We start from the raw sequence: 57,671 nt of genomic DNA on the forward strand, positions 1-57,671 counted from the left end.
CTTACTCTGTAATCTATAAAGCAATCGATGAAGTAAAAGAAGCGATGGAGGGAATGCTTTCTCCGGAAATTCAGGAACAGGTGATTGGTAATGTTGAAATCCGTGAGGTATTCAAGATTTCTAAAGTAGGAACAATTGCAGGTTGTATGGTTCTTACCGGAAAAGTAACAAGACAGTCTAAAGTACGTTTGCTAAGAGACGGTATTGTTAAATTCGATGGAGAACTGGAAAGTTTGAAACGTTTCAAAGATGATGTGAAGGAAGTAACAAAAGGTTACGAATGTGGTCTGAACCTTAAAGGTTATAATGATATTGAAATCGGAGATATTCTTGAAGTTTACGAAGAAGTAGCGGTTAAGAAAAAACTGAAATAATAATTTAAGATAAAGAAAGCAGGCATCTCAGATGCCTGCTTTTTTATTAATATAATTAGTTATAAATAATCTAATTCTGGTTCAAAAAAGTCACAAGCTTTATTAAATCTTCATCTTTATCAAACTTTATTTTATTGGATTTAAAGAAACTGGCTAAGCTGTCTTTTTTATCTGGAAATTGTTCAATGATTTCTTTTTGACTTTTAGGTTTCTTTATGAAGCCTTTATCTGTTTTGATATAATATACTGGATCAAGAGTTTTGAAATTTGCAGGCTTGTCACTTGAATAACCATTTGGAGCCGGGACAAAGTCTATAAATTTTGTTTTAACTTTTTTGTATAGACTATTCTTTCCATTGGTAAGCTCATAAAAATAGCCGGCTAATTCATCAGAAGTATCTAGTAATACAAATGTTTTTTTAGGTGAAATAACTTCTATTCTCCCGTATTCTGCTTTCTTTGGAAGAGCTAGGACTTTATCTTCTTTTTTGAATTCAATCTCATCATTATAGCTATTATATCTAATAGGTACTTGTTCATCTGTTGTACCTGAGATTTTGGCCCTCATAAAATCTTTGTCAGGATAAGGTGTTCCCAGAATATCATCATAATTTAAGGTTTTTCCAGATGATGACTGAAGAGTATAATATATAGGTTGGGTTCCGGTACTATAATTTTGAGAAACTATTTGTTGCTGTGCGAAGCAAAAAACATTGGCTAGTAAGAATGTGGATATGGTAATTTTTTTCATGGTATAATGAATTATTTATTTGTTTGTTTATTCTATCAAATGTATTAAATATATTGTTATTTAAGCAACATTGTGCTTTTTTTTATAAATATAAGTGTGTGGTAGTAAGTGGCTTAAATTAGAAAAATATTTTAAAATTTTAAAAAATTTATCGGAATATGTATTTAAGTTAAATATTTTAATCAAAATGTTTAATTTAGATTCATTATAAATAATATTTTATTTCTTGTTTATATTGTGTTAAAAACGTTGTTTTCAGTCTTTTGCTTTAAATTTTAGCTTCCTGAAATCATTGAATATTGTGAATCTTTATTATGTAAATTTTAGAATAAGAAAATACAGCCGTGAGAAGGACATATATGGGAAAGTGAAAATTTGCATGTGTTAATATTTATTAACATATTTGCCCATTAAATATATTAAAATTTGTTAATATGAATGTTAAATTACGTGTATTAAGCGCTGGAGCTTTGTTTTTTTTAGGACAGGCAGCTTTTGCGCAAACGGCTAAAAAAGATACTACATCTAAAGTAAAGCAAATCGATGAGGTTGTTGTGCTCGGGTATAGTAAGACTGCTACAAAAGCTAAGTCAACTGCAGCATCAACTACTATATCTGAAAAAGTTTTAGAAGATCGTCCAAATGCCTCTTTTCTAAACTCATTACAGGGGGCAGCTCCTGGTATTACCATTAACTCTAGTTCAGGTTCACCTGGTTCAGGTAGAATTGATGTTAGAGTAAGAGGTATTGGTTCTCTTAATTCAACTATGGATCCTTTGTATGTAATCGACGGTATGAGTACAAATGGAACGCAATTTAGAAACCTAAATCCGGAAGATATTGCTACTATCTCTGTTCTTAGGGATGCTGCTGCAACATCAATTTATGGTAACAGAGCAGCAAACGGAGTTGTTATTATTACTACTAAAAATGGTACATATAATAGCGGGATGAAACTTTCATATGGTTCTACAATTGGTTTCTCTGCTTATCCTAACCATAATTACAATCTGGTAAATGGAAGCCAGTATAGAAGCTTACAAAATGAATTTGTCAATGGACCAGATGAACAATATTCACCTGAAGAAATTCTAAATGCACCTAATACAGATTGGAAAAAACAGTATTTCCAGACTGGTATGACTCAACAACATAATCTGGGAATGACATTTGGTGGTAAAAATATTTCAGTTTACTCATCACTGGGATATTTTGATATGACAGGTATTGTGAAGTCAACAGATTTTAAAAGGTTTAGTTTTAGGAATAATATTAATGGTAAATCAAACGACGGAAGATTTACATATGGAAGCCAGTTAGCTGTTGGGTATTCAAAAAGACATCAGCTAGATCAAGAAACAAACGTGGCTGGTTTAGTGGCTAACCCACTTCAAAACCCTTTGTTTAGTTCAATTTTGGCTAGACCAGACTTAGAACCTAATCCATATACAAGAGGATCTGATATGTATAAGGCAATTGGTACAGGATATAGTGATAGAATTCCTTGGGTTACTCAAGATATTATTAATGGAGGTGTACAAAACGTATACACTGAGACCAGTGTTTTAGCAAACGTTAATTTTGCATACAAACTTACCGATTATTTAACAGTAGGCCATAAATCTGGTATAGATTTTAAAGAATCTGACAGAGCTTTTGCACGTGCACCTTATGGATATTTAGCTTTAGTTGCTAAAGCTGGGAATGACCCGTATGGAGGTATTGAAGTTTTGAATAATGTTAAAGATTTTAATATTAACAGTATTACGAATTTAACATTTAATAAATCTTGGGGAGATCATACGTTAGAAGTTGGAGCATATTTAGATTATATTAAGGCTCACTACAGAACAAAGCAGTATCAGCAGAACGGTCTAAATCCATTAACATGGGTGTTAGGAGCAGGTACAGGATATGTTCCTTACAGTACTACTACTCCTACTTTATATGTGCCGAATGTTACCGCACAGAATGTTAATGCTGGTGCTTTAGCTTATTTTGCTACTGCAGATTACGATTATGCCGGTAAATATGGTTTCACTGGTATGATAAGAAGAGATGGTGCATATAGATTCTCAAAGGAGAACAGATGGAATACATTCTGGGCCGTTTCAGGTAGATGGAATATTGATAAAGAAGCATTTATGGAGGGATCTGTATTTGATATGTTAAAACTAAGATCTTCTTATGGTACTCAAGGTAACCAGAACTTAGGAATTACAGCAAATAACTTAAATCCTCTTGTGAACCCAGCAACAACGACTTTATTTAGAAATGTTTTTCAAACATCGACAGCTTATTTGAACCAGCAAGGTTTATCGCTGACTGTTCTTGGAAATCCTGATGTTCGTTGGGAAACTCAAAAAATGTTTAACGTAGGTTTAGACTTTGTTGTATTTGATAGAAAGTTAGAAGGTAACTTCGATTACTATATCAAAACTACCGAGAATTTATTTAATAAATTAAATATTTCAGCAGCATCTAATGGCGTGTTTACTATTGATGGTAATAACGGTCGTATGAGAAATAACGGTGTTGAAGCTAGCCTACGATATAATATTTTCAACAAAGGAGACTTCAGATTGTCTGTTTTTGCTAACGGTTCATTTAATAAGAATACAATTCTTGAATTACCATACGGATATTCTCCGACAGATAATGTAAATGCTGCAGGATCATTAGCATTCCAATGGAACCTTATCCGTTATGCTGGTGTAAATAAAGAAACTGGGGAAATGCAGTTCCTAGACAAAAATGGTAATATTACTGAAAACCCTAATGACAGTGATAGAGTATTAACAGGAAAATCATACTATCCTAGGTATCAGGGAGGTTTCGGTTTGAATGGTTCATTCAAAGGTGTTTTTGCTGATGTTTTATTCTCATGGCAAGCTGGTGGATGGCAGTATGATAACCTATACCAATGGTTGGTTGATCCAAACAGTATCGGTACAGGTAATAATGTAAGTGCTGATCTATTTGATTCTTGGACTCCTGATAATAAAAATGCAGGCCTTCCATCTATTACTGCCAATAATACAGGGGCCGATGGAAGTTCTGACAGATATTTATATAAAACAGACTTTATCAGGTTAAAAACTATATCAATTGGGTATTCTTTCCCAAAAGCTAGTTTAGAAAAATTACCTATTAAAGGATTAAAACTATTTGTTCAAGGTGAGAACTTAGTTACTTGGAGCAATTGGAAGGGGCTTGATCCAGAACCTGTTACCGATTTCTCATTAAGTGTTTATCCTAACCCTAAAACATTCTCTATCGGTTTCAACGTAGAATTTTAAAATTTAAAAAATGAAAAGAAATATAATAAAATTATTATTCATTGCAGGAACATTAACGGCTTTGCCTTTGCTTAATAGTTGTAGCGATGCGATAGATGCAACACAGCCAGGTCAATTGAATGATTCAGAGGCTATTGCTACTATTGATGGTATGCAGGCTTTCCTTATCGGAAGTGTATACGGTACTTTAGAAACGGGTAACGAAGTATATTTGTCATCTGTTATTACGGATGAAGTTAAGCCTGGTGATGGTAGTGGTGGTCAGGAATTTCAATTACACCGTTTCATTGTAAGTGGTGGGGTTGGAACATATCCTGAATTAATCTGGCAATCTCATTACAGAACGATTAACAGAATCAACAGATTGTTAGAAGGAGCAGCCAAAATTACACCTAATGGACCAACAGAAACAACTACTTATAATAAAATTGTTGCGCAGGCAAGAGCTATCAGAGCTTTCTGTTATCTTGAATTAGAAACTTATTTCTCCACTAATATGGCAGATGAGAATGCCTTAGGAGTTATTTTAAGTGATAAGGTAGATGAAGGAAATTTTGTTCAAAGACCTAGAGTCAGCAATAAGGATATTTATACACTTATAAACAGTGATCTTCAGTTTGCAAGAAATACATTTACGCAGCTTGATGCTTCTGCTACCACTGCCGCAGCAAAATCTGATGCAAATAAATATTATGTAGGTAAAAGCTTTGTTAATGCTGTAAGTGCGCGATTTAATCTATACAGAGGAAATTATGCACAGGCAAAAATAGATGCGCAAGCTGTTATTGATGCAACTGCAGGTGTCAGTGGTGCTTCATTTAGTTTAACTCCTGGAACTCCAATTACAACTACAGCTGCTCCTACAATTGGAAATTCAACTTGGAATAGTGCATTCTATAGTACATCAAATTCATTTAATCCATACAGAAATTTATGGGATGATAGAGATGGATTCAGAGGTGAAACAATTTTCTCTTTAGGGAGACAGGCTACCGGAGCTAATGGTATTGCTATAGGTTCTAGATACAATTTGAATAACTCAAGTATTACGGGTACACCATGGTGGTTTGTAGGACGTAATCTATATAATACTTTAAAAGGTTTACAGGATGATGTTAGAAAATACGCGTTCATAGATCCTTCAACTGTTGAAAATCCTAATTATCAAAACCCTGGTGTTAATACCAGATTAGATAGACTTATTGTAGATAAGTATCCAGGAAAAACAGGTAGTAATACCAGAAATGATATCAAATCTTTCAGACTTTCAGAAATGTATTTCATATTAAGTGAAGTCGCTGCTAATTCTGGAGACTTTACCGGGGCTGCAAACTATATTAAGGCAATCAGAGATGCCAGAAATACGCAGGGAACTGCTACAACTGCTCCTGTATATGCTAATGCAACAGCTGCTTTTAAAGATATCCTGAATGAAAGAAGAATTGAACTTTGTTTTGAAGGTCACAGATATATAGATTTGAAAAGACTTGCTGTGAAAGCTGGAGTTTCAATGAATAGACATCCAACAGATGATATTGTGGATGTATCCAATCTTACGAATGGTGATTACAGATATACATTACCAATTCCAAGTAGTGAAATTGCTGGTAACGCAAGTGTACAGCAAAACCCTGGTTATTAATCATACAATAATCATTTGATATAGAACCCCTGCTCAAAGCAGGGGTTTTTTATGTCCTTTTATTTCTTATTTTTGCTGTACAATAATGAATAATGAAGTACATCCTTTTCATACTCTTCTCTTTAGGTTTTGTAGCCAAGGCTCAGGTCATGAATAAAGCAGAGACAAAGCCTCAGCCCAAAAAAGAAGATACCCTTGTGATAGATTCCGGGAAAAAAGATTCCCTGAAAATTTTTAAGCCCACCATTAATGATTACCAGTATCAGACTCAGTTTTCTGAAAAGAAAGTTTTTGATACCGTAATGACTTTTGATAAAACCTATATTTTTTCACAGCAAAATAATAAAGATAATTTTGGGAGAGTGCAGCCTGCCAACATTGGTGCAGGATTTAATCCTCTTGTATTTGAAGTAAATCCGGAAGAAAATCTTTCATTACTTCCTTCCAATAAATCTTACATGATCATTGGAGCCAATGATGTGAAATACTACGACGTAAAAACACCTACCGCATCATTTATTTATCATAATGCCATGCGAAACGGTGCTGCTCTGAAATCAACCTATACTCAGAACATCGGAAAAAGATTCAACTTTGCGCTTGAATATATGGGACTTCGTTCTCAGGGACTTTACAGAAACTCATTGTCAGCAAATAACAATACACTATTCTCAGGTCACTATGTTTCGAAAAGCGGAAATTATGAGCTTTTTGCCCATTATCTTCATCAGAATGTAAATAATCAGGAGAGTGGAGGTATTACCGAAGATAATCTGTTTCAAAGTGGTGACAGTAATTATAGCAACAGACAAAATGCGCAGGTAAATCTGGCCTCTTCAAGCTCACAGTTTTCTTACAGAAGATACTATCTGAGTCATCAGTTTACGCCATTCAATTCCGGGAAATTCCCTTTCAGTATAAGACATATTATTTCTCATCAGGGGAACAAATATTATTATAATCAAACTGCCTTGGAGCCTTATTGGTATAATGACCCTGCTGAACTGGTAGACGGTTTCCCGCTGACAACAAAAAAATATTCCGAAAACTTCAGCAATACGGTAAGCCTGATTTTTAATAATGAAAAATTCAAGCTGGATGCAGGGGTACGTTATCAGATGATCAAATTAGGAATAAGAGATGTTGTTGCACTGAACGGTGTTCCTTTCCCTGGCGAACTGAAAGAAAACAGAATTGGAGCTGTAGGAAATCTGCAGGTAAAACTTTGGAACAAAATTCAATTGAATTCATTCCTGGAATTTTCAAACGGAAGCCAGTTTAAAAGTTATCTGAAAACAACCAATAATCTGAAGTTTGAGCCTGTCAAAGATTATTTCGTTAATGCAAAAGTAAACTTCCAGAGTGCCTATCCTTCTTTCAATTATTTATTGAATACTTCCGTTTATAACAATTTCAATTATTATCTTGAAGATGCGAAGAACCAGTCTGTAATGGAAGTAGGAGGAAGTATCAATCTGAAATGGTTCAAAACAGAGCTTTTCGCCAATTACTTCAGAATTGATAACTATACTTATTTTGATAGTAACGGAAGTCCGAAGCAAAGTAATAATTCGGTGAATATTTCTCAGATCGGAGGAGATGCCACATTCAGCTTCAACAAATTTCACCTGAATACAAGAGTGCATTTCCAGAATACTTTAACCAATAAAGAACTGCTTCCTTTACCTGGTTTTATCGGTAGGGCCAACTTCTTTTATCAGACACAGGCCTTTAAAAAAGCAGCAGAAATTCAGGCAGGGGTTAAAGTATATTATTTCTCTAAATTCGCTTCAAGAGAATATTTCCCGGTTCTTAATGAATACATTCTGCCAAGAGCAGATTCATTTTCAATTGGAGGACAGCCTATCGCCGATGTTTATATTAATATGAAGGTGAAGAAAATGTTCTTTTTCATAGAAGGACAGCAGATAGGAACGGTGATCTCCAACAACAAAGCATATGCATTTCCACATTACCCGGTGTATGATTTCAGATTGAATATCGGAATTGTGTGGTATTTGTTCAACTAAAAACTGTACAGGTTGAAAACAATTAATAAAATATCATTTAACGATATAGAAAGTATTCCTCAGCTGGTAAAAGATTTTTTACATCAGAAAATTGAGGGTTTTGAAAATAACACATTTTCCTTAGAGCATTTCAGACAGCAGATTCATCTGAAGAAAGATTCTTTCACATCAGAGAAAAGAAATATTTTGGCTGATGTATTTGAAAGTCAGCTTGCAAGTCTTACTCTTTCTTCAAAGCAGAAAGAAAATCTTGAAAGTATTAAACAGCCAAACACGTTCACTATTACAACGGGGCATCAGCTGAACCTGTTTTCCGGACCTGTTTTCTTTGTATATAAAATTCTTCAGACAATAAAGACATGCACCTATCTGAAAGAAAATTTTCCGGATTTTAATTTTGTTCCGGTATATTGGATGGCTTCGGAGGATCATGATTTTGCCGAGATCAATCATTTTAAAACTGAAAATAGCTATTACGAAACCAACGGGAAATCCGGCGGCCCGGTAGGACGAATTGAAATCAGTGATACCTATTTTATTTCTGAATTTGAAAAAGAATTCAAAGATTCTGTTTTCGGGACAGAGCTGATTTTAATGATGAAGGAAGCTTATAAAGCAGGAAACACCTTAACGGAAGCCATTAAGATTCTTGTCAACCGTCTTTTTTCAGAATTCGGACTTTTGATTCTGGATGGAGATTCTGTAGAACTCAAAAATCAGATGAAGACGATTTTTAAAGATGAGCTTCTGAACTTCAGTTTACAGAAAACTTCCAAAGACAAAGTAGATTTTCTTACTGAGAAATATGGAAAGGTTCAGGTAAACCCTCGTGAAATTAACCTTTTCTATCTTTCTGACACCAGAGACAGAATTGAATTTAATGGTCAGAAGTATATCATTGTGGATAAGACCATCCAGTTTACAGAAGAAGAGATTCTGGCTGAACTGGAAAATCATCCTGAAAAATTCAGTCCGAATGCATTAATGCGTCCGGTTTATCAGGAAAACGTACTTCCTAATCTGGCTTATATTGGTGGAAATGCAGAAATCATGTACTGGCTGGAACTGAAGGATTATTTCTCAAAAATCAATATTCCTTTTCCTATCCTGATTCCAAGAAATTCTATGCTTTTTCTGAAAGAAAAAACCTTAGGGAAAATAGAAAAGCTTGATCTTAAAATAGAAGATTTTTTCCAGAATTTCACGGTACTTATGAATCGGAAGATTTTAAAAGATAATCCTGTTCTACAATTGCTGGAAGAAAAAGAAGAAGTATTGATCAGCAATTTTTCTGCGTTGAAAGCTTCTGCGGAAACCACGGAGAAATCTTTCGGTAATATGGTAAAGGCAGAAGAAGTACGACAGCTGAAATCATTTAAAAGAATGAAAAAACGACTGCTTCATGCTGAAAAAATAAAACAGAATGAATTGCTGGAAAGACTTGAAAATCTGTTTTTAGATGTTCATCCCGCAAAAACATGGCAGGAGAGGGTATATAACTTTAGTGTATTCTTTTCAGATTATGGCTATTCGTGGCTTGAAAATTGTTTGGAAGAAATGGTGGTTCAAGATTCAAAATTAATAATTGTTGCCATTTAATTTTAAAGAAGTATTTTTGTAAATTATAATTATCGAATATGATAAAGAGGTTTTTTATTCTATCCAGTTTATGTATGGTTTTGGGAGTTTCAGCCCAGAAATCACATACGGTTGTGCAAGGTGACAATCCTTACAATATTGCCAAAAAGTATGGAATGACTGTAGATGAATTGCTGAAGCTAAACCCAAAACATAAAGATGGCAAACTGGCGATCGGAGATGTTTTAACGATAAAATCAGAAAAAGCAGCCACTCCGGCTGTAACAAAAACAGTTCCGGCACAAAAAGTAACTTCAACTACAGGTGCTTCTTCTCTGGGTAAAATTGTTTTACTGCCAAAGCAGACCATCTATGGTATTACAAAACAATACAGAATTTCCGAAACTGATTTAAGAAAACTGAATCCTGAACTGGATTCTCACATGAAAATCGGAGACGAAATCACATTACCTCTTGCCAGTATAAAAAAATATGGTGGCGAGCAACAGACTGTAACAGCAGAAAAGCACGTTGAAACTCCTGTAGAAAAAGTAACAGCAACTGCTGCTAAATCTGCTACTACTGCTGCAGAAGGAGAATCTTATGTGATTCAGGCAAAAGATAATTATTACAGAATTACAAAACAGTTTGGCATCAGCCAGCAGGACCTTTATGCTTTAAATCCGGGATTGGAAGAAAAAGGACTGAAACCTGGTGATACCATAACAATAAAAAGATCCAATAACAATAATACTGATACTGTTGCTGAAACTTCAAATCCAAAAGCAAAAATGGATTCAGGCAACGAAAAATCAACCGCTGCTTCCACTGTTGTTGCAGGTGATGATTATGTTACCTACACAGTCCAGCAGGGAGATACAGTATTCTCTATTGTTAATAAATTTGGTGTTTCTATTGATGAACTTATTGCTCTTAACCCGGATCTTTCACATGGTCTGAAAACCGGAATGGTTTTAAAAATCAAAAAACAGGATGCTGCATACATAAAGAAGAATGGTGATGCTTTAAGCGTTATCCTGATGCTTCCTTTCGGGTACAGCACCAATGAAACTCAGTACAGAGGAATGGCACTTGACTTTTTGACAGGAGCTAAACTCGCTATTGAAAGAAATGCAAGAGGAGGACAAAAACTGGATATTAAAGTAGTAGACTCAGGGAATGAAGCTTCGTTCAAAAACTCTTTGACACAGATTAATCCTGATAATACAGATCTTATTATCGGACCTTTCTTCAAATCCAATGTAATTGATGTTCTTGATTTCACCAAAAATCAGAAAATCCCGATTGTAGCACCATTTGCCAACTCTCCGGAACTCTATAACTACAGTAACCTTATTATTGTAGAAACCAACAATCAGACGTATGCTGATAAGATTGTAGAAGAAGTAAAAGCAGTGTATTCAGATCAGAAAATATATATAGTGGCAGATGCTAAAAAAGAAGATGCCAACTATATCAAAGCCGGACTTGAAAAAGCGGTGAAAAATCCTAATATCATTATTGTTAATTCGTCGGCAGATATTCAGCCGGACCAGAATATGATGACAGGACAGTCTGCACCGGTTATTGCCATTTTAGCAAATGATGATAATACTGCAGGAGATGCTTTTGCCAACAGAATGATTGCAATGTCTAAAGAAGTTCAGGGTATAAAAGCCTTCAGTATGTTCTATTCTCCTGTTTTCGAGAAGAAAGTGGATGAGCTGAGCCAGGCAAGTCTTGTATATCTGATGGATAGAAAGATCAATACAGACGGTAGCTTTGAGAAAGAAATTCTGGCTGCTTATAAAAGCAAATACTGCAAAACTCCACCGAAATATGCGATCGTAGGTTTTGATGTGGTAAATGACATGCTAACCAGAGAAAATAAAAAAGGAGAGATCTTTAAACAAATGAATAAAGTTCAGACTCAGCTTGCGACCAAATTTGAGTTTGTAAAATCTAAAGCTAACGGTGCTTATGTAAATACAGGTTACAGAGTAATCAGGTTAGTACCATAAATGATTTATAGCACTTAAAACGAATATTGTTAACATTATAGTTATATTTGCATAATATTTAATTTAATACATGAAAGCACTTGTATTTCCAGGGCAGGGTTCTCAGTTCGTAGGAATGGGAAAAGAATTGTATGATTCTAGAAAAGATATTAAAGATCTGATGGAATCTGCCAATGAAATTTTAGGTTTCGACATTCTTTCCATTATGTTTAACGGTACGGATGCGGATCTTAAGAAAACAGAGGTTACCCAGCCTTCAATATTTATACATTCAGTAGCAGCATTAAAAGCCGTAAATGGTCTTGGTGCTGAAATGGTAGCAGGACATTCTTTGGGAGAGTTCTCAGCTTTGGTTGCCAACGGAGTTTTATCCTTTGATGACGGTTTGAAATTAGTTTCTGAAAGAGCGAAAGCGATGCAGGAAGCTTGTGACGCCAATCCAAGTTCTATGGCTGCAATCTTAGGATTGGATGATGCCAAGGTTGAAGAAATCTGTGCACAGATTAGCGGGGTTGTTGTTCCTGCTAACTATAACTGTCCGGGACAATTGGTTATTTCAGGGGAAACTCCTGCAGTAGAAGATGCTTGTATAAAGCTGAAAGAAGCAGGCGCTAAAAGAGCATTGCTGTTACCGGTAAACGGAGCTTTCCACTCACCATTGATGCAGCCTGCACAGGAGAGACTGGCAGCAGCTATCGAAAAGACAAAATTCAGAAAAGCAACTATTCCTGTATACCAGAATATCACGACAACAGCGGTAACCAATCCTGATGAGATCAAACAAAACCTGATCGCTCAGCTTACCGGTCCAGTAAAATGGACACAGTCTGTTCAGAATATGATTAAAGATGGCGCCTCTAACTTTGTGGAAGTAGGACCAGGAAAAACCCTTCAGGGATTGATCAAAAAAATTGACGGATCTGTAGAAGCAACTTCTGCAATCTAAATAAAAAAATATGAGCGCGATCTTTTCACCGGGCAAGCTTATGCTTACTTCAGAATATTTCGCAATCGATGGAGCTCTTGTCTTAGCGGTACCTACCAGGCTGGGACAAGAGTTTTTCTTTGAAGAAAAAGAAGATGGAAAATCTCTTATTCTTTGGGAAGCCTATCATCAGAATACATTATGGTTAAAAGCTGTCATTGATTATAAGAACTGGCAGATCTTAGAAACCAATATTCCATCAAGCGCTGAGTTTATTACCAAAACATTACAAAATGTTCAGCTGCTTTCTGACAGTAAATTCAAAACAGACCTTACTTATTATTTAAAAACAAATCTTCAGTTTCCTGCGGATTATGGGCTTGGAAGCAGTTCTACGCTGATGAATAATCTTGCGGAATGGGCTGAGATTAATCCTTTCCATCTTAACTCTATCAGCTTGGGAGGCAGTGGATATGACATTGCAGTTGCAAAAGAAAAGTCCGCAGTGCTTTTCCAAAGTAAACCTGAGATAAAATATGAGAAAGTAGATTTTAATCCGTCCTTTAAAAATGAACTGATTTTTATTCATTTAAATCAGAAGCAGGATAGTAGAGAAGGAATCAATTTTTACAAATCAAAAAAGAAGTCCCCGGAATTGGTTGATGAATTTTCGGATATCACAAAGAAAATTATGTTATGCGATGAATTGGAAAATTTTTCTGCATTAATGATGATTCATGAGCGAAAAATTGCCGATTTTCTTGAAATTCTCACAGTTAGAGAAAAATTTTTCTCAGATTGCCCTTCATTTGTCAAAAGTTTAGGTGCATGGGGTGGAGATTTTGTGATGAGTGCGAAATTTGGGGACTATAAGAACTATTTTTGGGAGAAAGGTTTTACGACCGTTTTTGAATGGGATAATATAATTGGTTTATAATCAATATATTACAATCCTGTTTTTTTATTTGCCATTCTGACTTATATCAGTATATTTAAACCACCTTTAACAAATAATTAATATTATTTTTGTTGAAAGCAATAAAGAAATAGAAAATATAAGTAAAATGAAAAACACTAAAATCATCCAGGATTTAGAGAAATTAGGGATTAAAGGAAACTATGAAGTAGTGTATAATCCTTCTTATGAAGAATTATATCAGGCTGAAGTTTCTCCTGAAAATCAGGGGTTTGAGAAAGCTGAGCTTACAGAATCAGGCGCAGTATCAGTAAAAACAGGAATTTTCACAGGTCGTTCACCTAAAGACAGATATATTGTTCAGGATGATGTTACAAGAGATACAATTTTCTGGGATGGTAAAGTAAACTTACCTACAACAGCAGAAATTTTCGGGTCTTGTAAAGAACTAGTGCTGAACCAGCTTGCCGGATCTAAAAAGATTTATGTAGTAGATACATTCTGCGGAACGAATGCGGATACGAGACTTAAAGTAAGATTTATCGTTGAAGTAGCATGGCAGGCACATTTTGTTACTAATATGTTCATTCGTCCTTCTCACTATGAGCTTGAAAACTTTGGCGAGCCGGATTTCACAGTTATCAACGGATCAAAAACTACCAACCCGAACTGGGAAGCTCAGGGATTAAACTCTGAGAACTTCATCATGTTCAACCTTACTGAAAAACTACAGATCATCGGAGGTACATGGTATGGAGGTGAGATGAAGAAAGGGATGTTCGCCATGATGAACTACTATCTTCCATTAAAAGGTATGGCCTCAATGCACTGTTCTGCAAACGTAGGAGAAAAAGGGGATGTAGCTTTATTCTTTGGTCTTTCAGGAACTGGTAAAACAACTTTATCAGCAGATCCTAAAAGATACCTTATCGGTGACGATGAGCACGGATGGGATAATAACGGAGTATTCAACTATGAAGGCGGATGCTACGCTAAAGTTATCGACTTATCTGCAGAAAAAGAACCGGATATCTTTGCTGCCATCAAGAGAGATGCACTTCTTGAAAACGTTGTTGTTAACAATGGAGTAGCGGATTATACAGACGGATCTATCACTGAGAACACAAGAGTTTCTTATCCAATCTATCATATCAACAAAATTGTATTGCCTTCCAAAGCAGGTCATGCCAAAAAGATAGTTTATCTTTCAGCAGATGCATTCGGAGTACTTCCTCCGGTTTCTATCCTGAATGAAGATCAGGCTCAATACCACTTCCTTTGCGGTTATACATCAAAATTAGCAGGAACTGAAAGGGGAATTACTGAACCTCAGCCATCTTTCTCTCCAGCATTTGGTGAAGCATTCCTTACATTGCACCCAACAATGTATTCTAAAACATTAATCGGTAAAATGAAGGAGCACGGAGCTAAAGCTTATCTGGTAAACACAGGTTGGAATGGTACCGGAAAGAGAATTTCTCTAAAAGATACCAGAGCAATCATTGATGCCATCATTGACGGTTCTATTGATAATGCTCCTAAAACTCAGGTTCCGATCATGAACCTTGAAATTCCTACTGAATTGCCAAACGTTTCTACAGGTATTCTAGATCCTAGAGATACTTATGAGAACGCTTCAGAATGGGAAGAAAAAGCAAAAGATCTTGCTTCAAGATATATCAAGAACTTTGAGCAGTATTGTGATACTGAAGAAGGTAAAAAATTAGTAGCTTCAGGACCTCAATTGCAGGAACAGACTATCTAATAGTTACCAATCAACATATAAAAAGCCTCATCACTGATGAGGCTTCTTATTAGTATTTTTTACAACTTTCAATCAATTGATTCTGTTCATCCAGTTTCAGGACTGTTGATTTGATTGATTCTTCAGTCAGATATTTTATAATCATAAAATGCTTTGAAGAAAAGTAAGACTTTCCGTCCAATATTTTATTTAAATACTTTGGAGTAGTGAAGGTCATCCAATATTTTGTTTTGTCAGAAAATTCAATGGTGACTTCTATAGCAGATTCAGTATCCTCTACTATTTCATCATCAATATGAATGGAAATAATTTCCGGTTCTTTCTCCAAGCAGAAATAAAACTTAGAATACCATCTGAGCTTTCCTTCATCATTCCAGATTCTTATATTTTCAGCATTTATTTCTTCAACGATATAAGATTTTCTTTTTGTTAATTGTCTGGAATTTACCCCAATGCTTTTACAGTAAATCTTATCCTTTATCTTCATAAATTATTTTTCATAATCATCTGTGAAAATCTGTGAAATCCGTGGTTAAATAAAAAAGTATAAGTTATTTTAAACTTAATAAGGCCAACCGATACCCATCCATTCCAAAGCCTGATAAGACTGCATCCGTATTAGCTGCTGTTACAGATTTCTGTCTGAATTCCTCTCTTTTATAGATATTGCTGATATGAACTTCTACTTTAGGTTTTCTGATATTTTTTAAACAGTCTGCAATCGCATATGAATAGTGAGTATAAGCCCCGGGATTGATCACTACTGCATCGAAGTCATCCTCCTGAAGCCTGTTAATAAGCTCGCCTTCAATATTAGACTGGTAATATTTTATATCATGAGCCTGAAACTCGGATTTCAAATTTTCCAAATAACTTTCCATAGAAACATTTCCATAGATTTCCGGTTCTCTTGTGCCTAAAAGATTGAGATTAGGCCCGTTGATGATTAAAACTCTCATACCATAAAATTAAAAACTTTTTTTAATTAATGGCCAAAAATTTCAATGTGATGTAGATTTGTTTCAATTGAGTTTTTAATAATGATATTTGTCATATTTAAATAAATGATAAAGCTTACAACTCCTTATTGTTATGGCTTTTATTAAAATTTTATGTTAATTATTAAAAATTTATCATGAAAAAATAATAAGTCTACTTGTTTTGTAGACTAAAAGTTTTTAGCTTTGCAACCATATTTCGATCGGCTTATAAAGAAAGATGGAGGGAACTGACCCTGTGAAGTCTTAACAACCTACCCTTGGGGCAAGGTGTTACGTTCAGCCTTTTAAGGAAAAATAAGCATTTGGTTTATCGTATTTATCGATGCCCTTTGCTGACTTTTCTGCAAAGGGTTAAATTTTAATATATGATAAATAAAATTGATTATGATTAGTAAAAATTTATTTAATTCTAAAGCCTGGATACCTCCGGTTGCGGCTTTTTTTCTGGGAGTCACCAGTGTAAGTGCACAGAATTCCAGACTGAAAAAAGATAGTCTTCATGAAAAGGAGCTTGATGAAGTCGTAGTGGTAGCTTACGGAAAAGCAAAAAGAAACAGCTATACCGGTTCTGTAGCCACCATTTCCAGTGATAAAATCAATAACAGACCTGTAACCAATATTACCAAAGCATTGGAAGGGCAGGTTGCAGGGATTCAGACCACCAGTGCCTCAGGGCAGCCGGGTGCGGTTTCTACTATCAGAATCAGAGGAATCGGTTCCATCAGTGCTTCCAGTGATCCTTTATACGTAGTAGACGGAATTCCTTTTGACGGAAATATTAACTCTATCAGCCCAAGTGATATTGAATCCATCAGTGTTTTGAAAGACGCTACAGCAAGTGCCTTGTATGGTTCAAGAGGGGCAAACGGAATTATCATCATCACTACAAAATCAGGAAAAAAAGGAGAAGCCAGAGTAAATTTTAATATCAGCCAGGGATTCTCAGGAAGAGCTGTCAAAGATTATGAACAGGTAAACACGGATCAATATTTTCAATTATATTGGGAAGCATTAAGAAACGGATATCAGTCCGGTAAAGTTTCTTCTCAGCAGGCTGCTCAGATGGCAACAGATAATCTTGTTTCTACCCTTGGAATTAATCCATATGGAACTGCTTATCCAAAACCGGTGGGAACAGATGGAAAATTATTGTCAGGGGCATCACCACTCTGGAATGATGACTGGAGAGATATTCTACAGAGAGTGGCATCAAGAAACCAGATGGATCTTGATATCAGCGGAGGAAGTGAGAAAAGTAATTACTTCTTTTCCCTTGGTTATCTGGATGATAAAGGGATGGCCATTGAATCTGGTTTTAAAAGATATAATACCAGGCTTAAAATTAATTCCGAAGTTAAAAGATGGCTGAATGTTGGAGTAAACTTAAGTTATACGAACAGTATTCAGCAGGCACCAACTTCTTCAGATTCCAAGGCAAGCAATATCATCAATGCCGCAAGGTTTATTCCTTCATTCTATCCTTATTATGAAAGAAATGCAGACGGAACTTACGTTTTAGATGCTGACGGAAATCCAATTTATGATTTTGGAAAATACAGACCTACAAATGCACTTCAAAATCAGAATGCTGCTGCAACGTTGCCTTTAGATAAAAACGAAAATAAAGAAGATAACTTTTCAGGAAAAGGATTCATGGAATTCACTTTCTTGCCGGAACTGAAATTCAAAACAAGCTTCTCAGTTGATTTGGTGAATTATAACGGACATTATTATTCAAATCCATTACTTGGGCAAGGTGCGGAAATTGGAGGTTCGGTGACGAAGACCAATACCAGAACACTTTCCTATACAACCAGCAATATTCTGACGTATGATAAAAAGTTTGGAAAGCATCATGTTAATGCATTAGCAGGACATGAATTCTATAAATACGATTATCAGACGATTTCAGGAACAAGAAGTCAGTTTTCACTGCCTTATTACTATGAGCCGGATGCTGCTTCTCTGCTGGGAAGTTTCAGTGGAAACAGTAATAAATTAAGCTTATTGAGTTTCCTTGGAAAAGTAGAGTATGACTACAATAATACTTACTTCTTATCTGCATCGGGAAGAGCAGACAGCTCTTCAAGATTTGCGAAAGATAACAGGTGGGGCAGATTCTGGTCAGTGGGAGGTTCGTGGAAAATTTCGAATGAGGAATTTATTAAAAGCCTGAATGTTTTCAATCAGTTGACATTGCGTGCCAGTTACGGAGGACAAGGAAATGATAAATTACTTAGACCTAACGGACAACCGCTTTATTACGCTTATCAGGAGTTGTACAGATTTATCAGTCTTGGTGGAGAACCAGGAACAACCCTTGAAAAAACATCAACCAATAATGTGAAGTGGGAAACCAACCTTAATTTAAACGTAGGATTGGAATTCGCGATTCTGAATAACAGGGTTAAAGGAAATATCGAATACTTCAAAAGAAAAAGCCAGGATCTTCTGTTTAATATGCCGGTTGCGCCGTCGTTGGGGATCAGTGATTATCCGGCGAATATCGGAACGATTCAGAATACAGGGTTTGAATTTTCATTATTTACAACACCTGTTAAAACTGAGGATTTCCAGTGGAATGTTGATGTTAATCTAAGTACTTTAAACAACAAAGTAACCAAATTGCCAGGAGGTTCTCTTGTGGTGGGTAGCAAGTTGTTAACGGTAGGAGGTTCTGTATATGATTTCTTTATTCCGGAATGGGTAGGTGTAGATCCAAGCAATGGAAAGCCATTGTGGAAAACAGTTTCTACCGATGCCAGTGGAAATTCAGTGGAAGGAACGACTTCAGAATACTCAAAAGCGACAAAACTATTGCAAGGTTCTGCATTGCCTAAACTGACAGGTGGAATCAGCACAAGTATCACCTATAAGAATTTTGATTTTTCAGGATTATTGACCTTCAAAATCGGAGGGAAAATTCTGGATACCGATTATACTTCCATTATGCATAACGGAAGTGCCGGAGGACGTGCATGGAGTTCTGAAATTCTGAACAGATGGACACCGGATAATCCATATACAGATGTTCCTGCATTGAGCACAACAACGAATAACTGGACATCAACGTCTTCAAGATTCCTGTATTCAGGTACTTATGCAAGACTTAAAAATGTAAGCTTAGGATATACACTCCCTGAAGATTATTTTGAGAAAATAGGATTGAAAAAATTCAGAATATATATTCAGGCAGAAAACCTTCTGACCTTCTATAAACATAAAGGAATGGATCCTGAGCAGGCTTTGGACGGAACCACGTATTACAGATATCCTGCCATGAGAACAATCACTTTTGGTCTTCAGGCAACGCTTTAACCTTTTAAAATTGAAACAATGAAACAATTAAAATATATATCATTTGCTCTTATCGGATTTTTGTCGTTGGCAAGCTGCGAAAGCGAGCTGGATACAGCTCCTACTGATCAGGCCAGCAGTGTAGAAGTTTTCAAAACAGCCGAAAGTGCTGAGACGGTAGTGAACGGTACCTGGGCAAAGTTTAATAATGACGGAACAACCTATGCCAATATCGGGTATTCCACTGTGTTGAGAGCCAGTGATGCTATGGGAAGTGATGTGGCAGTATTGACCAATAAGTATGGTTTCGCTTCTACCTATGCCTTTACAGAAATGGTTAACAGTACAGCAAGCCGCCCGCTGTTTATCTGGACTATGTTGTATTCCACTATCAATAATATGAATAATGTGATTACAAGAATTGATGGCACAGAAGGCAGCCAGGAGAAAAAGGATCAGGTAAAAGGCCAGGCAAAAGCCTTACGTGCTTTCTGTTACCTGAATCTGGCAAGCTTTTATCAGTTCAGCTATCTTAAAGACAAATCAGCATTGACAGCCCCGATTTATACAGAACCTTCCACAACAAGCACAGTAGGGAAGAAGAGAGCAAGCCTTGAAGAAATCTATACATTGATTAAAAGTGATCTTACCGACGCCGATAACCTATTGAAAAATTATACAAGAAATAATAAGGATAAGATCAATCGTTCTGTGGTAAACGGACTTTTAGCAAGAACTTACCTGAATACAGGAGAATGGAGCAAAGCTTCAGCATCAGCAAAAATTGCAAGGGAAGGTTTCCCGCTGATGGCTCCGGAAAAGTATAAAGAAGGTTTCAATGATATCAACAACGCAGAATGGATCTGGGGACATGCACAGACCCAGGAACAGTCTGATGAAAGTTATGCCTTCCATTATCTGGATGTATCTTCCTCAGGAAGTTATTATTACAGCTTTATGGCGGATCCTTATTTTAAAGATCTTTTTGATACCAATGACATCAGATACCAGTTATTTTCATGGGACGGACAGAAAGGTAGAGAAGGATTGCTGAGGTATGCCAAATTTAAGTTTAAGCCAACCCTTATTGCAGATATTGTGTACATGAGAGCTGCTGAAATGTACCTGATCGAAGCTGAGGCGGAAGCCAGAAACGGAAATGTTCCTCAAGCGGTAGCAGTCTTGAACCAGTTGAAATCTGCCAGAAATGCTAATATTTATTCTGGATCATTGTCACAGAATGCAGTAGTAGATGCCGTTCTGATTGAAAGAAGAAAAGAATTATTCGGCGAAGGATTCTCCCTTTCAGATATCATCAGAACGCAGGGTACAGTAGTAAGAAAACCGTTTGTAGATGCTGACGGCAAACCGATAAAAGTTCAGATCACTACACCGGACGGAACCGTGAAAACAGTAGACGGTAAAGGACATTCCGTTCTTGATTTCCCAGATAAAACTGCTTTCACCCCAAACAGTACTTATTATTTATTCAGTATTCCACAAAGGGAATTTGAGAATAACCCGAATTTATGAGATATAGTCCATAATTAGATTGATTTTTTGAGCCACTGCTTTTTGCGGTGGTTTTTGTCTTTAAGAATTTTTGTATAAGTCATTGAAAAGTATCCACTCTCCAATTAAAGATCTTGTTATTTTACGGGCAAAGTTTTTCTTTTCTCAAAAATGGAAACTAAACCTTCATTAAAAATAATCTTATTACCATCTATTTTACCGTTAGTTACTCTCCTGGTATACCATTTTGTTTTACCTTGAGAAGCAGGAATGAATTCTTCGATAAAAATCTCATTATTTTTTATTCTATATTTTCCTCCGTAATAAACAGAATTTTTTCCTCTATGCTCATCAAATTTTCCAAAATACATAAGTGATTCATTCTTGAAAAAACCATCATTATGAAAAATAATTATCCTTGGATTCTTCATTTCTCCTTCATTGTAATATCTCCCCTCAAAGACCTGAACATAATATGTGGTAGTATCAATTTTTTTTAAATCTTCTTCAGAAGGTTTTTCTTTAAATGAATATTGTACTTTATCATTTAATAAGGGTTCATCATATTTATCTTTTTCTATTTTGTATAGTTTTTGTCCACAGCTGTTTAAAAATACCATCATGCAGAGTATTGAAAAAATATATTTAATCATAATCAAAAATTTTTTATTTGTATGCTATAGTGGAAAGGTCAGGTTGTTTCACTTCATTTTTATTGAAGCGAACAAAAGGTGATCAAGAGAATATTTCATATATGCTTTTTGATGTTGAGTTATTTTTTATTTTCAATGATATGAATTTTATTTTTATCATAAAGGACTGGTATAGTATTTGTGAATAAGTTTTTCCGTAAAGAATATTGGGTAAATGCTCAATAAATAATTCATTTTACAAAAAATCTCTACCTTTGTACCATGAACCTCTTAAGATGGATACTGGCAATTTATTTCATGGCGCTATCATTGATGCCATGTGCTGATGTGTCTCATCCACAGAATTCCGGGAACAAAATAGTTTCCCTGAGTGTTAAGGAAAATCATTCAAAAGAAAAAGGAGACATCTGTTCTCCGCTGTGTGCCTGCAGCTGTTGCCAGATAACAGTTTCAGCATTTAAAATGGATCCTTTATTGGAAATTCCCGAGCAGATTCCTGCTTATTTTTCAAAGAAGATTTTATTCCACAAAAACGACTTTGCTTACCAGGTTTACGATCCTATCTGGCAGCCTCCTAAAATTTAATTTTTATTGATTTTTTAGAAAGTTATGCTTTCTAATACTTATTCGTGCTTAAAACTTTGCAATACCATTGCAGAGGTTTTCAGGATATTTTTGCTGCAGTATTTTATACTGTGTGCATTCACTTTTCAATAAAAATTAAATACAAATCGTGTTAGATAAAATCATAAAATTCAGTATCAAAAACAAGGTGATCATTGGATTGATGACCCTGGTGCTGATCATCTGGGGAACATGGAGTGCCACCAGATTACCGATAGATGCTGTACCGGATATCACCAATAACCAGGTACAGATCATTACCGTATGTCCTACGCTGGCGGGACAAGAAGTAGAACAGTTGGTTACCTTTCCCATTGAACAGAGTATTGCCAATGTTCCCGATATTCAGGAGACAAGAAGCATTTCAAGATTTGGACTTTCTGTGATTACAGTAGTGTTCAAAGAAAATGTAGATGTTTACTTTGCGAGACAGCTTATCAATGAACAGCTGAAAAACGCAGTCGAAGAAATTCCAAAAGGAGTAGGAACTCCCGAGCTGGCTCCTGTAAGTACAGGACTTGGAGAAGTATACCAGTATATTCTTCACCCTAAAAAAGGAAGCGAAAAGAAATACAATGCTAAAGAGCTCCGTACCATGCAGGACTGGATCGTTCGCAGACAGCTGAACGGAACACCGGGAGTGGCGGAGATCAACAGTTTCGGAGGGGAATTAAAACAATATGAAGTCGCTATTGATCCCAATCGGTTGAAAGCAATGGGAACAAGTATCACTGAAATATTTACAGCGCTTGAAAAAAACAATCAGAATACAGGAGGAGCTTATATTGATAAAAAACCCAACGCCTATTTCATCCGTGGAATTGGTCTGGTTACCTCTTTGGAAGACATTAAAAACATTGCGGTTAAAAATGAAACAGGAAGCGTTCCGATTTTTATAAAAGATGTTGCTGATGCTCGTTTAGGAAGTGCCGTTCGCTACGGAGCCTTGACTTATGATGGAAAGGTAGATGCTGTGGGTGGAGTAGTCATGATGCTGAAAGGGGCGAATAGTAATGAAGTGGTCAGCAACATCAAAGCAAAAATTCCGACCATTCAGAAATCTCTTCCTGATGATGTTATTATAGAACCATTTCTGGACAGAACAGACCTTGTAGACAGAGCCATCAATACCGTACAGAAAAACCTCATCGAAGGAGCACTGATCGTTATTTTCGTTCTTGTCATTTTTCTTGGAAACCTGAGAGCCGGGCTTATCGTGGCTTCGGCCATTCCGCTTTCTTTGTTATTTGCTTTAGGAATGATGAATGTTTTCGGGGTAAGCGCCAATCTGATGAGCCTTGGAGCCATAGACTTCGGGTTGATTGTAGATGGTGCCGTGATTATTGTAGAAGCAACCCTGCATCATTTAGGCGTAAGGAAATCTACCCGTGCTTTGACACAGTCTGAAATGGATGAAGAAGTATTCCTTTCTGCCTCAAAGATCAGAAGCAGTGCGGCCTTCGGAGAAATCATCATTCTTATCGTATACATTCCGATTCTTACCCTGGCAGGTGTAGAAGGAAAAATGTTTACCCCAATGGCCAAAACAGTAGGATTTGCCATTCTGGGAGCATTGATTCTATCCCTGACCTATATCCCCATGATGAGTGCTTTGTTTTTATCTAAGAAAATATCCCATAAAGAAACCTTCTCTGATAAAATGATGAACCGCCTTCAAAAGATCTATCAGCCATTATTACAAAAAGCAATCAAAGTAAAGTATATCATTGTTTCTGCAACAGCTGTAGTGTTCCTTATCTCTGCTTTTATCTTTAAAAATATGGGTGGGGAATTTATCCCGCAGCTGCAGGAGGGAGACTTTGCATTCCACTGTATTTTACCGCAGGGAAGTTCTTTGAGCCAGAGTATAGAAACCTCCATGCAGGCATCAAGGATTATCAAACAGTTTGATGAAGTGAAAATGGTAGTCGGAAAAACCGGTTCTGCTGAGGTTCCTACAGACCCGATGCCACCTGAAGCAACTGATATGATCGTGGTATTAAAGCCACAAAGCGAATGGAAAACCAAAAAATCTTATAATGAACTGGCCGATGAGATCAGTGAAAAACTGGAAACGATTCCCGGAGTATTCTTTGAGAAAAATCAACCTATCCAGATGCGTTTCAATGAGCTGATGACCGGGATCAGACAGGATGTTGCCGTAAAGATCTTCGGGGAAAACCTTGATTCTCTTGCCATATATGCAGATAAAGTTGGGAAAGTCATTCAGACTGTTGATGGGGCTACAGCTCCTCAGATTGAAAGAGTGAGCGGTCTTCCGCAGATCAATGTACAGTATGACAGAACAAGAATTGCCAATTACGGTTTGAATATCGAAGATGTCAATAATGCAGTAAGCACGGCCTTTGCCGGAAAAGCTGCCGGTCAGGTCTTTGAAAATGAGAGACGCTTTGACCTGGTAGTTCGTCTCGACAGTCTTCACAGAACCGATATTTCAGATGTGAATAATCTGATGATAACATCCGCCAGCGGTGCGCAGATTCCATTGTCACAGGTGGCTAATATAAGTTATAAACTGGGGCCTGCGCAGATCAGCCGTGAACAGGGAAAACGGAGAATTGTGATTGGGTTCAATGTAAAAGACCGTGATGTGGAAAGTGTGGTGAAAGATATTCAGGCAAAACTGGAGAAAGTGAAACTGCCTTCCGGATACTACTTTACTTACGGAGGTCAGTTTGAAAACCTGCAGGAAGCAAGCCAACGTCTGATGATCGCTGTTCCTGTATCATTGCTTCTGATTTTTATGCTTCTGTATTTTACTTTCCGTTCATTCAAGCAGGCTGCATTGATTTTCACAGCCATTCCTATGAGTGCTATTGGGGGTGTCTTTGCGCTTTTAGTAAGAGACATGCCTTTCAGTATCAGTGCCGGAATTGGATTTATTGCTCTTTTTGGAGTAGCAGTATTGAACGGAATTGTTTTGATAGGAACATTCAATCAATTAGAAAAAGAAGGCGAAACGGATATTCTGAAAAGAGTCTTTGAAGGAACGAAAACCAGATTGAGACCGGTACTGATGACGGCTACCGTAGCTTCACTAGGATTTTTGCCAATGGCTATTTCCACCGGAGCCGGAGCTGAAGTACAGAAACCTTTGGCGACAGTAGTAATTGGGGGTCTGGTAACGGCAACATTCCTTACATTATTCGTTTTACCGATGCTGTACATTATTTTTAACACAAAGATTTTGAAAAGAAAGAATAATAATACGGGAATGATTACTGCCGTTTTGGCAGTAGGATTCATAATGGTGGGACAGACTTTTAACGCACAGTCCAGACCAATTTCCATAGAACAGGCGGTAGAACAGGCAGTGAACAATAATTTAACCCTGCAGTCAAAAGACTTAAGCATTAAATCCGCTGAAGTATTAAGGGCAACTGCAAAAGAACTCCCGAAATTAAGTTTTGAAGCTCAGCTTGGTCAGTACAACAGCCCAAAGTTTGACCAATCGTTTGCGATCTCACAGAGCATTCCTTTTCCGACACTTTTTAAAGCAAGAAAAGATTTAATCAATGAGAATATTAAAAGCAAGCAGATTGATAAAGAGATTACAGCCAATGAGCTGATAAAACAGGTGCGTACTTACTATTACCAGATTGAATACCTTCAGTATAACAAGGCTCAGCTGACCAGTCTTGATCAATATTATGAAGAGTTTATCAGAATTGCAACCGTGAGATTTAAAGCAGGTGATATCAAGAAAATAGAAATCAGTACTGCAGAAACCCAGAAAGGAGAAATTGATCTGCTGCTCAGACAAAATGAAGTTTATCTGAATAACGCTTACAGGAATTTAAAGACTCTGATGAACACTTCGGAAGATATTGAAGTTTCGTTTAACAAAGATTATGCTCCTTTAAAAGCAGAAAATGTCCTCGACAGTGCTGTGGTTGCCAACAATCCTACGGTAAAAGCTTTTTACCAGGAAATGGAGATCGCCGAAAAAAATAAAAAAGTTGAAAAATCCCTCGGACTGCCGGATTTCAGTTTAGGATACACCAATCAGTCTTTGATAGGCCTGCATACCATTAACGGACAGGAAAATTTTTATAATTCAGGAAAACGCTTTCAGTCGGCAACAGTAGGAGTAGCGATTCCATTGACATTTGGAGCGACGAAGGCAAGAATTCAGGCGCTGGAATATGAAAAACAGGTTGCGGAAACCAATGCTAGAATGCAGCAGAAACAGCTTTCCGCTCAGTTGGAAAATGCCTTCAGTCAGTATCAGCAGGATTTACAGCAATATGAATATTACACAGATCAGGCGCTTCCTAATGCTGAAAAAATTGTAAAAGCAGCTCAACTGGGATATAAAACAGGGGAAATTTCCTATGTAGAATATCTTTTTGCCCTGCAGACTGCCACAAATATTCAATTAAAATACCTGGAATCTATCCAGCAGGTGAATCAATCTGTAGTTACTATTAATTCAATCATCAATAAATAACATGAAACTAAAACACAATATCATATATCTTACAGTCACGGCTCTTTCTATCATAAGCTGCGGAAAACAGGAAAAGGCAACGGAAAAGGCAGATATTAAAACCGAACAATCGGAAAAAGGCCATGACGAGGAACCTCAAACCATAGCTTCTCTTACAGAGGATCAGATGAAATCTGTAGGCATTGCTTTGGGAACTGTAGAAATGAAAGAGCTGACATCCACGATAAAAGCTAACGGTTTACTGAGCGTTCCCAATAGTAATAAAGCAACCATCACTTCCCTGTATGGAGGAATCATCAAAACCATCAATATTCAGGTAGGAAGTATTGTGAAAAAAGGGCAGGTCATTGCCACCATTGCCAATCCGGAATATATCCAGCTTCAGGAAGATTATCTGACTACCAATAGCCGAATTACCTATGCAGAACAGGAATACAGAAGACAGAGAGAGCTTTTTGATAATGATGCAGGCGCAAAGAAAAATCTTCAGAGTGCTGATGCTGAGCTTAAAACCTTAAGAACAAAAAGAGCATCTCTTTTGAAACAGCTTCAGATGATGGGAATAAGCCCTGGAAAAGTAAGCAATGGAAACATGAAATCCGGTTTGGTGATTACAGCACCAATCAGTGGAACAATCAGCAGTATTACAGCACAGATCGGAAGTTATGTGGATATCTCTTCTCCCGTTGCTACAGTGATCGATAACGGTTCTATTCATCTCGATCTTCAGGTATTTGAAAAAGATCTTCCTAAAATGAGGGTAGGGCAGATTGTTCATTTTAAACTGACGAACAATCCGGAAACCGAATATGATGCAAGAATTTACAGCATAGGATCTTCTTTTGAAAACGAAAGTAAAACCATCTCTATGCATTGCGAAGTAATTGGAAACAAATCCGGACTGATTGACGGAATGAATATCACCGGAATTGTAAGTCTTGATAAAAGTACAACTCCTGCAGTGCCTACAGAAGCCATTGTAGAAGCAGATGGAAAATACTATGTGTTTATTCAGACCGATAAAAAAGCGGAAGAAGAACATGAAGAAAAAGGAAAACCACATCCGAAAACCTTAAATTTTGAGAAAATAGAAGTGGTAAAAGGAACTTCCGATATGGGATATACTGCGATAACTCCGGTAGGAAATATTCCTGACAATGCAAAAATAGTAGTGAAAGGAGCCTTTTTCGTGAATGCAAAACTGGTGAATTCCGGAGAACACGAACATTAATGAAAGCAGCCGGAACCAGTAAAATGTCGATTTTAATCCTTAAATTAGAGCTGTTTACGGAATTTTTATTGAATAGAAACGGCAGAAAAAAAGTAAAGAGTATCTCACCGAATTTTTAATAAATGACCTGATTATGTTACTAAACAAAAAAATATCAGTCTGGTATTTCATCCGTGAAATAAAAACCCAAATTCTGTTCATCGGAATATTTGCCATAGCTATTGGTCTTCTGGACGAATTGCCGTGGTTTCGCAAAATATCACTGCCCTTAAATATCCCTGCATTGCTGGGAACAGCCGTATCTCTGCTGCTGGCATTCCGTACCTCCCAATCTTATGAAAGATGGTGGGAGGCCAGAACAGTATGGGGTGCTATCGTAAATGATTCCCGGACTTTTGTGAGACTGATCATTCAGTTTATGCCTGCAGGAGATGATAAAGCAATAAAAGGTTTTGCCGAAAGACAGATCATCTGGACCTATGCCCTTGGAGAATCTCTGAGAAAGCTTCCGTTTTCTGAAAAAGTTCAGCAGTATCTGGATAAACATCAGATCAACGCTGTCAATATTCCCAATGCTATTCTGGATGAACATTCAAGACAGCTGAAAGAAATGGCAGCATCCAAAGGATTGACGGATTTCCAGCAAATGCAGCTGAATGATATCATCACAAGACTCTGCGACAGTATGGGAAAATGCGAAAGACTGAAGAATACCGTTTTTCCACGGTCTTACAGTGTTTTGGTTCATATTCTGATCTATGTTTTTGCAGCCATTCTTCCGTTTGGGCTTGATGATTCACAGCTGTTGGTAGAAATTGCAATCACTTTCCTGGTTCCGGTGACATTCATTGCTATTGAAAAAACATCCATCATTATGCAGGATCCGTTTGAAAATGGTCCTGTTGATACTCCAATGACCTCTCTGGCACAGACTATAGAAATCAATATCAGACAGATGATTGGTGAGCAGAATGTTCCCCCAAAAAAAGAAAATACATCTTATTATGAAATGTAATTAAACCATACACAATATGGAAAGTACACCAACACAAACCGTTTCTGCAGGAAGCAGACATAAAAAGAACCTCCTGATTGTTCTCTGCCTTAGCGGAACCTATCTTATCGCTGAGGTAATAGGAGGAATCATTACCAATAGTCTTGCACTATTAGCGGATGCAGCCCATATGCTGACCGACGTGGTAGGATTATTGCTGGCATTTATTGCCATTAAAATAGGAGAAAGAAAAGCAGATCCATCCAGAACATACGGTTATTATAGAACAGAAATACTGGCAGCAGTAGTGAATGCTGTGGTTTTACTAGGAATTTCAATCTATGTTTTGTTTGAAGCCTATCAGCGTTTTCAGAACCCGCCGGAAGTTCAAAGTAAATCCATGCTGATTGTATCCGGAATCGGATTGATCGTTAATATTATCGGAATGATGATTTTAAGAAAAGATTCAGAAGGCAGTCTCAATATGAAAGGTGCGTACTTTGAAGTTCTTTCAGATATGCTTACTTCAGTAGGAGTAATGATAGCCGGAGTAATTATGCTGACCACAGGCTGGTACTACGCCGACCCGTTGATATCAGCAGCAATCGGACTGCTGATCTTCCCAAGAACATGGAGACTGTTGAAAGAAGCCATTAATGTTTTGCTGGAAGGAACCCCTAAAGATGTGGATATTCATGCACTTCGCCAATCATTGGAGAGCACTCCGGGAGTGAAAGGTATCCATGATCTGCATGTCTGGTCGCTAACATCCAGTGTCAATGCGATGAGCGTACACGTTGTAAAAGAAAACGGGTATTCCCGGAATCAATTATTAAAAACATTGACAGATACAACGATGGCTAATTTTAAAATCAGTCATACCACTTTTCAGATCGAAGAAGAAGACTATGAAGAAACTGAAGCCCATCTGTAACCATTAAATGCGTACAATGAAAAAAGATATAGAACACAAACTCATTGATAAAAATACTAAACCCACCAGTATGAGGATTTTGGTATATGATTTTTTAAGCTCTCAGGAAGCGGCTTTATCCCTTTCTGAAATAGAAAATCATTTTGAAAATGCTGACAGAATCACCATCTACAGAACATTGAAAACCTTTGAAGAAAAAGGAATTGTTCACAGCATTCAGGAAAATACAACCACAAAATACAAACTGTGCGAAGATGATTGTGATGAAAAAACACATAAAGACTGGCATCTGCATTTCTATTGTAAAATATGCAAGCAGACTACCTGCAAAGAAGATATTTCTTTCCCTGAAAATATCCAGACCAATTTCAGGATTGACGAAATAAGACTCTTTGCCAAAGGAATCTGCGAAAACTGTCTTGAAAGTTTGCAATAGCATTGCATCAGTCTCATCTTTACATTTGTATAAAAATATTCAGTTATGGAAAAATGCTGTAGTACAACCCCGGAAAAACCAGATACAAAAGGACACCAACATCATCACGCAGAAGGAGACGGACATGACCATGACGGACATGATCACTCTCATGACTCCGGAGATCAGACGGTCTTTCAGATGTTTCTGCCGGCCATTATATCCTTTATCATCTTATTATTGGGAATTGCCTTTGATAACTATATAAAACCTGCATGGTTTACAGGCTGGGTACGGTTGGTATGGTTCCTGGCAGCCTATATTCCTGTAGGATTTCCGGTATTGAAAGATGCGTATAAAAGCATCATCAAAGGAGATGTGTTCTCAGAATTCTTTCTGATGGGCATTGCAACCATTGGTGCTTTTGCCATAGGAGAATATCCTGAAGGAGTAGCGGTAATGCTGTTTTATGCCGTAGGAGAAGTATTCCAGTCTATGGCGGTTACCAGAGCCAAAGGAAATATAAAAGCATTATTGGATCAGCGTCCTGATGAGGTAACGGTTATGGAAAATAATCAGCCCAAGACTATGAAGGCTAAAGAAGCTAAAATTGGAGATGTCATACAGCTGAAACCCGGTGAAAAACTGGCGCTGGATGGGGAATTGCTTTCAGATTCGGCTTCATTCAACACAGCAGCTTTAACGGGAGAAAGTAAACCTGATACCAAAAATAAAGGCGAAGCCGTTCTTGCCGGAATGATCAATATGAACAGTATTGCTCTGGTAAAAGTAAATACAGCTTATGAAGACAGTAAACTGAGCAAAATCCTGGAATTAGTTCAGAATGCCACAGCCCAAAAAGCACCGACAGAATTGTTCATCAGAAAATTTGCGAAAGTATACACGCCCATCGTGGTATTTCTTGCCATAGGGATCTGTTTACTGCCCTATTTCTTCGTGAGCGATTATCAGTTCAGAGACTGGCTGTACAGAGCATTGATATTCCTTGTGATTTCCTGTCCTTGTGCTTTGGTAATTTCAATTCCGTTGGGATATTTCGGAGGAATCGGTGCCGCTAGCCGCAACGGAATTCTGTTCAAAGGAAGTAATTTTCTGGACAGTATTGCAGAGATTCAGAATGTAGTAATGGACAAAACCGGGACCATGACAGAAGGCGTATTCAAAGTTCAGGAAGTAAGCATAAGCCCTGAATTTAACAAAGAAGAAATCCTTCAGCTGGTTAATGTTCTCGAAAGTAAAAGTACCCATCCGGTGGCAACTGCGATACACAATTATGTTGGAGAAATCAATCACAGCATTCCTTTGGAAAATGTAGAAGAGATAGCTGGTCACGGATTGAAAGCGACTATTAACGGAAAAGAACTTCTGGTTGGGAACTTTAAGTTGATGGATAAGTTCAACATCCCTTATGATCTTAACCACTCCAATATTGTATATACGGTAATTGCGGTGGCTTATGATAAAAAGTTTGCAGGCTATATCACTATTGCAGACAGCATCAAAGAAGATGCTATGGAAACCGTAGACAAGCTTCATAAAATGAATGTGAAGGCAACAATGCTGAGCGGTGATAAAAGTACCGTTGTGAAATATGTAGCAGATCAACTGGGTATCGACAATGCATTCGGGGACCTGTTACCTGAAGACAAAGTAAACAAGGTTAAAGAAATCAAAGCCAGAAACCAGACGGTAGCTTTCGTAGGAGACGGAGTGAATGATGCGCCTGTAGTGGCTTTAAGCGATGTTGGAATTGCAATGGGAGGTTTGGGAAGTGATGCCACCATTGAAACTGCAGATGTAGTAATTCAGGATGATAAACCAAGTAAGATCCCAATGGCCATCAATATCGGAAAACAAACTAAAAAGATCGTTTGGCAGAATATTGTCCTTGCCTTTGCTGTAAAAGCTGTTGTTCTCATCCTGGGAGCCGGTGGATTGGCAACCATGTGGGAAGCTGTGTTTGCCGATGTAGGAGTAGCATTGCTGGCTATTTTAAATGCGGTGAGAATCCAAAGAATGAAATTTTAACAAGCAAATAATAAACACAACTCAATTATATTCAATAAAAGCTCTGCTGAATCTCAGTAGGGCTTTTGTTTTTAAATTTTATCGGAGATAAAATCCTTGCGCCTTAAAAAACAGTAAACATTAAAAACTTGCGTCTTTGCGTTTCCAACATCACACCATACCAAAACTTAATTTAGAAAAGATAATATTTTTTGTTGGATGAGCGCAAAGGCGCAAAGAAGATTAAAATTGTGGTGTTTTTAAGAACGCAAGAAAATCAAAGATTTTCAGCAAGATGATGTCTTAATGATTAGTCTCATTCAGAATCATTATCAGCTTTATTAAATTTTATCGGAGATAAAATCCTTGCGCCTTAAAAAACAGTAAACATTAAAAACTTGCGCCTTTGCGTTTCCAACATCACACCATACCAAAACTTAATTTAGAAAAGATAATAGATTTTTTTTGTTGGATGAGCGCAAAGGCGCAAAGAAGATTAAAATTGTGGTGTTTTTAAGGACGCAAGAAAATCAAAGATTTTCAGCAAGATGATGTCTTAATAATTAGTCTCATTCAGAATCATTATTAGTCTTATTAAATTATCGCAGATAAAATCCTTGCGTCTTAAAACAGTAAGCATTTTAAAAAGAACTTGAGACTTTGCGATTTCCAACAAAACAAAGAATATAAAAAAGCTCTGCCAAAAACATCAGCAAAGCTTTTATCAACAAGATTAAATTGTATATAAAGAACTAAATTTTTATTTAGGTCTAAAGTCTTACTCAAAGTTCGGGATAAAATTATTCCGGTGACAGGCACAGTTTTGTGATTTTTATAGGTAACAGTAGATAAGCATAATGACATTCATCATAAATCTGTTATAAAACAGTTTTGAAGTAGTATATTTGTAACAGAGAACAAAATCGGTGAGGTTATTTATTTCCATATTCATCATTTTTACCGTTGCATTACGTCCTGTTTTGCCATTGGTAAATTATGCCGTGAATTATGATTATATTGTGAAAAACCTTTGTGAGAAGAGAAATGTACCACAGTCAACCTGTAAAGGAAAATGCTACGTGGAAAAAGAGCTGGCTAAAACAGAAAAACAGTCCAACAGCTCCCAAACCATAAAGATTGCTGGATTAGATGTTTTTATTTCTCACGATATCCTTTCCTTCTCCGCTCATTTGAATTCGGAATCACTTTCTGAAATTCCCGATTCAAGTTATTTTAATTCTCATTCTTCAGAATACTTTTCAAGGATTTTCCATCCTCCGTTGGTTTAATTTTTATTATAAACTATATTTTTAGTTTGTAAGATGGGAGTTTATAAAGCTTTCATTAGTAAGCCATTAAAGATGCATTCTATAATTCAAATGGACCATTGTAAGCAATAAGAAATACATCAGTTCTTCTTGAGAATTGTTGTGCTTTTTTCAGACTTGTATATGGTATCATAACTTTATTTAACATTATTAATTTCAATTTAACATTAAAATGAAATCTCCTATAATTTTGACTGCCTTGCTGTCAGTATCATTACTGTCGTGTGCCAAGGAAACTCCTCAGGTAAAGCATGCAAGCCACATGGACTCCTCGGGGAAGAAAATAGAAAATGTACAGGTAGTGAACGAAGAAGATCCTGTCTGCCACATGAAAACTGCCGGATCTATAAAAGATACTGCTGTGTATAAAAATAAAACGTACGGTTTTTGCAGTGTCTCCTGCAAAGGTGAATTCAAAAAAAGTCCTGAAAGATATGCCCAAAAATAAAAAGACCGCAAATAAAAGTAAAGTGATCATACCCATTGCGGTATTTGCATTGCTTTTCCTGGGAATAGGTGTGGGAATGGGGTATTTTAAAAAGAACCTTTATACTGTGATGAAAGTTCCGGACTTTGAACTTACAGATCAGAACAGTAAAAAAGTTACCAATAAAGATATGGTGGGAAAGGTATATCTCGTAGAATTTTTCTTCAGCAAATGTCCTACCATATGCCCGGTGATGAATACCAATATGAAGGCAATCCAAAACCAGATTAATGATCCCAACTTCGGCATTATTTCCATCAGTATTGATCCGGAAAATGACACGCCTGAAGCTTTGAAAGAACATGCCCAAAGAATTGGTGCAAAATCTCCCAACTGGCATTTCCTGACCGGAGATCGTGCCTATATTGGCGATCTTGCGGATAAATTTAATATCTACGTTGGTGATAAAGAAGATGAAGGAGAAAGCCTGAACCACAGCGGAATGATTGCTCTGGTAGATCAGGAGGGGAATATCCGTTGTAGATACAACAAAGAAAATATGCCGATCCTTTATTATTCAGGACTAAATTATGAAGATCCGGAAGGTAAAACACCTATGCTGACAGGAAAATATCACCCAGATAGAGAAATTCTTATTGAGGATATTAAAAAATTATTGAAATAGGGAAGGGGGGAAGCCGGATGTCTGAAACTGGAAGTTATTCCAGACTATGAAGCTCTAGCAATTTTTTGAGATGGCTGTAAAAGGAAATAGAAGTTGAAAAAGTTAGGCTATAACATCAATTACTTCCAGCATCGATCACCGACCTCCCACTTAAAAAGAAAACATTGTTCAACCATAAACAAAAAAATTATGAAGATTTTGAAAATAGCTGCTATAACTGCAGTTTTCGCAGCCCAATTTACAATGGCTCAGTTTAAGCAGACGCCTCTTCCTTATGCTTATAATGCTTTGGAAGGAAATATTGATGCCCAAACGATGGAAATTCATTATTCAAAACACGGTGCAGCATATGCTGCTAACTTGAATAAAGCGATTGCTGGAACTCCACAGGAAAAAGAAACTTTGTTTCAGATTCTTTCCAATGTTTCAAAATTGCCTGCTGCTGTAAGAAATAACGCAGGAGGACACTACAACCACGAATTGTTCTGGACGGTTCTTACTCCTCAGAAAAATACACAGCCTTCAGCAAAATTAGCAAAAGCCATCAATGAAACTTTCGGAAGTATGGATGCTTTTAAAGAAAAAATGTCTAAGGCAGGTGCAGACCGTTTTGGTTCAGGATGGGCCTGGCTTTCTGTAGGGAAAGATGGAAAACTGTTTGTTTCCTCTACTCCTAATCAGGACAATCCTTTGATGGATGTTGTAGAAGAAAAAGGAACTCCGATCTTCGGCATTGATGTATGGGAGCATGCTTATTATTTAAAATATCAGAATAAAAGAGCAGATTATCTTACCGCCATCTGGAATGTGACCAACTGGAAAGAAATCAGCAGAAGATATGACGAAGCGATAAGCAAGAAATAATTTGATGAAAATATTGTACAGCATACTTTTTACCTTCTATATGGTGCTAAGACCTTTAGTGCCCGTGGTAGAGTATGCTGTAAATTATGATTATATTGTTAAAGTTCTCTGTATCAATAAAACCAGGCCGGAGGTTCACTGTAACGGAAAATGTTACCTGAGTAAAGAGCTCGCCAAAGCCAATGATTCAGAATCTTCACCTTTTCAGAAACTCAAAAACTCTGGGCAGAAAGTTCTGGATACCTATATTCTGCCGGAGACTACAGAGATCAACACTACTGGAAAAATTTCGTTTTTCAATTTCAATTTTACCTACGAAACAACCTATTATTTCCTGTTTCTTACCCATATTTTCAAACCACCGGTTTTTTAAGTTAAACGATCACTAATTAACCACAAAAGTCACAAAAGCTTATATAAATTAAAAGCTAAGTGTTCTTATTGTGCATAAAATTTACCACTTGATCAACTTAAGTGTAAGAACTTTTGTGCCTTTTGTGGTAAAAAAACGATGCTGTTACAGCCATTCAAATTAATTCAACTTAAAAAATCAACAATGAAAATTTCTCAATTTTTATCACTATTCTTTATTGCCTTTACTGTATTCTCTTTTACAGCCTGCGGAAGCAGCAGGGATGATGACAACCCACAGGATACTACGCCTGGAAAACTTCAGATCAAATTTGAAAACGGATTTAACAATGTGGGAGATATCGTTCTAAATCAGACGGTTCAGACTTCTGCTAACGGACAGAAACATAACTTTTCTGCTTTGAAATACGTCATCAGTAATATCGCATTGATAGATGAAAACGGAAACGAATTTAAATACAACGAAAATAATCCTGACAAAGGAGCTTTTATCGTAGATCAGGCAGATGCTGTAGCCGGAATTGTTTATCTTAATCTGGATGGCGTTCCGAAAAACAATTATAAAAAAATAAGATTCGGATTGGGTGTCAGCCAGAAAGCATATCTACTGGGACAGGACGGACAGGCTGAATTCTGGACAAAAGCCAAGCAGAAGGGAATGTCCTGGTCATGGGCTGCCGGTTATGTATTTGTAAAACTGGAAGGGAAATATGGTACAGATTCTCCTTCTAAAGAATTCATGAATCACACAGGAAATATGGGAAATACTGCAGCCAACAATACACCGGATCTTTATCGCGAAATTACATTGAATCTTCCAACAACGGCCAGAGTAACAGGACAAATCCGTCCTTCTGTTCATATTCTTGCAGACCTGAACCAATTTCTGAGCGGAGATAAGGCACTGACTCTTACCACATCCAATGATATGCTGATGGGGTCCAACCAGCACCTGGTAGACGTTACCAACAATCTTACAAAAATGTTTAAAGTAGACCATGTTCACAATGATTAATTTTTTTATTAAAACGATAGTCGTTCTTCTTGTATTGGTCTTAAGCTTCATTTCATGTTCTGATGAGGTGATTCAGCCACTGGAAAAGGATGAAGCCTATAATCTCCAGTTTCCTTCTTATTTTCCGGAAATGACTTTTGATAAATCCATCAATCCGGTGACCAGAAATGGAGTTGAACTGGGACGGAAATTGTTTTATGAAGGAAGGCTTTCAAGGAATAATACCATTTCATGCGGTTTCTGTCATATCCAGGAAAATGCTTTTACCCATCATGGTCATACGGTGAGCCATGGGGTAGACGACAGAATCGGAATCAGGAATGCACCCCCCATCCAGAATATGGCCTTTTTTAAAAGGTATATGTGGGACGGAGTGATTCACAATCTGAATGAGCAGCCCATCAGTCCGATTACTGACGTAAATGAAATGGATAGCTCCATACCGGAAGCTATTTCGAAAATAAAAGATGATCAGAAGTATAAAAAACTGTTCAGAGAAGCTTATGGAGACGAAACCATTACAGGAGAGAGAATTCTGAAAGCATTGTCGCAGTTTATGGCTTCTTTAATTTCTGCAGATTCAAAATATGACAGATTTAAACAGGGAAAAGAGCAGCTGACTTCCACAGAATCCCAGGGAATGGTACTATTTAATCAGAAATGTGCTTCTTGCCACAATGGCGAATTATTTACCGATGAGAGTTTCAGAAATACAGGACTGTATTACAATACGGAGTTCAAAGATGCCGGACGATACAGAGTTACTCTTAACCAGATCGACTGGATGAAATTCCGTGTTCCCAGTTTAAGAAATGTGGAATATACCGCACCTTATATGCATGACGGAAGATTTTACACCTTAGAGGCGGTACTTAATTTCTATTCGGATCAGGTGGAAGATAATGTTAATCTTGATCCACAGCTTAAACAGAATGGTCACATAGGAATTGCTATGAACAGCCAGGAAAAACAATCCATCATTGCGTTCCTGAAAACATTATCGGATAAAAGTTTTATATCCAATCCAAAATTTGCAGAATAATTTATAAAAAACATGAAGAAGATTATATTGATAGTAAGTTTGATCCTGTTGAATCAGTATCAGGCAAAAACCATCAGAGACAGTGCTTATGTTGCTCCCGAAACGCTTAACAGATTCGATTTTGATGATGATTGTGATGCGTGCGGCTGTGCTGCAGGAAATGGATCTTCCGGCTTTGAATCTTTGCTGAATCCACAGTTTATCGGAATCAAGTACTTTGCCCAGCATTACAAAGCCAAGGAAAACTTATTTGTAAAAGACCTCACGCAGGATCAGTATTTCAATACCCTGCAGCTTTGGGGGAAGATTCCACTGACTAAAAAACTAAGTGTTTATGTAAGTCTGCCCTTCCATTTCCATGAAAAGAAAACGATGCAGGGAGATATCAGAATCAATGGAATAGGAGATTTAAACCTGATGGGAATTTACCAGCTGATGAGCTCTAAAGATAATTTTCATCATCTGAGTGGAGGTTTGGGAGTGAAAATTCCACTTGGCAAGTTTGATGAAAAAGGAGCATCCGGTGTCAACCCAAGCTTTCAGCTGGGAACCGGAAGCTGGGATTATCAGGCGGCTTTGAATTATAAATTTCAGAAAAATAAAGTAGCCGTACTGGTCAATACAGATTACACCATTAAAACAGAGAACAGGAAAAATTACCGTTTTGGAAACCAATGGAACTATGCAGCAACAGGTTTTTATCAGGTTGCAGGAAATGAAAAATCTATATTCTCTGTAAAAACTGGAGTTCAGGGTGAAGTCTACGCTCAGAACAAACAGTTTGATGAGGCACTGCCGAATACTGCTGGTAGCGCTTTGTACGGAAAACTGGGATTTGAAGCCTCTTACAAAAAGCTGAGCCTGGGAAGTGAACTTATGCTTCCCATGTACACGCATCTGGCGGGAGGAGATATTGAAGCTCAATCAAGATTCAGTGTTTTCCTGAATATTGGCATTTAAAGCGAAACCCTTATTGAAATCATGTTAAAGCTCCTTCGGGAGCTTTAATTGTTTATAAATCATGATTTTAGTTGGGGATTAGGAATAATTATTTATCTTTGCCGGAATTTGGTGAGCCGTAAAAAGCTCTTAAAAGGGAATCCGGTGAAAATCCGGGACAGACCCGCTGCTGTAAGCTCCGCACCAAAGTTTTTGAAGAATATATCCACTGTTTTTTAATGGGAAGGATTTCAAAAATGGAGTAAGTCAGAAGACCTGCCAGACAATAATCGTTTGACGCTTTCGTGGAATAAAGCTTAGGACATCAATGATTCTGTGCAGTGACAGCTGTGCTTTGTCGTTGTATTCTTATACCCATTAGCGTCTTCATTATCCTAAATGAGCTAATGACAGCAAAACTAACTACTTCTGCAATTCATAAAGCTGTTTTCACAATATTAGTGTTAACATCTCAACTTGTGTTTTCCCAAACTAAGAAAAAAGACAGTCTTCAGGAAGAGACCATTAAAGGAATCAATCTTTATAAAAAGAATTTTAAAGAAATCCTTCCGGCACAAACGCTGCAGGGAGAACAGTTGGAAAGACTAAACAGTCATTCCGTTGCAGATGCACTGCGATATTTTTCAGGCGTTCAGATTAAAGATTACGGAGGATTGGGTGGTTTGAAAACCATCAACATCCGAAGCATGGGAAGCCAGCATGTAGGGGTTTTTTATGATGGAATTCAATTAGGAAATGCGCAAAACGGACTGGTGGATCTGGGAAGGTACTCTTTGGATGATCTGGAAGAAATATCGTTGTATAACGGACAGAAAAGTGAAATTTTTCAGCCGGCAAAAGATTTCGGTTCTTCAGGATCCATTTATTTACAGCCTAAAACACCTGTGTTTAAAGGGAATAGAAAAACAAACCTTGTGGTAAGAGCCAAAAGTGCTTCTATTGATCTCTTTAATCCTTCATTCCGGTTGGAACAGAAGATTTCAGACAAGGTTTCTGCCAGCTTCAGTGGCGAATTTATGCAGAGTGACGGAATTTACAGATTTCGGTATGCGAAGAAATACCCTGATGGGCAACAGGCCTATGATACCATTGCAAAAAGACAGGACTCAGATATCAAAGCAAAACGTTTTGAAACTTCTCTCAACGGAACTTTAAATAACGGAAGCTGGAATATCCGTGGCTATGGTTATATTTCAAACCGCGGAATGCCGGCACCCATTGTTAACGGGCGCTTTGAAGGAAGAGGAGCGAGACTTTCCGATGAGAATTATTTTGTACAGGCTAATCTGAGAAAAAAACTGTTCCCGAAATTTGAAACACAGCTTAAGGCAAAATTTGCTTACGATTATACCCATTTCATGGACACAGTTCGTTCGCAGTCTATTATTTATACCGATAACACCTATATCCAAAGGGAACTTTATCTTTCCTCTTCCAATATTTACTCAATCACTCCCAATTGGGATGTCAGCCTGAGTGGAGATTTTCAGTATAATAACCTGGATGCCAATCTGGATAATTTTTCTTATCCTACCCGCTACACTACATTGGTAGCATTGGCAACAACCTATCAGTGGAACAGATTCAAAATTATGGGAAGCCTTTTAGGAACCTTTACTTTTGAAGAAGTAAGAAAAAATAAAAGACCGGGAGATGCCAGAGAGTGGACACCTGCGGTGTTTATGAGCTATCAGCCGGAAAAAATTCCGGAGCTTACTCTAAGGGCTTTCTATAAAAGAATTTTCAGACTTCCAACCTTCAATGATTTGTATTATACCAATATCGGAAATACCTACCTGAAACCGGAATTCACCAATCAATATGATGTAGGATTTACTTATCAGAAGAATTATAACAACCGTTTCTTTAAAACATTTTATGCTAAAGTAGACGGTTACTACAATAAAGTACAGGATAAAATTGTGGCAGCTCCGAACGGAAGCATGTTCCGCTGGCTGATGATGAACCTGGGATTGGTTGAAATCATTGGTGCAGATGTGAATGTACAGACTGAAATGCAGCTTGGAAAAGTAACCCTCCGACCTTTGCTTTCCTACACCTATCAAAGCGCGAGAGATATAAGTGATCCGGAAGACACGTTTTATCGCAATCAGATTCCTTATACCCCATGGCATAGTGGATCTTTCAGTCTTATGGCAGATTATAAAGACTGGAGTTTCAATTACAGTGCAATGTACGTAGGAGAAAGATATGACGTGAATCAGGATAACATTCAATACAATTATGTGCAGCCCTGGTATACGCACGATTTGTCTGTTCAGAAAAAATTCAACTGGGCGAATCATCAGTTTAAAATAAGCCTTGAGATGAATAATATTTTCAATCAATACTATGATGTTGTCCTCAATTATCCGATGCCCGGAAGAAACTTTAAACTTATTCTAAACTTCACCCTATGAGAAAACTAAACTTTTATTTTTTATTTCTTGTATTAGCTTTTCTTACTTCATGCCGTACAGATGAAATTATTGTCCGTCAGGAAGTGGTAGAAGGGCTTCCTTCAGAAAATACAGCAATAAAAGGCTTCTATATGCTCAATGAAGGGAACATGGGGAGTAATAAATGTACCCTTGATTTTTTTGATTACACCAAGGGAACTTATTTTAGAAATATTTATGCAGAAATCAATCCCAATGTGGTAAAAGAGCTGGGAGATGTAGGAAATGATATCAAAGTGTACGGAAGCAAACTTTATATCGTAGTCAATGTTTCCAATAAAATTGAAGTTCTTGATGCCAAAACGGCCAAACGTATTACTTCTATTCCATTACAAAACTGCCGGTACCTTGCTTTCAAAAACGGAAAAGCTTATGCCAGCAGCTACGCCGGACCTGTAGCGATTAACCCGAAAGCACCAAAAGGGAAAGTAGTGGAAATTGATACCACTTCTCTTTCCATCCAGCGTGAGGTAGTGGTAGGATATCAGCCCGAAGAAATGGAAATTGTGGGAAATACCTTATTTGTTGCCAATTCCGGAGGATATAAGGCTCCCGATTATGACAATACTGTTTCGGTAATTGATCTGAATACTTTTACCGAACTCAAAAAAATAAATGTTGCCATCAATCTTCATCACATTAAAAAAGATAATTACGGTGATCTCTATGTAACCTCAAGAGGAGATTATTATAATGTTCCTTCCAGTCTTTATCTCATAGATGCCGCTACAGGAACGGTTAAGAAAGATTTCCATCTCTCCGTGAGTGAAATGACAATCGTGAATGATAAACTCTATTTCTATGGAAATGAATTCAACTACAATACCCACAGCTATAAAAAGACATTTGGAATCATTGATGTAAAAACAGAACAGATCATAGCCAACAGAATTTTTGACAAAGAATATGAAGATGCCATTAAAACCCCTTACGGCATTGCCGTAAACCCAATCACAGAAGATATCTACATGACAGATGCCAGAAATTATGTATCCATGGGATTTGTGTATTGCTTTGATAAAAACGGACACTTTAAATGGAAAACGGAAGGCGGAAATATCCCTGCCCACTTCGCTTTTTTATATAAATAACCAACCTTAAGACATGAACAGAAATACCTTTACTTATTTAAAAACCGGGCTTTTATCCTTTTTCCTTTTAGGATTGATAGCCTGTAAACATGATGATGAAGACGAATTTACCTTTAACGGCCTTGATGATTCCTATACCATTGAACGTTTAAAGGTTTTGAGTATTCCTACCAATGCATCAGGATCGGTTACTTGGAGTATCAACGATTCTATTATTTCCCAAAACTCAGAACTTGAATTTATCAGTGTGGATGCAGATGCTTATCCTCTGACTTTAAAGATCAGGAATAAAGGAAACGAGCAGGTTTTTCATTCTAAAATAATTGTAACCAAGGAAAAAACACCTTATACCAGATACATTTCCAAAGTACTGGAGTTCCGCCCTGCTGTAGGACAGTTTATGAATGAAATTCCGGAATATCTACCAGGAAATACTGCCGCGAATATGCTTCAGAAAGCCAATGAATCTTTGGTGGGAGGTAATTCAACCATGATCAGTCTGGGAGGATATGGAGGATATGTAGTGTTCGGTTTTGATCATACCATTCCGAATTTAAATGGACGTGATTTTAAAATACTCGGAAATGCATTCTTTGGAAATGATGCTGCGGATCAACGTTCAGGATCCTGTGAACCGGGAATTATTATGGTGGCCTACGACAGAAATAAAAATGGAAAGCCGGATAATGATGAATGGTACGAAATTGCAGGCAGTGAATATTTTAAAAATGCTACCGTAAAAGATTACAGCATAACTTATTTTAAGCCTGACGAAAATAAAACACCTGTAGCCGGAACTGAATTCTGGCAGACCGATGTGGAATATATCAAGTGGAGTGACAACCTCGGAAATCAGGGGTTTAAAACAAAAAATACATTTCACGTACAAAGCTATTATCCCTTATGGTTTACCGAAAGTTCTTACGGGTTTTCTGGAACAAGACTGGCAAATAATTTCTACGATCAGAACGGGGACGGATCCTATTGGGTAGGAAAATCATATGAGTTCGGATATGCAGACAATGCTCCGAATAATGATGAAGCTTCCAATATTGATATTTCATGGGCGGTAGACAGAAGTGGAAAATATGTAAAACTTCCGGGCGTAGACTTTATGAAAATATATACCGGAGTCAATCAGGAAGCCGGATGGCTGGGAGAAGTTTCTACAGAAGTGGCAGGAGCTTACGATTTACATTTCAAATAATAATACAATCTATTTAAATTAATAAAAAATGAAAAAGTTTTATCTTTTTATGATGCTTTTTCTGTTCGCATGCGTATCGAATGCACAGATAAAAGTTCAGGGCGTACCCAGAAATGATATTTCAGGGATCAGCAAGCTTAATACCACTACCATCAGTTTTGCTGATATTCAGTATTGGGTAGGGTCGGGAACCAATCAGGCTGCTTTTGTAGTACAGTGGAACGACGGTAAAAATCCTGATGCGATGGTTTGGGGATTCAAATGGAACGGAAGTGCTACCGGAGAAGATATGCTGAAAGCTATTGCTAAAGCAGACCACAGATTATATACGTTGCTTTATCAGGGAACACAATTTGGATCAGCAGTCGGAGGGATTGGATTTGATCTGAACGGTCAGGGGACCAATGCCCTGATCAAAAGCGGAAATACCACTTATCCGTTATATCCGGTCAATGGTTTTGTCAATACGACAGCTTATGATTTCGACAGCTACACCATTGTAGATGCTGCGAACGATCACTGGCAGTCAGGTTGGACCGTGAACGGATATTGGGCGTACTGGGTAAAGAATCCGACGGATGCAGATTTCGGATATTCCAGTGTTGGAGCTTCCTCACGTGCATTGCAAAATGGTTCCTGGGATGTATGGAATTTCAATGTAGGATTTAATGAAACACCTGTTTCTTCTACCATGACTCCGGTTTCTCCATATGTAGCTTCTACAAACTATACCAACGGATATTTTATGGTGAACGAAGAATGGTTTGGTCATACCAACGGTTCTGTAAACTTCATTGATAATAACGGCCAGATCAATTACCGTGTGTACAGTAATGCCAATAATAATCAGGCTTTCGGGGCAACGACACAGTACGGAACAATTTATGGTGATAAATTTTACTTCGTATCAAAGCAGGCTGCTGATGGGGGAGATACTCAATATACTCCGGGAGGAAGATTGGTTGTAGCCAATGCACAGACCATGCAGAAAATTGCTGGTTTTAATAACATCGGAGGCGGTGATGGTAGGTCATTTGTAGGAGTAAACGAACATAAAGGTTATATCGGTACTTCCACCGGTATAGTTCTTTTTAATATTGATAATTTACAGGTTGGTAATTTAATTACCGGAACAGGTGGAAATGGGCAGATCGGAAATATGATCCGTACTTCACAATATGTTTTTGCCGTAAAACAGGGAGTAGGAATTTTAGTGATTAATCCTAATACCGATACGATAGTGAGTACTATTGCAGGAGGGTTCTACTCGGTGGTTCAGGCTAAAGACGGAAGTGTATGGGGAATTCAGGACCAGAAGCTGATCAGCATTAATCCTACCACTTTTGCAACACAGATCTACAATATCCCAACTACAAAGTATATCGGAGACTGGGGCGCATGGAATGCCGGAAGATTCACAGCAAGTAACAAAGAAAATGCTTTATACTGGATCAATTCAATAAGCAGCTGGAGCTCAGGAACACAGATTGTGAGATTTGATGTTACAACGAAAACATTTAACGAAAACTTTGCTGCAATTCCAGGACAAACAGGTCAGTTTAAACAAATTCCGTACGGAGCGGCTCTTCGTGTAAACCCTGTTACCGGAGAGTTGGTTCTGAATACCACAGAAAGCGGATATGGAGCACACTACCAGAAAAACTGGGTTCATACCTATGATATGACCGGAGCCCTTATCAATACAAAAACTCTGAACGACTACTATTGGTTCCCTTCGCTGACGGTATTTACCAATAACTCAGTTCCTGTTGTAAGTAATGTTTTCCCTTCACAGGTTACTGCAGGAAACACAACGACAATTGATCTGAAATCAATAGTTTCTGATGCCGATAATATGACGGTATCTGTTGTAAAAACTGTAAAATCAAACAGCAATCCTACCACGGTCTCTGCTGTAATTAATAATAATGATGAGCTGGTTCTGACACCGCTTGTTTCAGGTATATCTGATATTGTGATCAGCTTTAACTCAAACGGTAAATTGATTGAAAAAACACTTACAGTAAACAGTACTGCTTCAACATTAGCAACTGCTGAGGTTAAGAAGCTTGAGTTTGGCATCTATCCAAATCCTGTAACAGATATTCTTACGATTAAAACGCAGGAGAAAATTCAGAATGTTTCTCTTTACGATGCTTCAGGCAGAGTAATCAATGTACAGCTGAACAATGGTCAGATTAATGTAAGTGCACTTCCAAAGGGTATTTATATTGTAAAAGCAGTAACCGATAAAGCGGTATATCAGCAGAAATTAATCAAAAACTAATACTATTGCAGATAGTAATCTTGTTATTTTAACCCCTGATCAATTTTGGTCAGGGGTTTTTATTGACCAATCAATAGGGGATGATATAAAAAACCCGGCAAGCTTTTAAAGCTTGCCGGGTTCATTCTGTTGTATATCTTCTTTATTTGATAATCACTTTTTTAGAGTATGTTTTTCCTTCTTTTGTCTGAAGTTTCATAATATATACCCCTTGTGGCTGTTTGGTATCAAAAGTATTTGATGTCAGCTTGGAACGGAATACTTCTTTCCCTGAAGTATTGGTTAAAGTAACTTCGGAACCTTCTGCAGAAACATTTTTGTCAAGAGTGAACTGCCCATCCTGGCTGTGAGCCATGAAATTGATGAAAGGATCTTTGTACTGGTAAGCATAGTATACTCTAAGCTCTCCACCGATATTCAATAATCCGGAATTCACATTTATTTTAATGCGGTCAAAAGGGATGTTCATCGTCATCTCTATTTCCCCTTTGCTTGGATCTCCGCTTCCTAGAGTGATCAGTTTTGTGGCAAGACTTGTGTAATCGTTATTGGAAACATCTCCATTAAATGTTTCAATAGATACCCCGCCCAATAGCTGTGCAGATAGAGGAGTTCCGTTTGAACCTATCGCAAGAACAAGTTTATTGGTATTGTTCGCAATATTGGTAGTTGGGAAAATCAATGTCTGTTCTGTTCTTGCAAGAAGCCCCACTGAAACCTGTAGAGTAGAATAGTCATTCTCGTTGCTCCCTACAGCATTCTGAGGATTCAATACACCACAACCCAGGCATACTCCTAGCACCTGATTGGTCTGGCTGCTTGCGTAGGTTTTTACGATCTGAGCAAAAGACATTGTGCTGGTTAAAAATAGGAATGATGCCAAAACTGCAGCTTTCATCGTGCGTTGGCTCAATAATAAATAAGTTTTCATATGTAGAAAATTTTGGATTTTAGTTTTTTTTGTAAATTTATAAATAAAATAATTATGTTGCTTATTTTATTTCATAATTATGTGATTTGTTAATAATTTATTGATATTTGCAATTAATGATTTATTATTATTTAATGGGGTGAATGCTTGTAGTTGCTTGAAAATGAATGTAAAAAATATGGCAAGCTTGAAAAAAGTATACTGCATTTATTCTGTAATCAATTAAATTATTTGATTACAATTTTTTTTGAATAGATTTTACCTTCTTTCGTTTGTACATTCATGATATAAACACCTTCCGGCTGTTTCGGCTCAAATGTATTTGAGGTCAGCTTGGAACGGAATACTTCCTTTCCTGAAGTATTGTACAGGATAACTTCGGAAGCTTCTACAGGAACATTTCCACCAAGAGTAATCTGTCCGTTCTGACTGTGAGCCATGATATTCATCAATGGATCCTGGTAAGCATAATAAACTCTGAAACCACCGCCAAGGCTTAGAACACCGCCTGTTAATCCGATTCTTATCCCATCATAAGGCTTTGTAGGTTTGAATTCTATTGTACCTCTGTTTGGGGTTGCGCCCAGTTTAAGAAGGCTTACATCAATTGTTCTCCGATCATCATTGGATGTACCTCCATTCATTGTTTCAAGCGTTACTCCGCTTAACAACTGTACAGATAATGGTATGTTGTCTGTTCCGATTCCTACTACCAGCCTTGTGTCAGATCTTAGGTCAGGGAAAATCAGGGTTTGCTGAATTCCTCCCAACAGAGCTGTTCCCAATACCATTGTTGAGTAGTCATCTTCGTTATCTCCTACGGCATTAAGGGGATTATCGATATGACATCCCAGGCAGGCTACTCCGAATACTCCGGAGCTTTGTGCGTGTGCATAAATTCTGTTTTGTGCCAAGGACATTGTGCTGGTAGAAAATAAAAATAAAGCTATCAATCCGGCCTTTAAAGAGGATCGGCTTCCCGAAAATAAATTGAATTTCATGTTATATTTTTTTTAAAAATGAATAGTTTTATTCAAATGTAAGGATTAATGGAAGAAGTAAAAAAAAATATTTCCATAAATGGTGATATTTTTGATGAAATTTAATATGACTCCATCATTGGGAATGAAAATAATGTACAAATCTTACCAGTGAGATGTTTTTGTTTGATGTATTATTGTTTCAGTTGGATAAAGCCAGGTGCGGTTGAAAGCTTAAATCTGTTAATCTTGTTGAAAAGAAATTACCGGAATCCTGTATATAGAAATAAAAAAAGGACTTTCGAAAAAGTCCTTTTGTAGCCCGTAGGGGAATCGAACCCCTCTTACCAGAATGAAAATCTGAGGTCCTAACCGATAGACGAACGGGCCCTCTATCTTCCATTACCGAAGTAATGTGTTAGCTTTTGTTTTTATAAGTGTCAACTCTTATTGTAGCCCGTAGGGGAATCGAACCCCTCTTACCAGAATGAAAATCTGAGGTCCTAACCGATAGACGAACGGGCCGGTTAGATTTATTTTAATATAGCTTTTTCTACAGTAATCTTTATAAAACCACCGTTGTTACAGTGGTCTTATAAGATGTAAGTAGCCCGTAGGGGAATCGAACCCCTCTTACCAGAATGAAAATCTGAGGTCCTAACCGATAGACGAACGGGCCAGCTATATTGTTACGCTAATTTATTAACGTGCTTTGTTAATTTGCTTTTCAAGTTAGCTGCTTTGTTTTTGTGGATAATGTTTTTCTTAGCTAATTTATCCAATAAAGCGATAACTTTTGGCAATTGTTCTGTAGCAGCAGCTTTGTTCTCTTCATTTCTTAAAGCTTTTAAAGCTGTTCTAGCAGTCTTGTGGTAATATCTGTTACGAAGTCTTCTAGTTTCGTTTTGTCTGATTCTCTTTAGTGCTGATTTATGATTTGCCATATCGTTTAAATGTGAGTGCAAAACTATAAACTTTTTTTTAAACTACCAAATTTATTTTTAAAAATTTTAATTTTCTTCTGATAGGTACTTTCTGAGTTTATTTATTGCCTGTTCTATTTTTAAATTTTCTTGTTCTTTCTCTAATTTTTTGATCGTATTTCCCAGCATGATCAGTGCATTATTCCATTCTCCAGTGGTATTGGTGAAAGTAAGTTCATCAATTGTTACTTCAAAAGCAACCCTTTCTCCAGTCCTGTAAAGCCTGAAACTGATTTTATCATCTCTGCCTGTAATCCCGCCTTCATTGATTTGTAAATCGTAACTTTTTGGGTTAGAGTGGATTTTCTTAAAAAGCAATTTCGCTTCTTGTATTTTTAAATCCGGCATGATATAAAATTTGATGGTCTGCAGAAAACTGCAAACAATGATTTATCAATAATATTTTTCATCAGTGTTACCCTATTGGTAGAACCAACTATGGATAAATTTTTTGCAAATATAATGCTTTTGTGACATATAACATATAGGGATTGCTTTTTTCAAATAATTCTTAATACAAATATTGCTAATAGCAATATTATGAGGTGAAGTCTCAAGTAAAATAAATATAATACGTCAGGTTCTGTCGTTACCCGAATCTACATTTGGCTCATAGTAAATTCAAATGATATGATACAAAGATTAAATTACGTCTTGAGCAGAGACATTGACAGCCCTTATGGAAAAAACAGTGTGTTTTTTGAAACATTTGTTGTTCCTCCCGAAGATTTCGATAAAATCCCCGAAACTAAAGTAACAGATCGCATAAAATATACTTTCATACTATGTAAGAGTGGTGTTGAAGTGTTTGATAGGTACGAAAAAGAGGGTGTAGAAGAGAAACAATTTAAAGTTTTCTATGAAGAAGATGACCCTAAAAAAAGTAACTTTTTTGGCACAGCCTGTCGGGTAAAAATGGGAAAAGATGCCAAAAACTTCTTTAACAGAATTTATAGTAATAATCAAAATACCACATATGTAACTCCAACAGAATCAATAACTGTAAGTGGGTTTGACAATCTTGTTAGAGAGCTTGCTGATGATAAAAAGATAAACGAAACTCTTTTGAAAGGTGCAATCTATTTAGAAATTGCAGAACAAACCCAATTGAACGAAGCCTTTAAAAAGGTATTTTCTTTAAATAATCAATTGGCTGATTGGCTTAGAGGAGGTATTGAAACTGTTGAAACTTGGAAATTCACGGAAGAAAATTATGATTACGAGAAGTATTTTGTATTACCGATGTATAGTACTTATCAAAATAAAGTAGGTACAAGCGGATTTCAAAAACAAGAAGCAAAATATAAGCCCATCATTCCTGTTCCTATTTCTGCCAGAGAATACAAAACTATGCAGAATGCTTCTGAAATAGCAAGTGACGGATTTAACAAGCTCAAAGATTTTGTAGATTATTTTGATGAAATTTCCCTGGCAATAGTTTCAACTGTTGTTAAAGCAACCCCAACAATAGCGGACGATATTTTCTTTGCTGTAGTCTTCTATTTAAAGAATTTCATAGAAGATAATATCCCTGAAAGCATTAAAAATATATATAATAAACTCAAATCATTCTTTAAGGATGTCTTAGATGTCATTTCTGGGATTGGAGCGTTTATAGGAGAAAAAATCAATCAGGAAGTAGCAAAAATTAATGCTTTTTTATGTGGATTACTTAACGGTCTTATCTCATTGGCTCAAACAGTAATTATGTTATTAGCTATGATTACTGACAATCTTCCATTTTTAAATATGGAGAAATTAAGCCCTGTAGAGCTTACAAAACATCAAGAAAAGTTAGAGTTTATTGAAGATTTTGTAGATTTATTTGCTGAAAACTCAAAAGAGTTTCTTAGTGGAATTAAAAATATTTTTAGCAATGGTAAAATTTGGAAAGAAATTTCACAATTCACTGACATGCTAAAAAAGAAATTTTCAGAACTTAATGACTACTTTTGGGCATACTTTGTAGGTGCTATTGCTTTTGAGCTTATTTTGGATGCTATCATCACCTATTTTACAGGAGGCGCATCTCTTGCTGGAAAAATCTCTGAGAAGATAGCACAGGCAGCAGGTAAAATTGGTAGAGTATCTCAAAAATCAGCAAAATTAGGAAAAGCGATAAATTTTTCTAAAAACATAGGTAAGAAAATTGGTAATTCATTGGCAGATCTGTGGAAATGGTTAAAAAAGGAATTTTTAGAGTTAGTAGAAGCCATAAAAAGTGGGAATTTAGCTCATTATTTGAAGAAAAAATTTTATGAATTAACAGATGATGTGGAAGGTTTGCGTAAATTGGCTTTTGGAAGATGGCTCAGTAAATTTGACAAAGGCTTCTTCAATCATCTTGAAGGAGAGTTTAATACGGAACTTTTTATAAAAAACCTGCCTTCTGGTTTCAAATACACAGATGAAGTTTTAGTTTCCCAAGGAGGACACAGAGGGTCGGGAATTTTCAACGGAGCAATAGATGTTGAGAAAATATTAGATCCTGAAGGAGTTTATTCTATGGCTCATTTGGCAGATGATATTCCCTTTAAAGCTAAAATAAGTATTAAATACAAAGATGGTTATTTGGTGAAAAATGCTGAATCATCAATGTTTCCTAAAAATTGGGATCTTAAAAGAATACAAGAGGAAATAGCATATGTATATGAAAATACTGTAGTTAAAGGACAAGGAGTAAATCCAGCCTCATTGGGCAAAAAATTTAAACAATATAAGTTCAAAGACTCTTCAGGTAGATTTGACATATTAATTGAGGTTGATGATGCAGGAAATATTATGAATGCATATCCGCTGCTGTAAAATAAAAATATTATATAAAATGAAATATACATTTAAAAAAGATATGTGGGGAGACACAATCTTACACTCTATTCAGAGTGAAGAAAGTACTATAAACCACTTTGGTAGTTGGAATTGGACACCACAAAAAATTCAAAGTTTAATTGACGGTGTGGAACAAAGCAAAAACAAAGATTCTGATGAATCCTTTGACTGGCAAAACGAGGATGTTTTCTTCCGAAGCAATAAATATGGGGTTTTCTTTGTAGACCTCATGAAACAAAGGGCAGGTGAAAAATCTAAAAAGCAGGATTTGGATTTAGAACACGATGAGTTTATCAAGTTTCTGCAAGACTTTAAAAAATTTGTTGAAGAAAACAAATAGATTGTAGCCGCCTAAGAGATTAGGCGGTTATTTTGTGAAAAATGCAGAATCTTCTATGTTCCCTAAAAATTGGGATCTTAAAAGAATACAAGAGGAAATAGCGTATGTATATGAAAATACGGTAGCTAAAGGGCTTAATAAAAAAATAAAAGCACCTACTGACTTATTTGATAAGTACGAGGGTTCAACTTCAGTAGGATTTAAAATTAGAATAGAAGTTGACAATACGGGTAAAATCATGAATGCTTATCCAATTATTTAAAAATAAAAGAAAATGAAATATAAATTTTACATTGAAGTAATAGAAGATATAGTTACTTTTGGAATAATGCCTGAAGAAGAAAGATATAATGTTTTGTTTAGGTTCGGAGATTCGGGTTGGACTCCACAAAAAATTCAAAAATTAATTGAAGGTGTGGAACACAGCAAAAATAAAGAACCTGACGAATCCTATGACTGGCAAAACGAGGATATTTTCTTCCGAAGTAATAAATATGGGGTTTTCTTCGTAGACCTCATGAAACAGAGGGCAGGTGAAAAATCTAAAAAGCAGGATTTAGATCTAGAACATGATGTTTTTATTAAGTTTTTACAAGACTTTAAAAAATTTGTAGAGGAAAATAGTTGATAAATTTGAGTAATAACAAGAAATTTTTAGTTTACTCTTAACATAAAGAGATTGTCTTAATCAAAGGCAGTCTCTTTTTGGTTTCCAAAATTTATAAATCTTGAAGTTTTCAAGTTGTAAATAACAAAAGTTAAAGAAAGTAAAGGAAAATTTTAGCGAACAAAAAAGATTTTCGAAATTCGCCTTGTACAAAGCGTGTATGAGCGTTCTTTTAAAATTCGTGGAGATTCCGTTGAATTTTGGAATAAAAAAATCCCTGAACCTTATATTGGTCAGGGATTGATTGATGTAGTTTTGTAGCCTATAGGGGAATCGAACCCCTGTTGCAAGAATGAAAATCTTGAGTCCTGACCACTAGACGAATAGGCCAAATTTTGAGGTTGCAAAAGTAGGAATTAACTTTTAAACTTCAAAATTATTTTTTTTGATTTATCTGTAGACCTTTTGTATCACCGTATTTTTGATACCTTTAGCTTCAAGTTCCTTCTGAAGTTTTACAGCATCTTCCAATGTGTATACTTTTCCATACGTGTAGTAGAATACACCGTTGTCCTTATTTCGTTCCACATCTTTTAAATTTTGTAGGATATAAGAATTTCCGTTCAGTTTATCACCTGCATACACTTCAATCGTATAATACCCCATATTGATTCTCTGGTTAGGCATAAATCCAACAGCAAACGCATTTCTGAAGCCGGCATCCTTCGCTGTTTTAAGGTTAATATCTTTTACCGATGCCATATTGGTGACAGCATAGTAATACTTGTACTGTCCGTTTTCTTTAAGCGTAAGAATATAGTTCAGGCCTTTCAGGGCAGGATCATTTTCATTGTATTTCGTAGGAGAACTCATTAATAGAATTCTGAAATCATTTTTCAAAGGAACCTCTGCAGGTTTTTCTGGCTCTGGCTTTCTTGTTGCAATAGAACCACCGGATTTTCTGTCAATCGCCTTTTTATAATCAATTATGGCATTGTAGATACTTTCTGCAATTTCAGTCTGCCCTTTATCTGAAGCGATGTAGTGACTTTCTTCAGGGTGATTGATGAACCCGGTTTCTATCAGTACAGATGGCATGGCATTCATACGGAGAACGTGAAGGTTTTTCTGAAATACACCTCTTGAAGATCTTTTATCTTTATTCACAAAGTTATCTTCTACCAATCCTCCCAAAAGAAGACTTGATTCCAGATATTTACTTTGCTGAAGTTTCAGGGCAATTAATGATTCCGGTGAGTCCGGATTATAAGAACCAAAGATCTGCTTATCTTTTTCATCCAGGAAAATTACGTCATTTTCTCTTTTGGCTACTTCCAGGTTTTCATTATTCTGGTTGGGTCCCTGCACATATGTTTCTGTTCCATATGCTGTAGGTCTCTGGGATGAGTTACAGTGAATGGATATAAAAAGGTCTGCTTTGCTTCTGTTGGCCAGATTGGTTCTGTCAGACAGAGACGGATACTCGTCTATTTTACGGGTATAAATTACCTTAAAATCTCTGTTTTTTTCTAACATGGCACCTACTTTTAACGTAATGGCAAGTGTAATGTCTTTTTCTGCGATTCTTCCGATGTCGGAATAGGTCCTGTTGGCTCCATGATCACTTCCTCCGTGTCCAGCATCCAGAACGATAGTAAACTTCTTCTGGGAGAAAATAAAGTTGCTGATAAGGATAAGGAGAAATGATAAAATTATTTTAAAATTTTGTTTGTGCATCTTACAGTTATAAAAATTATATTAATTTTGGGCCTTAATTATATAGTATAAAATTGGCCAAAACCGTCTTCAAAAATATATTACAAATTTTAATTATCCTAATTTTTAACAATTTTTTAGCACAGAAAACTCCTGAAAAATTGCCTAAAAATGCGGTTAATGATACTATTTCCAAAAAGGATACCATAGTTGTAAAAAAAGAAACCCTCAATGATGTTCTCCGTACAAAAGCGGATGATCAGAGAAGAGACGTTCCGAAAAAAATGACATTCCTGAACAAAAATGCTCAGGTAAAGTATCAGGATATGCAGATTGATGCAGATTATATCTCTATTGATGATAATAAAAATCTGATCTATGCAAGAGGAAAACAAGACTCTTTGGGCAAGATTGTGGAGCCTGTAATCACTACGCAGGCCGGAAAAAAATACGAAACCAACGAATTCAGCTATAATACAAAAACAAAACAGGCCATTGCCTTCAATGCAAGAACAGAAGAAAGTGAAGGGGTAATTATAGCACAGAAAACCAAAAAATATAATGATTCCGTATTTGCAATGAGAAAAGCAGATTATACAACGGATGATTATTTTATCAAGAAAAAAGATACGGCAGCGGATTATTTTATGAGAGCTTATAATATTAAGCTGATTAAAACCAAAACAAAATCCCAAATCGTGACAGGTCCTATTCAGATGTTTATCGAACAGGTTCCTACACCGCTTTATCTTCCATTCGCTATTTTACCATTCTCAGATAAAAGAGCTGCGGGTATTCTGATTCCAAGTTTCGGGGAAAGAGAAGATGTAGGTTTCTTCCTGAACGGAATAGGATATTACCAACCGATCGGAGAACACTTTGACCTTAAGGTTTTAGCAGATATTTATACAAAAGGAAGCTGGAATCTACGCCCACAAGTGAATTACCAGAAGAAATACCGTTACTCCGGAAACTTTACGGCCGATATCGGTACAATGGTGAGAGGAATCAAAGGTCTGGACGATTATACTAAAAACAGTACCTACAGAATCAACTGGACACACTCGCAGGATTCCAAAGCTAATCCTTTCCTTACATTCAGTGCTTCTGTTGATATTGTAAGTACCAAGTTTTATAACAACCCGCTTAACAACAATTACATTTTCAACCAGAATGTATTGAATACTCAGCAAAACTCTACGGTAACCCTTACCAAAAGATTCCTGAAACTGCCGATGACGATTACAGGAACTGCTTCATATTCCCAGAACTTTGCGACAGGATTGGCAGACCTTCGTCTTCCGCAGATGAACGTGGCAATCAACCAGTTTTATTTATTTAAATCAAGAACAGGAATCAGACAGGGATTGCTTGAAAATATTACAGTGAATACCGGTTTCAACCTTACCAATTTCGTGAATACTCAGGAAAATGAGTTGTTTAAAAAAGAAATGTGGGATAAAATGCAGACCGGCCTTAAAAATAATATCGCATTGGCTACCAATACAACTTTGGCGAAATATTTTACTTTCAGTTTAAGTGCGAATATTGACAATGCCCTGACAACAAAAACACTGAACAGGTATTATGATCCGGTAAAGAATGTAACTGTTGATGAAATCAATAAAAACTTTACAGGATACTCTACTTTCTCTACTTCTGCCAGTCTTCAGACCACACTTTTCGGGATGATGAAATTCAAAAAAGGATCTGCTGTGGAAGCCGTAAGACATATGATGACCCCGAGTGTAAGCTTTACTTATTCCCCGGATTTTTCAAGTCCTAATTTCGGATATTACAGAAACTATTATAATGCAAACGGAGCGTTGACGCCATATTCTATTTTTGAAAAAGGAATTATCGGAAGCCCGTCAAGCGGTATGCAGGGAGCTTTGGGTTTTAATATCGGTAACAATATCGAGATGAAAGTAAAATCTAAGAGTGATTCTACAGGGGTGAAGAAAATCAAAATTTTTGAATCTTTAAACCTTGCAGGAAGCTACAACTTTGCCGCTAAAGATCACCCTTGGTCTGTGTTCTCCATCAACGGACAGTCTTCATTTTTCAATAATAAGTTAACGGTAAATACCAGTCTTGCACTGGAACCTTATAAAATTGAGTTTTTACCGGGACAGGATACCGGAATAAGAACAGAACAGTTCGGACACTTCAGTGTACAGGGATTCAATGTTCAGTTATCATATCCTTTAAGCAGCGAGATCTTTGGAGAAAAAACAGATTATGCCAAAAAATATTCCTCGAAGGGAGAAATCCGTAATGAAAATTATTATTTTGATGATGATCATTATGCTCACTTTGATCAGGCCTGGACTTTAAATGTCAGCGCCAATTACGCTTATTCCAAAGGATTAAGCAGATTTGGTAATAAAATTGCATCCATTGGATTGGATGGTAGCATCAAACTGACTCCATACTGGAATATCAACGGAAGTACCCATTATGATATGGTGACCAAAGAATTGGCATATACAAGAATTGGTTTTTCAAGAGATCAGCGAAGCTTTACGATCAATTTCAACTGGGTTCCTTTCGGACAATATAAAGTGTATGACTTCTTTATCGGTATCAAAGCCAATATCTTAAGTGATGCCTTGAAGTACAAAGACAGAAGCTTTACCCAGCCTAATGCACCTTTCTAATATCAGATTGGCATTTGACAATATAAATTTTATATTTGCAAGCAAAATAAATTCTAATGAAAATCACTGTTGGCAGAATTCAAATACCAACGAATATTGCAGATAGTGATTGCATATAACCATAGAAAAAAATAAATATCCGTTATGAAACAAATAATCAACACAGTTAATGCACCTGCAGCGATCGGACCTTATTCACAAGCTAATATGGCCAACGGAGTTTTGTATATCTCCGGACAGATTCCTGTAGATCCTGCAACTGGTAAACTGGTAGAAGGTATTGAAAAGGAAACGCACCAGGTAATGAAAAACCTTGAAGCGATTCTTACTGAAGCCGGCATGACTTTCAAAAACGTTGTAAAAGCTACCATCTTCCTTAAAAGTATGGATGATTTTGCTGTAATGAATGATATCTATGCATCTTACT

45 protein-coding genes, 4 tRNA genes and 2 riboswitches (2 of these 51 running past the window's edge) are annotated in these 57,671 nt (G+C 36.8%); of the genes, 36 read left to right on the plus strand and 13 right to left on the minus strand.

The genetic code is table 11. The features are described from left to right. On the plus strand, positions 1 to 374 hold the final stretch of the coding sequence (gene infB, locus ACLI50_RS16275; protein ID WP_411414230.1) for a translation initiation factor IF-2. 2,596 nt of this gene lie to the left of the window's left edge; only the last 374 of its 2,970 coding nucleotides appear in the window; its start codon lies beyond the left edge, outside the window; it ends in the stop codon at positions 372 to 374. Between the two features lie 70 nt (positions 375 to 444). On the opposite strand, the gene ACLI50_RS16280 is transcribed toward infB, so the two are convergent. Continuing rightward, positions 445 to 1,125 carry a hypothetical protein gene (locus tag ACLI50_RS16280; RefSeq protein ID WP_411414231.1) on the minus strand — a complete coding sequence of 227 codons (681 nt, stop codon included), beginning with the start codon at positions 1,123 to 1,125 and terminating at the stop codon, positions 445 to 447. A 434-nt stretch (positions 1,126 to 1,559) separates the two neighbouring features. Between ACLI50_RS16280 and ACLI50_RS16285 the strand changes: the two genes are divergently transcribed. From ACLI50_RS16285 to pckA, 8 genes are all read left to right on the plus strand, one after another. Next, positions 1,560 to 4,424: a SusC/RagA family TonB-linked outer membrane protein gene (locus ACLI50_RS16285; protein ID WP_411414232.1), complete on the plus strand. Its 2,865-nt coding sequence runs from the start codon at positions 1,560 to 1,562 to the stop codon at positions 4,422 to 4,424. 10 nt (positions 4,425 to 4,434) lie between these two features. Beyond that, a complete protein-coding gene (locus ACLI50_RS16290) occupies positions 4,435 to 6,066 on the plus strand; it encodes a RagB/SusD family nutrient uptake outer membrane protein (RefSeq protein ID WP_411414233.1) in 1,632 nt (543 codons plus the stop codon). 92 nt (positions 6,067 to 6,158) lie between these two features. Then, entirely contained in the window at positions 6,159 to 8,096 is a 1,938-nt protein-coding gene (locus ACLI50_RS16295; RefSeq protein WP_411414234.1) for a putative porin, read from the plus strand. A gap of 12 nt (positions 8,097 to 8,108) precedes the next feature. Then, complete coding sequence (bshC, locus tag ACLI50_RS16300; RefSeq protein ID WP_411414235.1) at positions 8,109 to 9,695, plus strand: bacillithiol biosynthesis cysteine-adding enzyme BshC; 1,587 nt, start codon at positions 8,109 to 8,111, stop codon at positions 9,693 to 9,695. Between the two features lie 38 nt (positions 9,696 to 9,733). Next, positions 9,734 to 11,695: a LysM peptidoglycan-binding domain-containing protein gene (locus ACLI50_RS16305; protein ID WP_411414236.1), complete on the plus strand. Its 1,962-nt coding sequence runs from the start codon at positions 9,734 to 9,736 to the stop codon at positions 11,693 to 11,695. A 70-nt stretch (positions 11,696 to 11,765) separates the two neighbouring features. Then, positions 11,766 to 12,641, plus strand: coding sequence for an ACP S-malonyltransferase (gene fabD / locus ACLI50_RS16310; protein ID WP_411414237.1), 876 nt, complete (start codon positions 11,766 to 11,768; stop codon positions 12,639 to 12,641). Positions 12,642 to 12,651: 10 nt separating this feature from the next. Continuing rightward, positions 12,652 to 13,557, plus strand: coding sequence for a GYDIA family GHMP kinase (locus tag ACLI50_RS16315; protein ID WP_411414238.1), 906 nt, complete (start codon positions 12,652 to 12,654; stop codon positions 13,555 to 13,557). A 127-nt stretch (positions 13,558 to 13,684) separates the two neighbouring features. Further along, entirely contained in the window at positions 13,685 to 15,301 is a 1,617-nt protein-coding gene (pckA, locus tag ACLI50_RS16320; RefSeq protein ID WP_227941034.1) for a phosphoenolpyruvate carboxykinase (ATP), read from the plus strand. Between the two features lie 49 nt (positions 15,302 to 15,350). On the opposite strand, the gene ACLI50_RS16325 is transcribed toward pckA, so the two are convergent. Then, positions 15,351 to 15,788 (minus strand): hypothetical protein, encoded by a 438-nt coding sequence (locus ACLI50_RS16325; RefSeq protein WP_343644014.1) that lies wholly within the window; start codon positions 15,786 to 15,788, stop codon positions 15,351 to 15,353. 64 nt (positions 15,789 to 15,852) lie between these two features. Further along, positions 15,853 to 16,260: a type II 3-dehydroquinate dehydratase gene (locus tag ACLI50_RS16330; RefSeq protein ID WP_202841634.1), complete on the minus strand. Its 408-nt coding sequence runs from the start codon at positions 16,258 to 16,260 to the stop codon at positions 15,853 to 15,855. A 244-nt stretch (positions 16,261 to 16,504) separates the two neighbouring features. Then, positions 16,505 to 16,603: riboswitch (SAM riboswitch) on the plus strand. An 83-nt stretch (positions 16,604 to 16,686) separates the two neighbouring features. Here ACLI50_RS16330 and ACLI50_RS16335 point away from each other — a divergent pair. Then, on the plus strand, positions 16,687 to 19,620 hold the full coding sequence (locus ACLI50_RS16335; protein ID WP_411414239.1) for a SusC/RagA family TonB-linked outer membrane protein: 2,934 nt from the start codon (positions 16,687 to 16,689) through the stop codon (positions 19,618 to 19,620). 18 nt (positions 19,621 to 19,638) lie between these two features. Then, positions 19,639 to 21,132, plus strand: a complete 1,494-nt coding sequence (locus ACLI50_RS16340; protein ID WP_411414240.1) for a RagB/SusD family nutrient uptake outer membrane protein — start codon at positions 19,639 to 19,641, stop codon at positions 21,130 to 21,132. A 116-nt stretch (positions 21,133 to 21,248) separates the two neighbouring features. Here the strand turns inward: ACLI50_RS16340 and ACLI50_RS16345 are convergent, their stop codons facing one another. After that, positions 21,249 to 21,764, minus strand: a complete 516-nt coding sequence (locus ACLI50_RS16345) for a hypothetical protein (protein WP_202841631.1) — start codon at positions 21,762 to 21,764, stop codon at positions 21,249 to 21,251. Positions 21,765 to 22,025: 261 nt separating this feature from the next. Between ACLI50_RS16345 and ACLI50_RS16350 the strand changes: the two genes are divergently transcribed. From ACLI50_RS16350 to ACLI50_RS16440, 19 genes are all read left to right on the plus strand, one after another. Then, positions 22,026 to 22,349, plus strand: a complete 324-nt coding sequence (locus ACLI50_RS16350; RefSeq protein WP_202841630.1) for a DUF6660 family protein — start codon at positions 22,026 to 22,028, stop codon at positions 22,347 to 22,349. Positions 22,350 to 22,497: 148 nt separating this feature from the next. Then, positions 22,498 to 26,859 (plus strand): CusA/CzcA family heavy metal efflux RND transporter, encoded by a 4,362-nt coding sequence (locus ACLI50_RS16355; protein WP_411414241.1) that lies wholly within the window; start codon positions 22,498 to 22,500, stop codon positions 26,857 to 26,859. A gap of 1 nt (position 26,860) precedes the next feature. Beyond that, the gene (locus ACLI50_RS16360) at positions 26,861 to 28,090 is read left to right on the plus strand and encodes an efflux RND transporter periplasmic adaptor subunit (protein ID WP_411414242.1); all 1,230 of its coding nucleotides are present in this window, start codon (positions 26,861 to 26,863) and stop codon (positions 28,088 to 28,090) included. Positions 28,091 to 28,223: 133 nt separating this feature from the next. Beyond that, positions 28,224 to 29,105: a bestrophin family protein gene (locus ACLI50_RS16365; RefSeq protein ID WP_411414243.1), complete on the plus strand. Its 882-nt coding sequence runs from the start codon at positions 28,224 to 28,226 to the stop codon at positions 29,103 to 29,105. Positions 29,106 to 29,121: 16 nt separating this feature from the next. Beyond that, positions 29,122 to 30,018, plus strand: coding sequence for a cation diffusion facilitator family transporter (locus ACLI50_RS16370; protein WP_411414244.1), 897 nt, complete (start codon positions 29,122 to 29,124; stop codon positions 30,016 to 30,018). A 16-nt stretch (positions 30,019 to 30,034) separates the two neighbouring features. Next, the gene (locus tag ACLI50_RS16375; protein ID WP_034691375.1) at positions 30,035 to 30,454 is read left to right on the plus strand and encodes a Fur family transcriptional regulator; all 420 of its coding nucleotides are present in this window, start codon (positions 30,035 to 30,037) and stop codon (positions 30,452 to 30,454) included. 378 nt (positions 30,455 to 30,832) lie between these two features. Beyond that, positions 30,833 to 32,482, plus strand: a complete 1,650-nt coding sequence (locus tag ACLI50_RS16380; RefSeq protein ID WP_411414255.1) for a heavy metal translocating P-type ATPase — start codon at positions 30,833 to 30,835, stop codon at positions 32,480 to 32,482. Between the two features lie 905 nt (positions 32,483 to 33,387). Continuing rightward, complete coding sequence (locus ACLI50_RS16385; protein ID WP_062673489.1) at positions 33,388 to 33,750, plus strand: hypothetical protein; 363 nt, start codon at positions 33,388 to 33,390, stop codon at positions 33,748 to 33,750. Between the two features lie 211 nt (positions 33,751 to 33,961). Beyond that, positions 33,962 to 34,237 carry a YHS domain-containing protein gene (locus ACLI50_RS16390; RefSeq protein WP_062673491.1) on the plus strand — a complete coding sequence of 92 codons (276 nt, stop codon included), beginning with the start codon at positions 33,962 to 33,964 and terminating at the stop codon, positions 34,235 to 34,237. After that, positions 34,224 to 34,901, plus strand: a complete 678-nt coding sequence (locus ACLI50_RS16395; RefSeq protein ID WP_411414245.1) for an SCO family protein — start codon at positions 34,224 to 34,226, stop codon at positions 34,899 to 34,901. The genes ACLI50_RS16390 and ACLI50_RS16395 overlap by 14 nt, the downstream gene beginning before the upstream one ends. Before the next feature lie 189 nt (positions 34,902 to 35,090). Beyond that, the gene (locus tag ACLI50_RS16400) at positions 35,091 to 35,765 is read left to right on the plus strand and encodes a superoxide dismutase (RefSeq protein WP_409193494.1); all 675 of its coding nucleotides are present in this window, start codon (positions 35,091 to 35,093) and stop codon (positions 35,763 to 35,765) included. Positions 35,766 to 35,769: 4 nt separating this feature from the next. Next, the gene (locus ACLI50_RS16405) at positions 35,770 to 36,138 is read left to right on the plus strand and encodes a hypothetical protein (RefSeq protein WP_238349637.1); all 369 of its coding nucleotides are present in this window, start codon (positions 35,770 to 35,772) and stop codon (positions 36,136 to 36,138) included. 183 nt (positions 36,139 to 36,321) lie between these two features. Continuing rightward, on the plus strand, positions 36,322 to 37,152 hold the full coding sequence (locus ACLI50_RS16410; protein WP_411414246.1) for an MbnP family protein: 831 nt from the start codon (positions 36,322 to 36,324) through the stop codon (positions 37,150 to 37,152). Further along, positions 37,145 to 38,194 carry a cytochrome-c peroxidase gene (locus ACLI50_RS16415; RefSeq protein ID WP_411414247.1) on the plus strand — a complete coding sequence of 350 codons (1,050 nt, stop codon included), beginning with the start codon at positions 37,145 to 37,147 and terminating at the stop codon, positions 38,192 to 38,194. The genes ACLI50_RS16410 and ACLI50_RS16415 overlap by 8 nt, the downstream gene beginning before the upstream one ends. A 12-nt stretch (positions 38,195 to 38,206) precedes the next feature. Next, a complete protein-coding gene (locus ACLI50_RS16420; protein ID WP_343643709.1) occupies positions 38,207 to 39,154 on the plus strand; it encodes a transporter in 948 nt (315 codons plus the stop codon). 92 nt (positions 39,155 to 39,246) lie between these two features. Then, a riboswitch (cobalamin riboswitch) is annotated at positions 39,247 to 39,431 on the plus strand. 109 nt (positions 39,432 to 39,540) lie between these two features. Next, positions 39,541 to 41,574 carry a TonB-dependent receptor plug domain-containing protein gene (locus ACLI50_RS16425; RefSeq protein WP_411414248.1) on the plus strand — a complete coding sequence of 678 codons (2,034 nt, stop codon included), beginning with the start codon at positions 39,541 to 39,543 and terminating at the stop codon, positions 41,572 to 41,574. After that, positions 41,571 to 42,704 (plus strand): YncE family protein, encoded by a 1,134-nt coding sequence (locus ACLI50_RS16430; protein WP_411414249.1) that lies wholly within the window; start codon positions 41,571 to 41,573, stop codon positions 42,702 to 42,704. The genes ACLI50_RS16425 and ACLI50_RS16430 overlap by 4 nt, the downstream gene beginning before the upstream one ends. Before the next feature lie 13 nt (positions 42,705 to 42,717). Further along, on the plus strand, positions 42,718 to 43,911 hold the full coding sequence (locus tag ACLI50_RS16435) for a cell surface protein (RefSeq protein WP_411414250.1): 1,194 nt from the start codon (positions 42,718 to 42,720) through the stop codon (positions 43,909 to 43,911). A 28-nt stretch (positions 43,912 to 43,939) separates the two neighbouring features. Further along, a complete protein-coding gene (locus tag ACLI50_RS16440; protein ID WP_411414251.1) occupies positions 43,940 to 46,198 on the plus strand; it encodes a T9SS type A sorting domain-containing protein in 2,259 nt (752 codons plus the stop codon). 142 nt (positions 46,199 to 46,340) lie between these two features. Here the strand turns inward: ACLI50_RS16440 and ACLI50_RS16445 are convergent, their stop codons facing one another. The 7 genes from ACLI50_RS16445 to ACLI50_RS16475 all read right to left on the minus strand — a co-directional run bounded on the left by ACLI50_RS16445 (position 46,341) and on the right by ACLI50_RS16475 (position 49,440). Next, the gene (locus ACLI50_RS16445; protein ID WP_110008510.1) at positions 46,341 to 47,129 is read right to left on the minus strand and encodes a T9SS type A sorting domain-containing protein; all 789 of its coding nucleotides are present in this window, start codon (positions 47,127 to 47,129) and stop codon (positions 46,341 to 46,343) included. Positions 47,130 to 47,356: 227 nt separating this feature from the next. Next, on the minus strand, positions 47,357 to 48,130 hold the full coding sequence (locus ACLI50_RS16450) for a T9SS type A sorting domain-containing protein (RefSeq protein WP_411414252.1): 774 nt from the start codon (positions 48,128 to 48,130) through the stop codon (positions 47,357 to 47,359). Between the two features lie 297 nt (positions 48,131 to 48,427). Next, positions 48,428 to 48,499: transfer RNA gene (locus tag ACLI50_RS16455), tRNA-Glu, on the minus strand. Between the two features lie 63 nt (positions 48,500 to 48,562). Then, positions 48,563 to 48,634: transfer RNA gene (locus ACLI50_RS16460), tRNA-Glu, on the minus strand. An 82-nt stretch (positions 48,635 to 48,716) separates the two neighbouring features. Then, positions 48,717 to 48,788: transfer RNA gene (locus ACLI50_RS16465), tRNA-Glu, on the minus strand. Positions 48,789 to 48,798: 10 nt separating this feature from the next. Continuing rightward, positions 48,799 to 49,053, minus strand: a complete 255-nt coding sequence (rpsT, locus tag ACLI50_RS16470) for a 30S ribosomal protein S20 (protein ID WP_002983073.1) — start codon at positions 49,051 to 49,053, stop codon at positions 48,799 to 48,801. A gap of 66 nt (positions 49,054 to 49,119) precedes the next feature. Then, a complete protein-coding gene (locus ACLI50_RS16475; RefSeq protein ID WP_105683297.1) occupies positions 49,120 to 49,440 on the minus strand; it encodes a hypothetical protein in 321 nt (106 codons plus the stop codon). A gap of 282 nt (positions 49,441 to 49,722) precedes the next feature. Between ACLI50_RS16475 and ACLI50_RS16480 the strand changes: the two genes are divergently transcribed. From ACLI50_RS16480 to ACLI50_RS16495, 4 genes are read left to right on the plus strand one after another with little or no spacing between them, the layout of a single operon-like run. Beyond that, positions 49,723 to 51,897 carry an EndoU domain-containing protein gene (locus tag ACLI50_RS16480; protein WP_343642437.1) on the plus strand — a complete coding sequence of 725 codons (2,175 nt, stop codon included), beginning with the start codon at positions 49,723 to 49,725 and terminating at the stop codon, positions 51,895 to 51,897. Between the two features lie 19 nt (positions 51,898 to 51,916). Continuing rightward, the gene (locus ACLI50_RS16485) at positions 51,917 to 52,261 is read left to right on the plus strand and encodes a hypothetical protein (protein ID WP_110008512.1); all 345 of its coding nucleotides are present in this window, start codon (positions 51,917 to 51,919) and stop codon (positions 52,259 to 52,261) included. A gap of 34 nt (positions 52,262 to 52,295) precedes the next feature. Then, a complete protein-coding gene (locus tag ACLI50_RS16490) occupies positions 52,296 to 52,523 on the plus strand; it encodes an EndoU domain-containing protein (protein ID WP_228406436.1) in 228 nt (75 codons plus the stop codon). A gap of 12 nt (positions 52,524 to 52,535) precedes the next feature. Further along, positions 52,536 to 52,889: a hypothetical protein gene (locus tag ACLI50_RS16495; RefSeq protein WP_343642441.1), complete on the plus strand. Its 354-nt coding sequence runs from the start codon at positions 52,536 to 52,538 to the stop codon at positions 52,887 to 52,889. Between the two features lie 297 nt (positions 52,890 to 53,186). Here the strand turns inward: ACLI50_RS16495 and ACLI50_RS16500 are convergent. Further along, a tRNA-Glu gene (locus ACLI50_RS16500) sits at positions 53,187 to 53,258 on the minus strand. A 60-nt stretch (positions 53,259 to 53,318) separates the two neighbouring features. Continuing rightward, positions 53,319 to 54,605 carry an N-acetylmuramoyl-L-alanine amidase family protein gene (locus tag ACLI50_RS16505; protein ID WP_411414253.1) on the minus strand — a complete coding sequence of 429 codons (1,287 nt, stop codon included), beginning with the start codon at positions 54,603 to 54,605 and terminating at the stop codon, positions 53,319 to 53,321. Positions 54,606 to 54,658: 53 nt separating this feature from the next. Here ACLI50_RS16505 and ACLI50_RS16510 point away from each other — a divergent pair, with 53 nt between their 5' ends. Both ACLI50_RS16510 and ACLI50_RS16515 read left to right on the plus strand, forming a co-directional pair. Beyond that, the gene (locus ACLI50_RS16510) at positions 54,659 to 57,244 is read left to right on the plus strand and encodes a putative LPS assembly protein LptD (RefSeq protein ID WP_110008515.1); all 2,586 of its coding nucleotides are present in this window, start codon (positions 54,659 to 54,661) and stop codon (positions 57,242 to 57,244) included. A gap of 144 nt (positions 57,245 to 57,388) precedes the next feature. Continuing rightward, positions 57,389 to 57,671, plus strand: partial view of a RidA family protein gene (locus tag ACLI50_RS16515; protein ID WP_034694591.1) — the 5' portion only. Its footprint extends 98 nt past the window's final position; the window shows 283 of its 381 coding nt (coding positions 1-283); it begins with the start codon at positions 57,389 to 57,391; the stop codon falls past the right edge of the window.

It is taken from the genome of Chryseobacterium cupriresistens (genome assembly GCF_046614675.1).
GTDB classification, from domain to species: domain Bacteria; phylum Bacteroidota; class Bacteroidia; order Flavobacteriales; family Weeksellaceae; genus Chryseobacterium; species Chryseobacterium cupriresistens.

Coding starts and splice junctions, on each gene's coding strand:
- ACLI50_RS16280 (WP_411414231.1), bottom strand. CDS start 1,125: ATGAAAAAAATTACCATATCCACATTCTTACTAGCCAATGTTTTTTGC.
- ACLI50_RS16285 (WP_411414232.1), top strand. CDS start 1,560: ATGAATGTTAAATTACGTGTATTAAGCGCTGGAGCTTTGTTTTTTTTA.
- ACLI50_RS16290 (WP_411414233.1), top strand. CDS start 4,435: ATGAAAAGAAATATAATAAAATTATTATTCATTGCAGGAACATTAACG.
- ACLI50_RS16295 (WP_411414234.1), top strand. CDS start 6,159: ATGAAGTACATCCTTTTCATACTCTTCTCTTTAGGTTTTGTAGCCAAG.
- ACLI50_RS16305 (WP_411414236.1), top strand. CDS start 9,734: ATGATAAAGAGGTTTTTTATTCTATCCAGTTTATGTATGGTTTTGGGA.
- fabD (WP_411414237.1), top strand. CDS start 11,766: ATGAAAGCACTTGTATTTCCAGGGCAGGGTTCTCAGTTCGTAGGAATG.
- ACLI50_RS16315 (WP_411414238.1), top strand. CDS start 12,652: ATGAGCGCGATCTTTTCACCGGGCAAGCTTATGCTTACTTCAGAATAT.
- pckA (WP_227941034.1), top strand. CDS start 13,685: ATGAAAAACACTAAAATCATCCAGGATTTAGAGAAATTAGGGATTAAA.
- ACLI50_RS16325 (WP_343644014.1), bottom strand. CDS start 15,788: ATGAAGATAAAGGATAAGATTTACTGTAAAAGCATTGGGGTAAATTCC.
- ACLI50_RS16330 (WP_202841634.1), bottom strand. CDS start 16,260: ATGAGAGTTTTAATCATCAACGGGCCTAATCTCAATCTTTTAGGCACA.
- ACLI50_RS16335 (WP_411414239.1), top strand. CDS start 16,687: ATGATTAGTAAAAATTTATTTAATTCTAAAGCCTGGATACCTCCGGTT.
- ACLI50_RS16340 (WP_411414240.1), top strand. CDS start 19,639: ATGAAACAATTAAAATATATATCATTTGCTCTTATCGGATTTTTGTCG.
- ACLI50_RS16345 (WP_202841631.1), bottom strand. CDS start 21,764: ATGATTAAATATATTTTTTCAATACTCTGCATGATGGTATTTTTAAAC.
- ACLI50_RS16350 (WP_202841630.1), top strand. CDS start 22,026: ATGAACCTCTTAAGATGGATACTGGCAATTTATTTCATGGCGCTATCA.
- ACLI50_RS16360 (WP_411414242.1), top strand. CDS start 26,861: ATGAAACTAAAACACAATATCATATATCTTACAGTCACGGCTCTTTCT.
- ACLI50_RS16365 (WP_411414243.1), top strand. CDS start 28,224: ATGTTACTAAACAAAAAAATATCAGTCTGGTATTTCATCCGTGAAATA.
- ACLI50_RS16370 (WP_411414244.1), top strand. CDS start 29,122: ATGGAAAGTACACCAACACAAACCGTTTCTGCAGGAAGCAGACATAAA.
- ACLI50_RS16375 (WP_034691375.1), top strand. CDS start 30,035: ATGAAAAAAGATATAGAACACAAACTCATTGATAAAAATACTAAACCC.
- ACLI50_RS16380 (WP_411414255.1), top strand. CDS start 30,833: ATGGGCATTGCAACCATTGGTGCTTTTGCCATAGGAGAATATCCTGAA.
- ACLI50_RS16390 (WP_062673491.1), top strand. CDS start 33,962: ATGAAATCTCCTATAATTTTGACTGCCTTGCTGTCAGTATCATTACTG.
- ACLI50_RS16395 (WP_411414245.1), top strand. CDS start 34,224: ATGCCCAAAAATAAAAAGACCGCAAATAAAAGTAAAGTGATCATACCC.
- ACLI50_RS16400 (WP_409193494.1), top strand. CDS start 35,091: ATGAAGATTTTGAAAATAGCTGCTATAACTGCAGTTTTCGCAGCCCAA.
- ACLI50_RS16405 (WP_238349637.1), top strand. CDS start 35,770: ATGAAAATATTGTACAGCATACTTTTTACCTTCTATATGGTGCTAAGA.
- ACLI50_RS16410 (WP_411414246.1), top strand. CDS start 36,322: ATGAAAATTTCTCAATTTTTATCACTATTCTTTATTGCCTTTACTGTA.
- ACLI50_RS16415 (WP_411414247.1), top strand. CDS start 37,145: ATGATTAATTTTTTTATTAAAACGATAGTCGTTCTTCTTGTATTGGTC.
- ACLI50_RS16420 (WP_343643709.1), top strand. CDS start 38,207: ATGAAGAAGATTATATTGATAGTAAGTTTGATCCTGTTGAATCAGTAT.
- ACLI50_RS16425 (WP_411414248.1), top strand. CDS start 39,541: ATGACAGCAAAACTAACTACTTCTGCAATTCATAAAGCTGTTTTCACA.
- ACLI50_RS16430 (WP_411414249.1), top strand. CDS start 41,571: ATGAGAAAACTAAACTTTTATTTTTTATTTCTTGTATTAGCTTTTCTT.
- ACLI50_RS16435 (WP_411414250.1), top strand. CDS start 42,718: ATGAACAGAAATACCTTTACTTATTTAAAAACCGGGCTTTTATCCTTT.
- ACLI50_RS16440 (WP_411414251.1), top strand. CDS start 43,940: ATGAAAAAGTTTTATCTTTTTATGATGCTTTTTCTGTTCGCATGCGTA.
- ACLI50_RS16445 (WP_110008510.1), bottom strand. CDS start 47,129: ATGAAAACTTATTTATTATTGAGCCAACGCACGATGAAAGCTGCAGTT.
- ACLI50_RS16450 (WP_411414252.1), bottom strand. CDS start 48,130: ATGAAATTCAATTTATTTTCGGGAAGCCGATCCTCTTTAAAGGCCGGA.
- rpsT (WP_002983073.1), bottom strand. CDS start 49,053: ATGGCAAATCATAAATCAGCACTAAAGAGAATCAGACAAAACGAAACT.
- ACLI50_RS16475 (WP_105683297.1), bottom strand. CDS start 49,440: ATGCCGGATTTAAAAATACAAGAAGCGAAATTGCTTTTTAAGAAAATC.
- ACLI50_RS16480 (WP_343642437.1), top strand. CDS start 49,723: ATGATACAAAGATTAAATTACGTCTTGAGCAGAGACATTGACAGCCCT.
- ACLI50_RS16485 (WP_110008512.1), top strand. CDS start 51,917: ATGAAATATACATTTAAAAAAGATATGTGGGGAGACACAATCTTACAC.
- ACLI50_RS16495 (WP_343642441.1), top strand. CDS start 52,536: ATGAAATATAAATTTTACATTGAAGTAATAGAAGATATAGTTACTTTT.
- ACLI50_RS16505 (WP_411414253.1), bottom strand. CDS start 54,605: ATGCACAAACAAAATTTTAAAATAATTTTATCATTTCTCCTTATCCTT.